This is a genomic window from Photorhabdus machadonis (assembly GCF_052657765.1).
Window position 1 is genome coordinate 1 of sequence record NZ_CP199761.1, and the last position, 57,671, is coordinate 57,671.

A 57,671-nucleotide genomic window follows, 5' to 3' on the forward strand; every position below is an offset into this window, starting at 1 on the left:
GTGTCACTTTCGCTTTGGCAGCAATGTCTTGCCCGATTGCAGGATGAATTACCTGCCACAGAATTCAGTATGTGGATACGCCCCCTTCAGGCAGAGCTAAGTGGTAACACTCTGGCACTTTATGCCCCAAATCGGTTTGTTCTGGATTGGGTAAGAGAAAAGTATATCAACAATATCAATGGGTTGTTGAATGACTTTTGTGGAGCAGAAGTACCGTTATTACGTTTCGAAGTTGGCAATAAACCTGTTTCCCAAAACGACAGCCCACCACAGAGGGTTGTTGCTCATACGCCGGTTACACCTGCACCACAGAACGCATCAGTACGCCCCAGCTGGGATAACTCCGCGGTACAACCAGAGCTGTCTTATCGCTCTAATGTTAATCCCAAACATACTTTTGATAACTTTGTTGAAGGTAAATCCAACCAGCTTGCCCGCGCTGCCGCAAGACAGGTAGCCGATAACCCCGGTGGTGCCTACAATCCACTATTTCTTTATGGCGGTACGGGTTTGGGTAAAACCCACTTATTACATGCCGTAGGTAACAGTATTATGGCACGTAAGGCAAACGCCAAGGTGGTTTATATGCATTCTGAACGTTTTGTTCAGGATATGGTCAAAGCATTACAAAACAATGCAATAGAAGAGTTCAAACGCTATTACCGCTCTGTCGATGCATTACTGATCGATGATATTCAGTTTTTTGCCAATAAAGAGCGCTCTCAGGAAGAGTTCTTTCATACGTTCAACGCATTATTGGAAGGTAATCAACAGATTATTCTGACATCAGATCGCTATCCAAAAGAGATCAATGGAGTAGAAGATCGGTTAAAATCCCGTTTTGGCTGGGGGCTAACCGTTGCTATAGAACCACCGGAACTGGAAACCCGTGTCGCTATTTTGATGAAAAAAGCGGACGAAAACGAAATCCAGTTGCCAGGAGAAGTCGCTTTCTTTATCGCCAAACGCCTGCGTTCTAATGTCCGCGAGCTTGAAGGCGCATTGAACAGGGTAATAGCGAATGCCAATTTTACTGGCCGGGCGATTACTATTGATTTTGTACGTGAAGCATTACGTGACTTGTTAGCATTGCAAGAAAAACTGGTTACCATTGATAATATTCAGAAAACAGTCGCTGAGTATTATAAAATCAAGGTGGCCGATTTACTTTCCAAACGGCGCTCCCGTTCCGTTGCCCGACCAAGGCAAATGGCAATGGCGCTGGCAAAAGAGTTAACCAATCACAGCTTGCCTGAAATCGGGGATGCCTTTGGTGGACGTGACCATACAACCGTGCTGCACGCTTGTCGTAAAATCGAGCAACTGCGCGAAGAAAGTCATGACATCAAAGAGGATTTTTCTAACTTAATCAGAACATTGTCTTCCTAGCGCTATGAAATTTATCATCGAACGTGAGCAATTGTTAAAACCACTGCAACAGGTCAGTAGCCCACTGGGTGGGCGTCCTACTCTGCCGATTCTGGGTAATTTATTACTACAGGTCACAGAAGGTTCTCTATTGCTGACCGGCACAGATTTAGAAATGGAAATGATGGCGCGTGTCACGCTTTCATTGCCACACGAAGAAGGTGCAACCACTGTACCGGCACGTAAATTCTTTGATATCTGGCGCGGTTTGCCGGATGGTGCTGAAATCAGTGTGGAACTGGATGGAGACCGCCTGCTAGTACGCTCCGGCCGCAGCCGTTTTTCGCTTTCTACATTGCCCGCTGCTGATTTTCCAAATCTTGATGATTGGCAAAGTGAAGTGGAATTTTCGCTGCCACAAGCCACACTGAAACGTCTTATTGAATCGACGCAATTCTCAATGGCTCATCAAGATGTCCGCTATTACCTCAACGGTATGTTGTTTGAAACCGAAGGCGAAGAATTACGGACAGTGGCAACGGATGGTCACCGTTTAGCAGTCTGCTCTATGGGAATTGGTCAAAATCTGCCTTCCCATTCGGTGATCGTGCCACGAAAAGGCGTTATTGAGCTGATGAGATTGCTGGATGGTGGTGATACGCCGTTACAGTTACAAATCGGCAGTAACAATATTCGTGCCCACGTTGGCGACTTTATTTTCACCTCTAAACTGGTAGATGGGCGTTTCCCTGATTATCGTCGCGTATTACCGAAAAGTCCGGATAAAACCCTGGAAGCCAGTTGCGATATGCTGAAGCAAGCTTTTTCGCGCGCTGCGATTCTCTCTAATGAAAAATTCCGCGGAGTTCGCCTCTATTTTAGTGAGAACCAGCTAAAAATCACCGCAAATAACCCTGAACAGGAAGAAGCCGAAGAGATTGTCGATGTCAGCTATCAAGGTACTGAAATGGAAATAGGCTTTAATGTCAGTTATGTTCTGGACGTACTCAACACATTAAGATGTGAAGAGGTTCGCTTACTGCTGACCGACGCTATTTCCAGTGTTCAGATAGAAGACTGTGCCAACCACAATGCGGCTTATGTCGTGATGCCAATGCGCCTGTAACAGGATTTACATTTCAGGTATATGACTCTTACGCGTTTACTCATCCGCGATTTTCGTAATATCGCCGCCGCAGATTTGCCTCTGGCTACCGGATTTAATTTTCTGGTTGGTTCTAATGGCAGCGGCAAAACCAGTGTACTGGAAGCGATTTATACTCTGGGTCACGGGCGCTCTTTTCGCAGCATTCAAGCTGGGCGAGTCATCCGCCATAATTGTGATGAATTTGTTTTGCATGGACGACTAAAACAACAGAAAAATGAGCGGGAACCGTCTATCGGTCTGAGCAAAAACCGTCATGGCGATAGCAAAGTCAGAATTGATGGCAATGATGGCGGTAAAATTTCAGAACTAGCCAAGATGCTGCCTATACAGCTTATTACCCCAGAAGGATTCACCCTGTTAAATGGCGGGCCAAAGTATCGCCGAGCCTTTATTGATTGGGGTTGTTTCCACAATGAGCCACGTTTTTTTTCTGCATGGGTAAACTTGAAACGGCTGCTTAAACAACGCAATGCAGCACTGCGACAAGTTACCCGCTACAGCCAGATACGGCCCTGGGATCAAGAACTGGCGCCCCTAGCCAATCAGATAAACCAGTGGCGAGCTGAATATGTTACAAACATCACTCAAGATATTGCTGATACCTGTAAACAGTTCTTACCCGAATTTATATTGAGCTTCTCTTTCCAACAAGGATGGGACAAAGAGAGTGATTATGCTGAATTGCTGGAGCGCCAGTTTGAGCGTGACAGAGCGTTAACCTACACGGCTTCCGGCCCGCATAAGGCAGATTTGCGCATCCGTGCAGAAGGAACGCCAGTAGAAGATATGCTATCCCGCGGTCAATTAAAATTGCTGATGTGTGCACTGCGGCTAGCACAGGGTGAATATTTCACCCGACAGAGCGGACAACAATGTCTGTATCTGCTTGATGATTTTGCCTCCGAACTGGATGCCGGCCGTCGTCAGTTATTGGCCGAACGTCTAAAATCCACGCAAGCTCAGGTCTTTGTCAGTGCGATAAGTCCTGGTCAAGTAACAGATATGCTTGATGGAAATAGCAGGATGTTTCGCGTGGAAAATGGCAAAATAGAGGTTCAACCACAGGATTAAAAATGAGCGAGAAACGTTGATGTCGAATACATATGACTCCTCAAGTATCAAGGTATTAAAAGGGCTGGATGCGGTTCGTAAACGTCCGGGCATGTATATCGGTGATACAGACGATGGTACCGGCTTACACCACATGGTCTTCGAGGTTGTCGACAACGCTATCGACGAAGCCCTCGCAGGCCACTGTAGTGAAGTTATCGTCACTATCCATACCGATAACTCTGTCTCTGTACAAGATGATGGCCGCGGTATTCCTACCGGTATACACGAAGAAGAAGGTGTTTCAGCAGCTGAAGTTATTATGACTGTGCTGCATGCGGGGGGTAAATTCGACGATAACTCTTATAAAGTTTCCGGCGGTTTGCACGGCGTAGGGGTTTCTGTTGTTAACGCCTTGTCTGAAAAGCTGGAACTGGTTATCCGCCGTGACGGCAAAGTTCATGAACAGACTTATCACCTTGGTGTGCCGCAAAGCCCACTAAAAGTTGTTGGTGAAACCGAACAGACAGGTACCCGTGTTCGCTTCTGGCCAAGCATGGATACTTTCCGTGACAACACTGAATTCCAGCACGACATTCTGGCTAAACGTCTGCGTGAATTGTCCTTTCTGAACTCAGGTGTATCTATCCGCCTGCTTGATAAACGCACCAATATTGAAGACCATTTCCATTATGAAGGTGGTATTAAGGCGTTTGTCGAATTCTTAAATAAAAACAAAACACCAATCCATCCCAATGTTTTCTATTTCTCTACAGAAAAAGATAGCATCGGTGTTGAAGTTGCATTGCAATGGAACGATGGTTTTCAGGAAAATATTTACTGCTTTACCAACAACATCCCGCAACGTGACGGTGGTACTCACTTAGTTGGTTTCCGTACCGCGATGACTCGTACCCTCAACAGCTATATGGACAAAGAAGGGTACAACAAGAAATCCAAAGTCAGCGCCACCGGTGATGATGCCCGTGAAGGCCTGGTTGCAGTTATTTCCGTTAAAGTACCTGATCCAAAATTCTCTTCTCAGACCAAAGACAAACTGGTTTCTTCCGAGGTGAAAACGGCGGTTGAAACACTGATGAACGAGAAGCTGGTGGAATACTTGCTGGAAAACCCGAATGACGCTAAAACCGTCGTCGGTAAAATTATCGACGCTGCCCGCGCCCGTGAAGCCGCCCGTAAAGCACGCGAAATGACACGCCGCAAAGGGGCTCTTGATCTGGCAGGTCTGCCCGGCAAACTGGCAGATTGCCAGGAACGTGATCCGGCACTGTCCGAACTCTACTTAGTGGAAGGGGACTCTGCGGGAGGTTCTGCAAAACAGGGGCGTAATCGTAAAAATCAGGCAATTTTGCCACTGAAAGGTAAAATCCTGAACGTTGAAAAAGCGCGTTTCGACAAAATGCTCTCTTCCCAGGAAGTGGCAACCCTGATCACTGCGTTGGGCTGCGGTATTGGCCGTGACGAATACAACCCGGATAAGCTGCGTTATCACAGTATTATTATCATGACAGATGCGGATGTTGACGGTTCTCATATCCGTACTCTGTTACTGACTTTCTTCTATCGTCAAATGCCAGAAATCATTGAACGTGGTCATGTATTTATTGCGCAACCACCACTGTATAAAGTGAAAAAAGGCAAACAAGAACAATACATTAAAGATGATGAAGCGATGGATGAGTACCAACTGTCTATTGCATTGGATGGCGCATCACTTTACACCAGCAAACACGCACCCGCCCTGAAAGGGGAACCACTGGAAAAACTGGTGACAGAATTCAATAGCGTGCAGAAAATCATCAAACGTATGGAGCGCCTGTACCCACTAAGTCTGTTGAACAATCTGATTTATCATCCAAAGTTAACTGAAGAAGAGCTGTCTAATAAAACCAAAGTTGAAGAATGGATTAAAACGCTGGTTACTCGTCTGAATGACCGTGAACAAAACAGTAGCAGCTACAGCTATCGCCTCCATGAAAATCGTGAGCGCCAAATGTATGAACCCATTCTGTGTGTTCGTACACATGGTGTTGATACTGACTATCTACTGGACTTCGATTTTGTCCACGGTGGTGAATATCACCGTATTACCCAATTGGGCGACAAACTTGCCAATTTGATCGAAGAAGACGCTTATATTGAACGTGGTGAACGCCGCCAACCTGCCTCTGATTTTGAGCAGGCTCTGAACTGGCTGACCAAAGAATCACGTCGTGGCCTGTCCATACAGCGTTACAAAGGTCTGGGAGAAATGAACCCTGAGCAGTTATGGGAAACAACCATGAACCCGGAAACCCGCCGTATGATGCGTGTGACAGTAAAAGATGCTATTGCCACCGATCAACTGTTCACAACCCTAATGGGTGATGCAGTTGAACCTCGCCGTGCATTTATTGAAGAGAACGCCCTGAAAGCAGCCAATATTGATATCTAATTAATATTATTAACAATCTCCAAAGCGCTCATATTTATTCTCTATGAGCGCTTTTTTATCTGTTATTTATAACCAATAAAGTGTAATTTATCTAATGTTTCTGTAAAACATCACTTAAATATAATCTAAGGATATAATATGGCTGACATGATTTACATGACGGTAAAGGGAAAAAAACAAGGGTTAATATCAGCTGGATGTTCTTCTGTTGATTCTATTGGTATATAAATATCAAGCAAACCACTTTAGTTTATAGCTTAAGCCATGCGATAACACGGGCTCAAAACGTCGATCACCAACCCATTGTTATCCAAAAATCCATCGACAAATCATCACCATTACTTGGTGTTGCTATTTCTGACAATGAGTCTCTTGAATACTCTATTGATTTTTACCGAACTAACTCAAATGGTGCTCAAGAACGTTATTACAATATAAAGATCACTGGTGCCAAAATCACTGAAATAAGTGTTTTGCATCCACATTCGTTGAATCATAATGAGATCCCACCACAGGAAAGTATTTCATTAAAATATACAAATATTACTTGGAATCACCTTATCGCAGGTACTGGTGGTTATAGTATTTGGGATGATAGGATTTATTAAAAGAGCAAAACAAGGCGTTTTAACCTCACACCTTGTTTCATTAACGAACTTTTCTCGGTAGGACCAAAGCATATAAAACAGAGAATATCATACTTCCTATTTTAATCTCTTCACTATTTAAATTAATGAATTTAGATATAAAATCATGGTGCTCATTAAGACCAACAACAAATAGCTGTATATAACCAAATATAATTATTAAAATAGAAACAAAACCAGACAAAATATAATTACGTTTTTTATCCACAATCTTTTTTATAAAATAAAATGAGATAAAAACAACTGAAGACATAATGTAATAAAGAGAAATATCCCGCCAAGTGGGCTTAGTGGAAATTATAACATCAATATGTTCCATATTTTTTCCTATCTTAATCAACAAATACTCAACAAGCATATTATGATTTTTTCAGTAATTAGATAGTTATTATAAGCTTATCCATTAACAAATTCATTTCATAATCATCTAATCTAAAACTAATTTCAATATTTCCTTGGTAACATGCAAGCATATAAAATAGAAAAAATCACACTACCCACTCTAATTACCTCACTATTTAAATTAATAAACATTGATATAATGTCATGATAACCACCATATTTAACAATAAACAATTGAATTGAACCAAATATTACTATAATAAAAAAACCAAGAACAGAGAGAATATAACTTCTTCTTTTCTCTATGGTAATTTTCATGAAAAAAAGAAAAAAAAGCGTTAATGATAAAAGATAGTACAGAAAAATATCCTGCCAAGTAGATTGAGTTGAAATTGTAATATCGATATAATTCATTATTTATCCTCTTGTAACTGATAAATACTCAAAATTGTAGAACTATCAACGATACCTTCTGTAGTTAAGCTCACAGTTCCCACTTATCTCCACCCTCTGATAAAATCATTATCTATATTTCTGAATAACTTCCATGACTTTTCTCTTAGCTTCAAGACTTTTCTAAAAGCGCCATAACCTGAAAGAGCCAAATCAACAGTTGCATAAGCAATATCTGCATCTTTATCACTTAAACCGATTTTATTAGCAATATATCTGTATCCTTCTCTGACACCACCATTAATATTTTCTCTGTACAATAGATAATATCCATTTTCAACAACATTATTGTACCCATGAGCCATTAATGGAGCACCGAATGAAGCACATGCTAACCCTAAAGAAGCCTTACAGACTGTGTAACCCGCAAGAATCTGAGTACCACCACCAACAAATCCGATCTGTTTTAATATAAGATTAGCATAACTTAATTTCTCTTTTTCCCTTTCAATTATTACATATTGCTTTACTCTATTCGCTGTTAAATAGAAAGCTTGCTCTTTCAGGTGATCTATTTCAAATTGGATTAATTCAATTGCACCACTTGAAGATAAACAATGAACAAGAACCCGTCCCAATATATCCTCTATAAAAAGATTTACATCTGAATTAAAATCTATTTTTATTTTACTATGACTGATATAGCGAAAAGATAACGTTCTTGCCAACTCTCTTAATTCTCTTACTTTTAAACTCAGTAAGTTATCTTGTTCCATTCCCGTCATCTCCATAAAAATGATTTACTAGGTAGATACAAAGCATAAATATAATTTATGGAATATAACAAAAATAAACCAATAAAGAAACAATCAACAGAACCATTATACCCAATAGAGAAATCCACCCGAATAACGAGTGGATTTTTACATAAATAGATTAAAACGATTAAGCTAAGATACGTAGCATACGACGCAGAGGCTCTGCTGCTCCCCACAACAATTGGTCACCTACCGTAAAAGCAGATAAATATTCTGGGCCCATATTCAGCTTACGTAAACGCCCCACAGGAGTATTCAACGTGCCTGTTACCGCTGCCGGGGTCAATTCGCGCATACTCAGCTCACGATCATTTGGGATCACTCTTACCCAGTCATTATGCTCAGCCAGTAATTGCTCAATTTCAGGAATCGGAATGTCTCTTTTCAATTTCAGAGTAAATGCCTGACTGTGGCAACGTAAAGCTCCGATACGTACACACAAGCCATCAACGGTAATAACCTTATTACCGGTATTGAGGATCTTATTGGTTTCTGCCTGCCCTTTCCACTCTTCACGGCTCTGACCGTTATCAAGCTGTTTATCAATCCATGGGATCAAACTACCTGCCAATGGTACGCCAAATTGGTCTGTTGGCAAAGAACCGCTACGGGTGAAATCTGTTACCTTCCTTTCAATATCCAGAATAGCAGATGCCGGATCTTGCAACTCTTTTGCTACCTGAGTGTGCAGAGAACCCATCTGAACCAATAATTCGCGCATATGACGGGCACCGGCACCAGAAGCTGCCTGATAAGTCGCAACAGAAGCCCATTCAACCAAATCATTAGCAAACAAACCGCCCAGAGACATCAGCATTAAACTAACAGTACAATTACCACCAACAAAAGTTTTTATACCTTTATTAAAACCTTCCTGAATATGAGCATGATTGACCGGATCAAGAATAATGATGGAATCATCATTCATACGCAGCGCTGACGACGCATCAATCCAATATCCCTGCCAACCCGTTGCTCTTAACTTCGGATAAACCTCATTGGTGTAATCTCCTCCCTGGCAACTAATAATAATGTCCAGAACACGGAGAGCCTCAATATCGAAAGCATTCTGTAAGGTACCCTGTTGACCGGTAAAATCAGGTGCAATCTGCCCATGTTGTGATGTCGTGAAGAATACAGGATGAATAATATCAAAATCCCGTTCTTCAATCATACGCTGCATTAATACTGAGCCGACCATACCGCGCCAGCCGATAAAACCCACATTTTTCATCATTATTGTCCTGCTTTGGTGAGTGTTGATCAGAGATTGTGATTACACTAAAACTGACAAAATATGACCGGAGGTGCAAGTGAATTTATTAATTATTGATAGGATATTTAGCAACGTAGTTAATACCAAGTGCCTAACAGATTAGACAAAACAGATGTAGAGGCAAGCTTAGAACTTTGTCTTCTCACACTATTTGTATCTATGAACTCTGTAAACGGCTCAAGTTGTTATACATGCCCGGTATACATAGAAAAGCCACCTTTCGGTGGCAAAGTGTTTACGAGTTAACTTCAAATCAAACTCAGCTGGCTTTTAGGTTTTTCTTTAGGATGCGGTTTAACGCTTGCCACTTCACCCGGCTTAGAAATAAAACGCACAAACGTTTCATGACTGACGAACGTTGCACCACAATTGATATTTTGGCATTGGTTGTAACGTTCTTTTGTCTGGCAGGAATGCTCAAAGCTGCTGCGAGCATGAGCTGCTTTACCACAGAGAGGACATTTAATCATATTCTTTACCCCTATTTAATACACCATCTCATAACGCGAACATTATAACATAAGGTCCCATATAGAGAACATTTATTTCATATCGAGACCATTAACTTTTACTTCTAACTCTAGCGCTGTCGTAAAACCGCCTTGATTTATCGTGTGAGTAGCTCTTGTTATAGTCCACTCTGCCTCATCTATTTCCGGTTTAAAGCCAATAACTTTCACTGGCGTTTCAGGGTAGAGATCAGCACGCCCCAGAGCGAGTTGAATAGAAAATGACGCCACTCCACGTTGCATTTTTTCCCAAGCAGCTTTGGCGGCACGTACAGCACTAGCTTTATCGGGATATATATGAGAAAGTACTAGCTCGTTATCTTTACTGCCTGTTAAATAGGTCGTTTTCTTATTCACACTCTCCGACTGGGTGAATTCCACTGAAGTTGTCTGTTCTCCCTCCCAATGGATTTTTCCTTTACTCTCACTTTTTGATTCAGTATGTTTCATAGAGGTTTCCAATTTCCCCTCCAGTCTTATATCCCTCTTTTCCTTCGAATTGACTTCTTCTTTATGCTTTTTTCCTGAGCTGACAGAAGTCGTCTGTTTTTCCTTTGGATTACGCGTATCCTGCCACTGTGCTGTTACTCCGGTATAGGCTTGGCGATCAGCTAAAGTAAATCTATGGCTATCTCCAGATTGACGATTTATCACTACGGTAGGGATATCCTTACCACCGGCTGTTTTGTTCTGCCCTTGCCGAATAAAGAGCAATTCACCATTTTTTATCGAAGCAACAATTCCTTCCCTCTTTGCTATCCGAGTAAGGAAACTGCAATCAGATTCATTTGTCTGATCGATATGAATGATGATGTTCTCAATATCTTTACCTATTGAAGCTATCAGGTTATTTTTTTCAGCAATTGTACGAACAATCTCACCAATCTTTTTATTATGGAAAGACTCTTCACATTTCGTGTTGGTAATCCCCCTGAAATCGGCACTGCGCGCACGGATAGTCAGCTTATCAGGTGCTCCACTGTGTTCAATTTCATCGACAATAAATTTACCTTTAGGAGTTAATGGATGCCCATGCCACCCCAATTCCAGCGAAAGGATATTTCCCCTGGAAGGCAGTTGTAATATATTGTCTGCATCATCCAGCTCGATATCGAGCTGGTCAGCCTCCAAACCTCGGTTATCTGTCATTGTCAGCGACATCAAGCGCGATTGAATACGCTCACTGATATCCTTTTTGTCAATTTCCAGATGAAATGCCGGAGCACTATTTTTTCCTGTCACTATATCGAGTTTAGGTATCCAATCTAGATCAGGCACCCAGTCTATTTTCTGCATTATGAAAACACTCCTGTGATTTTATCTACCAGTTTATCTTTGATACTAGGAAGTTTATCTTTAATATCAGAAAGCTGATCCCGCAAGTCACCAAACATCTCAAACAGAGATTCATCCACTCGCCGTAATGTCAGGGTAAAATCTATTTTGCGGGCAACTCCATCTGAAAAAAATTCAGTTTTTGTCTCATCGATACTTTCAATGACAAACATGCCGTAAATCGCACCATTGCCACCAATAAAAGACCAAGCTTTACCACTGTCAGCCATAAGCTTGAGAACCAGCAATGATAAAGTTCCACCTGTAAGCTCAGGATGTAATGTCCCAGAAAGCGTAATAGTGTCATTCTCTGGCCCCAAAAATTGCCAAGCAGGCCGCACTCCAACTCGGCTGTTAAAAGCATGTCGCCATGACTGCTTATGTTGAAAATTTTGATATGGTGTGGTTTTCAGCATAAAAACAAATAAACCCAATGCAGCCATCATATTAAAAATCCTCCCTGTCAGAGAATGAACTACGTAAACGAGCCTGTTGCATACGCTCCCGCTGCTCAAGCTCATATCTGACCATACGGGCAATATCCTGTGCGGATTGTCCCGGTGAACCATAGACATAAATATGATATTGCGGCGCTTCTCGGTGTTGCTGCGGCTGACTTCTTTCCACCCTTTCCTGAATTTCAGGATAGGCATGAACCGGCAAGCTCTGGAAATGCATCGGAACCGTTTGAGCAGCGGCCATAAATGGCATCATTGCACCCACAGATAGCCCTAAAGCAGCATATGCAGCTGTTTTTCTCCGACTGGTAACATTCACAGGACCCCTTATAATTTCAGGTCCATATTCGCCAACAATGCCAAACCGTCCAGCAGGAATAATGCCGCCTTTATCGTGAGCAGTAGCAGCAATTACTGTAGCAGCATCAGAATTAGTACTATTAGTGACTTCCTGTGATGCTTTTACCGTAACTTCAGCTTTGGAATCTCCTTTCCACCACGACTTAAACCAATCAGTAATAGAAGAAAATTTATTTTTTACTAATTCATATCTTTCTTTAATTCCTTTTAAAAGTCCGTCAATAATTTCAGTTCCAAACTTCTGGAGTTTCTCTGGTATACCAATACCATTCATAGTATTGATAATATCATCCCAGTTTTTGTAAATAATTCCTATTAAGGTATAATTCATGAAAACGCTTTTAATACTTTCCAAAGCATTACTGAATATATTTTTAATATTTTCCCAAAGCTGGGTGAATTTCGGCCCCAATGTCTCCCAATTCTGCCAAATATAAACTGCCGCCATTGCAATCAAACCAATAATGGCAAGGATTGGGTTCGCCATCATTAAACGGCCAACAATCATCATGGTATTACCCAATATATTGAAAGCATTACCTAAAAGACCAAGAGCTTGTACACCTATGCTCGCCAGTATCTTCCAAGCATTACCTAAAAGGCCAAAAGCTTGTACACCTATATTCGCCAGTATCCTCCAAGCATTACCTAATGACCCAACAATACTTGAGGTTATACTTCCCAGCGAACTAAAGACACTTCCTAAACCGGCTCCAGCACTTCTCAGTTTGGTTAAGCTAGGTATTACTGTTACTACCATTGACAATAATGAACCAATTCCTTGTAACAATGCGCCGAATACAACCAAAACCCCACCTACAGCCATTGTGACAGTTGCGAAAGTAGAGACCAGTTGCGGATTGGCTTCCATCCACGCCCCAATTTTGTTAACAACTACCGTTATTTTCTGTGTGACACTCCTCAAGGCGCCATCTACACCAGAAAAAATTTGAATACCCAAATCACGCCAAGCGGCATTAAGTTTTTGGATATCACCTTCGAGGTTATTTGTTATTTCAGATGCTGCTTTTTGCGCTGTCCCATTAACTTGCGGACTTCTCAGCTTACCAACCTCATCCTGTAATCCTCCCGTCCCAGCTTGGCTAGTCAACACGCCTAAAGCAGGCGCTGCATCGTCACCACCAATTGCATTAAGATAATTATCTCGTTGAACTTGGTTCAAAGAACGGGTTTTATTATCTAACTCAGCCAAAATATCAGGTAATTCTCGTAGGTTACCTTTAGCATCACGCGTTTTGATATTGAGCTGTTCCAACGCCTCAGCTGCAATTTTTGGAGGATTTGCCAATCGCTCTAAAATATTTTCCAAAGCACCGCCAGCAGCTACCCCATTGATATTGGCATATGACAGTTTCCCGGTGGCAGCAGCGACAGTTTCAAAATCAATCCCTAGTGATGTTGCTTTCGGGCCAACATATTGCATGGCATCACCCAACGCAGCCAATGTGGTTCTGGAACCAATCAGAGTGGCTGCCATCACGTCGTTGGCATGACTCATATCTTTAGACTGTAACTTAAAACTAGCCAATGCATTCACACCAATCTCAGCAGTAGCAGCCAGATCCATACCGCTAACCTGAGATATTGCGATCGTGCTAGGCATCATATTTTTTATCTGTTCTGGTGTATAACTCGCTGATGCGTATGCAAGATGCCCCTGTGCAACTTGGCTAGCTGAAAGTCCACTACTTTTACTCTCTTCACGAATTTGTTTACGTTGCATGACGTATTCAGGAGAGTTTTTTCCAACATTAGTGAGTACCTGAAGTCTGGACATTAATGGTTCTAATTCATAACCTGGCGTTACTATATTTCTGCCGGTTTCCAGCATCTTAAGCCCGGTTGATTTTGCATTTTCACCGGTGTCCGTAATACGCTCGCCAAGCGCTCTGATCCTGCCAAGACGACCATTCCGTCTACTCTCTTTATCTCTATTATTAGTAGATACGGCTCCCTGCGAATAATTAGAGACAGACAGAAGTTTATCAACGGATTTATTTAACGATTTGATATCGTCACGAATCCGCGTAGTTTCCTGTGCATATTTTACAATCGGTTTAAGGTCATTAACCGACTGATTTAACAATTTAAATTCGTTAATAATTAGCCAAATTAAACTTCGGTTGTCTTTATTACCTTTATCTCTATTATGGGAATGCACAATTCCCTGTGTATTATTCTGAATAAACTGAAACTGACTGACTGACTTATTAACTAACTTGAAATCATTTTGGATCCGTACAGTCTCCTTCGTATTGTTTTGGATAGACAGAGACTTATTAACTGACTGATTAAACAATCTGAGATAAGTACCCATTCTCGCAGTTTCCTGCGCATATTTTACAATAGGCTTGATACCATTAACAGACTGATTTAACAGTTTGAATTCACCTCGGATTTTCCAAACTGAATCCACCAGTTTTCTATTGTCTCGCTGAACAGATTTAAAAGAGTGGGTCAGCTTACCAACAGCGCTTATAACTGTTTTTAGCTGTGATTGTATATTACTCATTTTCTGCACCACTTCGTAAGATAGCCCGATATCGCCAATCCAATAACTCGGGCAGTAACATTTCGTCTGTCACAACCGGAGACCAGTGAAAAACGGTGGCAATATCTGCCACCAGTTCATCGACTGTTAGTCGTTCTGGGAACCGGACTTGACCGACTTCGGCAACAAAAAATTGACTACCTCCACACTGAGATTAATCAGATCACCAGGTGACATTGTCAGCAAATCACTTTTTGTTAGCGCTGGTGTGGTGATGCGTGGTAAAACCAGCACCATGGAATCCACATCCATCTCCAATAGAGCCTGTAACCGTGCACCACGCAGTGCGCCACTATTAGGTTTACGCACTACCACTTCCGTGATATCACTATTGCCACGTACCAATGGTTCTTCTAATACAATTGTCTTCTGATCGTCGTTTTGAGTCATAAGTGTTTCTGTCATGGTTCAACCTTGTTTATCCGATTAAGAACCTATCCCATCAGGCGTTATTGATATAGGTAAATGGCCTGATGAGATTAGGATATAAATTAAAGACCAATAGCGCGGCGATGTTGCGCCAGACGATCTACTCCACCGACTTTTTCAACCATATTGATGGTGTCGATTTCGATCAGAACTTCACCATCCCATGTCAGTTTAAAATAAGTGTTTTTAGCGGTGATCTTAGTCTGGGTGTTATCCCCTTGCTTATAAGTACCGTGGTCAAATTCTTGGAAGCGGCCACGCATCACAACCTCAACGGCAACCACATCACCGGTATCATCGCGCTGGCAAGAACCAGCGAAACGCAACATGACACCATCTGCTTGTGCTATACCCCATTGCTTATAGAGCTGGGATTCCATGCCACCCAAAGTGAATTCTGCGTCCAACGCGCCTTCATCCAGACCTAAATCTATAGTGGCGCTACCGCTCATACCGCCACCGCGATAGGCTTCTAGTTTTCGGCTTAATTTAGGCAGAGTAAGTTCTTCTACAACGCCTTGGTAGTTGTTGCCGTCATTAAACAGGTTTAGGTATTTAAGTTTGCGAGGTAATGCCATCAGTGCCCCCTTAGCTGTTGATGCTTTTCGCGAAATCCATCAGGTAACTATCTGTAATGCGCTGGCGTAACATCATATTTTCCAGTGGCGGTACAGGTGTGTAATCGTAATCAATGGTCAGTTTGCCTGCTTTCAGCGTGTCTTTATCATTGGCGTTTTCGTCATACCAGCAATGACCGTCAATGATGTAGCCGCCGGATTTCAGCTCACGGAATTTTGCGTTAATACCTTCGACAATGTCCCGAACCAGTGAAGGAGTCAGTGGCTTATCGATTGCCCACATATGTGCTTCAGCCATGGTATCGGCTAATACCTGTGCAGTACGGGTATAACTTTCGAACTGGAACAGAGGATCATCGGCGCAAGTACGGGAACCCCAAAAGCGGAAGCCGTTTTTACGGATAAGAGTAGTGATACCATTCTGGTTCAACAGATCTGCATCGGTTGCGGTGTCTTGCAAATCCCAGAATACATCTGCGGAAAGGCCGGTTACGCCATTAACGCCAACGTTGGACAGGGTTTTGTGCCAGCCGGTTTCTTCATCAATTTTAGCTCGCAATCCCAGAGCACGAGCGGTAGCGTAAGCAATAGCTTCGCTGTTAGAAACTGTGTTCCAGCTCAGGAAATCAGGCCAAATCAACATCAGTTCACGCTGACTGAAGTTTTCACGGTATTTGATAACTTCCGCGATAGTCTTACAACCATAAGCACTGACATAAGCCATTGCCTTCAGTTTCTGTGCGATACTTGCCAATTCAGAGGCAACAGCCTTTGAATCCAAGCCAGGAACACCTAAAATGCGAGGTTTTACACCTAATTGGCTTTGAGCTGCCAACAGTGCCTGCATACCGGTTTTTCTGCCTTCAGCAGTGACAGAACCAATGATGTTGGTGATAGTGTCCTCTTCCGTCTCGCCTTGTGCCACACGGACAACAACAGTAACGGGTTGGGATTGGTCAGCAATCGCTTTGAGAGCTTGGTACAATGTACCGGCTTTACCGGCCTTGCCGCTTGCGCTCAATACATCGGTAATCAAGACCGGAGTGTTTAATGGAAAAGTTTTCACGTCTGCGTCAGGAGCAGTACACACCATACCGACAATAGCAGTGCTAACTGTCGCAATAGTGCGAGTACCTTCGTTAATTTCCTGTACACGGACGCCGTGATGATATTCTTGTGCCATATTAGCGGTTCTCCTGTTAAGGTGTACCGCTATGTTGAAGTATCTGGTCTACTAAATCACTCAATGGGAAATGTGTGGAAGATGATACAAATTAGGTAGTTAATCTATTGGTTTTTCTAAGTACCTAACTGGTAAATACTTGTAGATAGTGGAGAGAGAAACACCGTAAATCAGCGACAACTTCTTTCGGCTATGACCATTGGCTAGCAGTCTTTTTGCCTGTTGCCGTTCGGATAACGTCATTGATACTGGCCTGCCTCCTACTCTTCCCTGAGCTCGAGCGGCTATCAACCCAGCATTCGTCCTTTCAACGATCAATTCACGTTCCATTTCCGCCAATGCACTCATGACATGGAAAAAAAACCGTCCCATAGCGGTACTGGTATCAATGCTGTCAGTCAAACTCTGGAAATGAATACCTCGTTCACTTAAATCAGAAATCAAAGCGACCAGATTTTTTACGCTACGTCCCAGTCGATCTAGCTTCCAAACAACTAATGTGTCGTCTTTTTTAAGTAATTTTAAAGCCCGTTTTAAACCTGGTCTGTTGGCTGTTTTACCACTAATTTTATCTTCAAAAATCTGTTCACAATTTATACTTAATAATGCATTTCGCTGTAAATCACTGTTCTGATCGTTTGTTGACACCCGGATATAGCCAATCTTCGCCATGTGCAATCCCACTTAATACCAATGAGAGACTATTTTTTTAGAAATTATCATAAGTTAACCAATTTTGAAAAACCTTGGTTTGTCGGAAACGGTGAAGTGGGCCAAGGGGGCGGTGCCGGGCAGCCGGAAGGTGAACGGTAAGCTGTTGACTGGGGATATCAATTTGAGTGCCGGGGATGTGGGGGCGTTTAAACTGGGATTAACAGGCAGTTATCCTAATGTCCAAGCTGTTCCGTGGAACGTGGATACAGGTTTATATGATCTACAGTACCCAGGATACACTGCACATGTTGCTCACTTCTATAATGGTGTTGGGAGTTGTCCAGCTTTTCAGTTAAAAGTGGGGTATAAAAACGGAGGAATAGCTTATCGCTCTGCCCGTGATGGTTATGGTTTTGAGGAAGATTGGACTGATATTTACACAACAAGAAATAAACCCACTACAGCGGATATTCAGGCTGAACCACGCTACACTACCACGATTGATCTCACCGGTTTAAGTACTGAGCGCTATTATCCGGTCTGGTGGAGCCTCCCACCTAATGTCGGAGCAAATTCTTGGTTAGCGCTTCATAGGCCCTATCCGTATGATGCAGAAAAAAAACCATTCGGTGAAGGTGTAACACATGTTGCAGGATTACTTGCACAAATAGAAGGGGGAGAGCATGCGTGGGGTGGTGATGCACAATATTTAAATATTAAACGCATAAATCAAACCTATCGTAAAACAATAAAAGCGATCCGCTACGCCATGATAAGCATTGCCAGACCCGTCGATGGTAAATATCCTCTCTATGGTGATGTTAAATCTGGTGATGTTGTAGGTTGTTATGTTCATAGTGGCTGTTATTTACGGGGTGGTTTAACCTATTTTGTGACCAGTAATTTCCAACCAATTCATTATTCACGTAAAGAAGGAGAGGTTGAAATATATCAGTGGTCAAGTGCAGACCTTAATAGAGAAATTAAGTGGATGGTGAAATCATTAGCTATCAATGATCCATTATTAGGTGAAGAATATACTGATAATACAACACCTTATTCTCTGGAATATGACTCGCGTTATCAAAAAAAACCATAATGAGGATATATGATAATATTAAATAAATTAATAGACAAAAATGGCTATGAATATGTTAATGTGCCAGCTGAACCTCATCAATTGATTTCTATGGGTTTCAGTACTAAGGAAGCCCAGGCATTATATCAGCAAGCCATTGCCGAGAAAAAAAACAAAGTGAATTATCGTCAGCGATATTATTTATTGGAGCAAGCGGCAATCAAAATAGCTCCATTACAAGATGCCATTGATTTAGGTATTGCTACCGATAACGAAGTAGCCATGCTCACAGAGTGGAAAAAATACCGCGTCACGTTAAATAGGATAGATATTACGGCACCAAATATTGAGTGGCCGGAACAACCAGAATAAAATATTAACGGCCTGTTTTTCAGGCCGTAGGTTTAAAACTTATAAACTGACTTGTAGGTATCTATCGTTTCTAAAACCATTTTTTCTACATCAAACTCATTAACAGCTTTTTCTCTGGCTTTTTTAGAAAACTCTTTTAACTCTTGAAATGACAAACTAGCAATTGATTTCAAAATATTATGTATTGATACTTCATTTCCTGCCCTTGTGATCCAACCATTAACACCATGATCAATGTTTTCTGGTAGTCCACCAAAATCACTGACGATAACAGGAAGACCACAAGCCATCATTTCTCTGCAGGAAAAACTAATAGTTTCACAATCGGTAGATAATACAAAGCCAACAGAGGCATTTTTCATATAACTAATGATTGTTTTATCGTCATTTATATAACCAGTAAATTCAACATTAACATGCGAAAAAGTAATGCCGATTAATTTTTCCATATCCTTCTTATGAGGAATACGGCCTATAATTTTTACACTGAACTTATCAGACAATTCTTTATCTTTTGCTAGACATCTTATTAAGAAATGCCAGCCTTTATGTTCTGCAGTTCCAGCAGAGGAAATAAGTATTATTTTCCCTCTCTCTGTAATTTGGTGCTCAACTCTCCATTTATCAATATTAATACCATTTTTAATAGTAACTGAGCGCTCATCAGAGATAAAATATGAGCATTGGTTACGTGTAGAGTCGCTAACAAAAATGACTTTTTCATTAAATCTTCTAAGTCTGATTCTTGACAACAAAGATACTGAATAATGATTATGCTTAGTATAAATTAATTTACTTTTCATTCCGAAAAGTAATTTTGCTATAATAGCTATTTTATTATCAGAAGTTCCATTAGTATGAATGATGTCTATTTTATGTTCTTTTGATATTCTAGATAAAGTCTTACTGGTTTTTATAATTTGTTTCAATTTTTTAATTTTAAAGAAAAAAAATAATGGAAATATGTTATCAAATCCTAAATTAGATAATTCCTTATATAGTCTACTTTCTGGCGGGCAAGCAATGAATAAATTCCCTTCGTTATAGTTAAAATATTTAACTATATTCATTATGTATGTTGTATGACCACCACCATTTCCAGTATGAAAATTTGTAATCAAAATATTCATTATGCTTACCTATCCTAATCCTAATCCTAATTTTTTATTTATTTTACCTGAAAAAACAGGGCCAATATAGGCCCTGTTTTCTATTTTTTAGGTGTTTCAGGCCACTGGATCCTATCAGGCTGAGAAGTATCTATTCTACTTAATAAAACTCTGTATTTTTTCCATGCTATCAATTGCTCAATTTCTTTATCTGTTGCTATATCTAAATCAATGGAATCCTGTAGAGGTTGGATAGTCATGTTGGTTGCAAACATTTTTTCTGTTTTTTGGTTTTCAATTTGATGTATTATCTCTTCCAATGTATATATACGCGGTATTATCTTCTTACCATCAAAAAACCACTTACCAGATATATCCAAACTTTCAGGTATATTCTTTGATTCTATTTCTGCTACAGACAAATATATAGGAAAAAGGCTGGATATGTCTTTCGATAATGAGGTAATTATTCCTGTTTTATTAAACGTGAATTTAATTGTTTCTTCTGAAAATTCTTTTTGAATTTTATACCAATCATTTCCTTTATCATCTTTTAGATATTGAACATATGGAATACAATCCTTTGGGGTGTAAGGGGTAAAAATCTCAGTTATCATAATCTTTATTTACCTAAATAGTTGATATTGTTACCCACGCATCATGAATATATGCTTGTACTGGACGATAATTCACTCCTGCAAGGTGTTGCCTTCCTGAACTCCACATTGTTGTATTCAAACCAACGAGAACATTACCAGCGGGTGCAGTCCAGTTTTTTGTTGCATCTACCCACCCACCTTCGGTAGCTACACTACCAAGACGCAGGTTTGCTACCCCTATATTAGTTTTGTCTGCATACCGACTATCAGATTCCGCTTTGGTATATACTCCCACATCAGTTGCAGAAGGTTTGTTTTTTGTACTATATTGAATAGTCCAGGATAAGTATTTTGCCGGCCCATCCCATGTCTGTCGCGTTGCAATGTCCCCGTGGTGGGAATAATATGTTTGATGAATTTGTTGATCACTATTTCTAAATACAACAAGAAATCCATACGAGTAAATTTTATAACTGTTATAAACAGGTAAATCAGTTACAGAATTAGGATCAGCTATATATACAATATAGATACCAGTTTCACGCATGTCCGAGAATTTACCATTATCGGTTACACCGTTGCGTACACTTGGAAACGCTCCCAATTCCTCCAGTGACGGCTTATTTATCGAACTATATACTCGAATACCTGGTGCTTCATACACTCCTTTGCCGGAAATATATCCTGTTGCATCCACATTCCCATTGACGAGACCACCTGATTTTGGGTAAGCCCCTTTTGCCAAATTTACGGTTTCCGCAATATCGCTCGTATAAACACACTCACCTCCCGGTTTTGCACCATTATTATTGGAAAATTGTGCAAATAACCGCCCGGATGAGTTAACCCAGATCTGACCATAGTCGCTATCACCAATGCTAACCCCCTTTGCATAATTAGTAGATTCCCCACCACGGAACGGGCCGTTATATCCCAGTGTTGGTATTTCATCAATGGATCTCAGCATGGGGTAAGCCCCCACATCTCCCGCACTCAAACTGATATCCCCGGTCAACAGCTTACCGTTCACCTTCCGGCTGCCCGGCACCGCCCCCTGGGCCCACTTCACCGTTTCCGACAAACCAAGGTTTTTTACAAATTCATTTTTATTGGGAATATCTGCGCCATTTTGATCTTTAGCTAATTTGCTGTTGGCATTGTTATTAGCATTTGTCGCATTAGTATTGGCTGCTGCTGCATTGTTATTTGCCGTAGCTGCCAGATCATAAGCGGTTTTCACGGCTTTCGGAGTAGCAGCAGTCGTTTCATCGTTACTGTCAGTGACACTGTTTAACCTAACAAAGCCTTTATCTTTCGCTGTAGCATCAGGATGATTACGGCTTTTTTCATGTTTTTTAATGGAACTATCCACATATTCACGCGTTGCCAGCACTACAGATGGATCAATCTTCAGAGTGACCGAATCAGTGCTGCTGACAATTAAAACCATCCTAACTGCCTGCGTTCTACCCGATCCTTCCTGCAATTGAGGCTTGTAAGTTTCAGGGCAGTTTGCCACAGCAATCATCACACCTTCGCTGTCAAACAGGCCAATTTCACGTATCCACCATCCCCCTTCATTTTCAGGGATAATCTGTTCAGCAATAATCTGACTGGTATTAACAGGATCAACACTTAATGTATTGATTGCAGCACGGCGCTTTTCATTAATTAGTTTTGTCTGGTTAGTATCGGGTGCTGGTAATTTACCACCACCATCACCGACCGCCATATGGGTGATATCAACCGCTGTACCAAGAGCAGTGGCATTCGCCAGTTTTGCTGCCCCCAGACTGGTTAAAATTGCAAAGTATTTCATAATGAAATCCTCATTGTATCAATGATATGAAGTGCTGCGCCTATAGGCGCATTATTACTAATAGTGATAATCTCAGGGGTATAAGCATAAACCGTGAGATCATCACCGCTATAACTTGCAGCGGAACAGTAAAATTCACCTTGCACATCCAGATTGACGGATAAACCAATTAGATGGCGACTTACAGGTTTAGCGTCAGAAATCAACCGTTCCAGCTCTAAAAAAGTTTCCTCGGTAATGCCACTATCTAGGACTCCTACATCAAGCCGAAAAGTGCCAGGGGCATCGTTAGTTTGCCACCATTCTTGAACTTTAATGAGATAACCCAAAGGCTCCACAACACGACGAATCGCGCCGATAGTGCCCTTATGCGTATGTAAAAACAGCGAACTTTTAACGACTTCGCGTTTAGTTTTCTCCGGCCAGTTTTCATCCCAGCGATCAACAGACCATGCCCATGCTAAATAAGGCAATAATGGTAGCGGGCAAGTATCAGGGTTCCATAACTCACGTAATGGCACCGAAATGTTTTGCAGTTGAGCACACGCTTTAGCTGCTGCTACCTCTAGTGTGGTTGAACCAGTCGGTAGCAGACGATCATTCATCAGAACCTCCCACCATCAGTTTCGCACTAGTGCAATAAGAAGCTTGAGTTTTATCCAGTACTACATCCTGAATCGGCGATTTCAGTTCTACCCGTTGTACACCTTCTACATGCAACGCAGCATAAATAGCAGACAACCGAATATCACGCCCCAGTCGATGCTGAGCTTCCACATAACGTTTCAGTTTTTGTTCAGCTGCAATACGAATAGGCTCGGCTTCAGGTGTAGGGTAGAGATAGAGCACTGCATCAATCTGGTATTCCACCACATTAGCAGACTGGACTTTCACCCGATCAGCCACAGGTCGAACATTTTCGTCATTCAGAACGGCGGCAACTTTGTCCAGCAATTCCTGTGAGGCCACACCATTATTTTCCCGTGACATAATGGTAACGATGACGTTGGCTGGTGATGGACTAGTAGCAGACGCATCTGCGATACGCCCATCAGCACTACGGGCATGATACTCGTAAGCACCCACCGGTCCCGCAACACTTAACCCCTCAAAAGCTTGTGGGATGCGGACACGGAAATCGTTATCGGATTCCATGACCGCAAGTGTTGGTGGAATAGTGCTGTTATCTGCTGGCTTTAACACCAGTCGGGTAATATTATTGTTTGCTCCCAGCAGGTCTAAATCGTTACCGGAAGCATAAGCTACCATTACTGCGCGGGCAGCTTCATTCATTCTCTGACGTAGTATCAATTCCCGGTAAGAATTTTCTTCAAGCAGTTTCACTAATGGTTCTGATTCTAGTTCCAGTGTACGGGCAATGGCCTCCTGTTGTTCTTCAGGATAGAGGGATATCAGCGTAGCTTTGCGTTCAGCCAGCAAACTTTCATAATCCAAAGGTTCTACCACATCCGGTGGTGGCAACTGGCTCAGGTCGATAGTCGGCATTGTTTCACCTCACAGGTATGGATAAAGAAAATACTCCGGTGGACTGTTGATAATAACCAGTGATATCCACCGTCATTTTGCCGTCTTGTTGAGTATTTATAGTGATAGCTGTTAGATTAACCCGTGGCTCCCAGCGGCTAATCGCTGTATAACTGGCTGCCATAACTTGTAAGCGCAACGCAGCATTCTGCGGCCAGTCAAGCAGTTCAGGCAGCAGGGAACCATAAGTACGGCGTGCCAAACGGCTACCTACAGGGGTAAGTAATATGTCACTGACAGATTGGCGAACATGCGCCAAATCTGTCAGGCTATGACCAGTTTGCCGATTCATACCAAGGTACATCATTATGCCGGACCTCCTGATGTGTCACCGCCTGACCTAACGCCGGTGTGTTTATGGGAATCCACGATCACACCATTAGAGCTGAATTGCCCATTGGTGTGTTCAATATTACCGGCCATTTTTCCACCTTTCTGTACCACTAGACTGGATGTTGTCAGCAAATTGGTACAAATAACTTCCGGTGTATCCAGGGTGATATTACTGCTTGCAGTGCAGGTAATTTCCGGAGCAGTGATATGAACAGAACCGGAAGCATTCACTGTGGCAGTTTTAATACCACTTACCTGTAAGGCACTGGATTTCGGCTCATATTCCATCACTGCTCCATCAGGAAAAGTAATATGGACAGCTTCAGCGGAAGCCGATGGTGCCGGAAATTCATCAGAAAAAATAGCCGGTAACACAAAGGCAGTGGTCAGTTCTCCGCCTATGGATAGTAATAAAACCTGCTCGCCAATACTGGGAGCCCACCAAGTACGGGTATTGCCCGCTCGCAGTGTCAACCAGTGCAACCAGTCGGTTTCGATGTTTCCTGTTGCGACACGACATATACCCTGAGTGGTATCCACTTGAGTAATAACGCCAGTTCGGATCAGGTTGCGCAATAAGCGCATCAGTTCAGTCAGTTGTGTGTTCATGCCGGAAAGAATGCCATTAAAGATGGAGGTCGGCATTAAGAGAGGATTGTAGGAATAACCAAACAAGTTTAGTAAGTAATGCATTGTTATATAAGATAATAATGTTGATTATAAAAAATAAAGATATTGGGTATGTTTCATGTGAACACAGTAAGTTTGAGGAGATAGAAATCTTTTAAATACGTATCACTTAAATATTTATGATAAGAACAATTTGATACGTACACATCAGGAAGTGTTTGTAATGAAAGCGCCCACGAAGTCCTCGCGGGCATGTAAGGTATTGACTACTGTTAAAATGAGGTTTCAGGTTCTGGGAGGTTTTCAACAGTGAGGTTTTCACCATCTTCACGAACAAGTACTCGTTCAGTTAATTTTAAACCAATTTTGATATTAGTAGCGTCTTGGCTGAATGAATCCACCGCAAAAGTGAAACCAGTTTTGCGCAATTCTGGATTGGTCATTAAATCTGGCTGGTTTTTCCCTATCCACTGAAGTAGCGGTACTATCAGAAAATTCAAGTCACCAGTGTAATAACTGATCGTTAAATTGAGTACGTAGTTGTATTCAAATGAGAGAGATTTAGTCGTTGTTGCTATCACCACGCCTTTCTCAGCTGACATACTTAGAGTTCCTGGGTAAGCGTGCAAATATGGTACTTTTTTAATCAGGGTTTGACGCAGGAATTCAGGTTTTTTCATCGTGTTTTCTCCTTGTAACATTTTCAATTTTGCACTGTCTAACCACATCTCTAACATAATGTTGCAAGTAATCTAATTTGGCTTGATCACTGATTATTCCTGCTCGTATGTCGTAAACAGTGCGTCCAACAATTGCAGTGAGTTCGATTTTGGCTGCATTGTCCATGCTGCTGGTTGGAGAAATTCGGCTTGCGACGAGCTGACAGGTTGCAAGGTTGGCTGATACGATCCGCATCCGACGCTTGCCAGTGGTAATATCAGTACGTAAGGCTGTATTTTCTTCTTGGGCATAAGCAAGTTCCTCTGAATAATGACGATCAAGTTCAGCAGCTGTATCCTGTGCAATTTTCATCCTTTGGATTGCTGCTGTGGTATCAGATTGAGCTTTATGACTGATGATTGAGAGCTGGTCCGTATGATGCTGTTTTAATGTGGCGAGTTCGGCGGTGAATGACAGCTTAGTTAACCACCAGCCAACGGTATAGCCAACTGCTGCTGCAGTGAGTAGTGGTAATATTTTTAGCTCCCTCCATAAAATCCTCATTTATTCAGCCCCCCAACAAACAAGCTCAGATTCCTGATCTCGACGATTAATCTGACCATAACAACCTCCGTATTTCCCATTGGTCTGACGGCAATCGCGCCCACCGTCATATATCCAGCGTTTAATTTCCGCACAAGCACCTTTTTTATCCCCGGAGCTCAGTTTTCGGTAGAAAGTAGAAGAGAAACATTTAGCTGGTCCAATATTGTATGGGCAGAAACTGGCGATGCCTGCAACTTGTGGTTCAGTCAACGGAATATGAACATTGCGTTTTACCCATGTTATGGCCTTTCTGGCCTCAATCTGGTTAAATTGTTCACACTGTGTGGCTGTCAATTTCATTCCCTTTTTAACAGATTGACCGTCAATGTGGGTTATGCCACGACAGATTGTCCATACACCACCTGCATCCTGATAGGCATTCAAACGGTTTCCTTCTTTTTCATCCAGAAACTGAGAAATAATCGCTGTTGAGCCGGCACCTCCAAGTATTAACCCAATAACAGCCCGGCTGAGTCTGGTTTTGGTATCTGGCATATCAAAGCTCTCCTGGTGCTTTCTGCACTAATTCATTGACTATCCTGGCAGATTCAGAAGCAGGCTCAGTTTTCAGACTTTCCAAAATGTCTTGCAAAATGCGTGTACGCTTCATCTGCTCCCGACGGTTTAGTAGATAAGTCATGATCCCCAGTGCAACACTGGCAAAGACGCCGATAAAAAAGCACCATTCATAAAGCGATAACCCTGCAAAAAAAGCGATCAAACCGGCGCTGCCATAAGTGGCATGGCTGTATTTATCCATTCGTCGTTTCTAATCCCAGAGTTGTAAAATAGGCTTTGTTGCGGCAGGCATAGCCTCTGGCATTTCAACCACTGTGCCATGTGGCAGGATCACTCCATACTCAACCAGACCTGGGTTAGCGATCAAGACTCGTTCTGTCACGCCCTGAGTCCGTCCATAATGACGCCAACACAAGGCATCGACAGTATCACTTTGTTGTGCAATTATTTTCATCGGATATGCTCCCCTTGTTACAGGAAATATAGATAAGTCAAAGCATTATGGTGTGCTAATGAAAGGCTAGAAACAACAGGGCCGTGTTGTTAAGGGGGTAATACAAATAGGAAGCAAAAGGTTATCTATACGATTACACCTATCTATTAAATGAAAATGCTTAGTTGAGCGATTCTATGAATATATAACAAAGATATTTATTAATTCTTGGTGAAGATTTTTTATACTTTTTAAATAGTTGGGTAAGATGAATCTGGAATGCGGAGAAATGTAAACGGTTCACTCTTTCAGAAAAGAGAAAACGGCCTAAAGAAGGAGTCAGGCCGTTCATATATCGGAATCCGATACCCCGTTTGCTCAAAACCTATGAAGTGAACAACGTTAACTTACACGATTAATAATTTAGCAATAAACTATCATTTTTCCAGACTTTCTGAGTCAATTAGTTGACTTCCCTATTTATTTTTTTGCAGCGTTTTTTGTACATGTTACTGATACAGAAGCATTGCTGCTCACCTGAAACAAATTTTTGTATGTTGAGGTAAGCCTATTCTTTCAACTTATATTCAGTACAGTCATTACTGGCTGCAAAACCTAGATTGCGTACCAAACAAAATTTCCACATGCATGTCATTAACCCATCACATTCACTCTTTTTGCCGAGCTTATTCTTCAAGCGTTTCGTGATAATTAATAAGCCGTTTTGTAAGTGGTGTCGACAACTCAGCAATCCAAGCTAAGGCTAGTTCCTTATCTTCAGAATGATTACATTCACAGCTCGTTGCCATTCTGGCAATGAAATTAATACGTTGTGCTATCACTGATTCCATAAGAAAGTCCACCGCCAAACTTGCCTCCGTATAATTTACACTGTATGTGCATACAGTATACTCTAATTAGGAAAACTTAAAGTAGTTTTTACTTTTTCTGGTAATTAAATTTGATAGAAGTGAGTCATTACTTGTTGTTTTAGATTAAAAAATTAACAATAATAACTACTACCTCCTCATTGCAATTAGCCATAATGTATAAATTTTATCTTATACTTAAGCTTAGAAAACTCTTTAGACGATACGACTTAGTAGGGATATAGATTGAAATCTGAATGTTCATGATGCAATATCTCTAATTGAATTTCTAACAAGTCCATTTTGGGATACTTTAGATCTTAATTAGAGATCATTTTGAATGCAACCAACTCGCTAAACTGTACTTTCAATGAAAAAAAACATAACTGAGATAAAAATGGGTGCAGATAGTGGAGGAAAACAAGCTATCGAGCGCCTTGTCCGAGCATATGGTTTCAAATCACGCCAGGCACTTAGTGACCATTTAGGCGTCTCTAAAAGTACAATGGCTAACCGCTACTTAAGGGACAGTTTTCCAGCTGACTGGGTTATTCAGTGCAATCTTGAGACTAATGCTTCATTACTATGGTTAAGCACAGGACAGGGAGAAATGTTCCCTGATGGGAGAAGGAAAAAAGAATCTTTAGAAAATATTATTGCTCCGACGATACGACGCGTTAAGTTAGTAGGTGGAAAACTGAACACTGATAGCTCTGTAGTTTTAGATAGTGAACTTATTGCCAAAGAAATAAAAAAACCTCTTATTGTGGATGATGGCAACTCTTGGTATTTGTTGGATACAGAAGAGTCTGGTGTTCAGGATGGTTTATGGTTGGTTGATATAGAAGGGATGCATAGCATTAAAAAGATCACAAAGATTCCTGTCAGTAAAATTCGAGTTTTTGATAATGATGTTACTTTTGACTGTGCAATTGATGAAATTAACTTCATTGGTCGAGTTTACCTAATGATTTCACGAAACTGACGACCTCTTAATTAGCTTTCAGGTGTGTAGTTCTGTACTTTATCAGGAATACCCAGAATACATGGTTTCACACTCAGTTGGTTTTGAGCACAGAGTTTTTTTAGCCTTCACCAGTGACAAATATGCTGGTGATAGCTCTCTTTTCTATTTCACCTTCTGGCTTACAGGCAATAGGACAGGTTGAAACTGACCAACAACATTTCCATTCTCAATTTAATTTATTGATTTTAATAATATTTAATCAATTTTCTTAGAACATTTTGCTAGGATCGAAACATTCTGTCTGTTAAATCTACGTGGTAAGGAATAACCCAAATTGGCGGATAATTATTATTTTTTATGGTAGTTCTAAATCTTGTCTATCGATTGTTTTACCACTCATTTTACCCTCCAAAATCTGTGCAAAATTCATACATCCAAGATGTATTTCACTGTAAATCACCAATCTGGTCATTTATTGACACCCGGATATAGCCAATCTTCGCCATGTTCAATCCCACTTAATACCAATGAGAGACTATTTTTTTAGAAATTATCATAAGTTAACTAATTTTGAAAAACCTTGGTTTAGCGGAAACGGTGGAGAGGGCGAATAATGCGGTGCCGAGTAGCCGAAAAGTGAATGGTAAGGCGTTGACCGGGGATGTCAGTTTGAGTGCGGGGGATGTGGGGGCGTTTAATGGAGTACTCTTTGGTGTAACCGATAATGGCCGATTTTCTGACGCGTCCGAAAATGGTATCTATATTGTATATATCGCTAATCCTAATTCTGTAGCTGATTTACCCGCTTATAACAACGTAAAAATTTACTCGTATGGATTTCTTGTTGTATTTAGAAATAGTGATCAACAAATTCATCAAACATATTATTCCCACCAAGGCGATATTGCGACGCGACAAACATGGGGTGGGCCGGAACAATACAAGCCTTGGACAACTCAATATAGCACGGCAAATAAGCCTTCTGTGAGTGAACTTGGTTTGTCGGAAACTGTTGATAAAGCTGCTAATGCCCTGCCAGGTAAGCAGTATATTGGTAGTCTGACGGTACAGACATCAGCTTGGGTGAAAATCGCTGAAGTCACAATGAAAGTGATGAGTACTATCAATATTAATATTGTTGGCGGTTCCGGGTACAACGTTGGGGAGTTTGAGCAGTGCGCTATCACTAATATAGTTTTAAGGACAGGGAATGGAGCGCCAGCCGGAATCAATGCAGTGATGTACACAGTGAATACTCAAGCACCTACTGACTTGGCAACTGTTAATACATCTGGTGATAACTATGATATTTACATATTCATTGGTCCTTTTGCTCAAAACATAATTTTAAATGCTTTTGCGTCAGATAACGCAACTATTAATCAATTATCGAAGGTAGCAGAGTTATCAGAAATCCCCACAGGGGCGGTTAAGGGGAAAGCTTACTCTTATTTATTATCTGGAAAAGAAAATGACATCCATCCAGTTGGCTCACCCATCCCATGGCCGCAACCGAATCCCCCATCAGGTTACCTTGCGTGCAACGGCCAGGCATTTAATAAATCCCTATATCCGCAATTAGCAGCAGCATACCCATCCGGAACACTGCCTGATTTGCGCGGTGAGTTTATTCGGGGGTGGGATGATGGGCGTGGTACTGCTGATAAGGGGCGAGGGATTTTGTCGTGGCAGGCGGATGCACTCGTAACGCATAAGCATAACTATCGCGACAGATATTATATCGAAAATATGAACAGTCTCTACGATGCTAGTAATAAAGAAACAGCGCCAGCAGGGTATAATGGTAATGTTGGTTCCGGTAGTTCTGACGAAGATAATAATGGTTTTTTATATATAGACAGCACAACAGCAGAAGCGGGTAATAACGAAACCCGTCCCCGCAATATCGCATTTAACTACATAGTGAGAGCAGCATAATGACAGAACAAAAATACTCTTTAGAACATGAAACAGCCGTATTGGGTAAAGATGGTTTGGCAATTCAGGCAGGGTGGATAAAGGTTTATCACTCGAATCAAATCACACGAGAATTCACGAGCTCTAATATTGAATATGTGATGCTCGGTGTCAGCTTATCAGCCGGTGCTTATCCCGATGCCCCGGAACTCCCTTCATCTCATGATTTTGCTGTCTGTCGTAGTATAGACTGCAAGTGTTGGGAAATCTTATCTGACTATCGCGGAAAGACCGCTTACGATACGAAAACTCGCGCTCCGACTGAGATAACGGAAATGGGGGAGCTATCCGATACGCTCACATTCAAGAAACCGCCCACAGATTTTGACACGTGGAACGGCAAAGAGTGGGTAGTTGATAAAGACTTACTCAAGTCTCATCAAATCAATGAAGCAAAACAACAGCAAGCAGCGCTGTTACAACAAGCAAATGAAACACTCTCATTGCTACAAGACTCTGTTGACTTAGAAGTCGCGACAGATTCAGAGAAAGCCGCATTGCTGGAGTGGAAAAAGTATCGTGTGTTACTCACTCGTGTAGATGTGAATCAAGCGCCTAACGTTGAGTGGCCGGAAGTGCCGAAGTAAAATATTCAGAGGGCCAGCAATGGCCCTGCTCTCACTTCGGCACATCCGGCCATTGGATATCGGGTGCGGTAGTACAATCCACCCGATTGAGCAGCACCCGGTATTTACGCCATTCGGTTAATTCGAATTTTTCCGAGTCGGTGGCGATACTCAAATCGACTGCATCCTGGTAGATATCGATTTTTTCTGTGGCAGTCCTGAGTAGGTATTGTTTTTCATATTCCACGTGTTGTTGTAACTGCTCCGGTGTGGGTGGTGGATTTGCAATCGCCATAGCCTCAGCTTCTGTGACAAGGATTAAATCCGGTTTAATCCAATCGTTCTGAGAACCGTCTGACTCGTATGCATAAACCTGATTGTCTTTAGATTTGTAATATTTCATCATTACCTCAGCTCAATCCAATTATTAATCACTACCCACTCAGACGGTTGTCCCCAGCCACCATTAACACGATATGTTGCACCAGGAGGGACGATCGCACATAGAGACACAACTTCATCAACGCTTGTCCAACGGTAAGCAACACGCAACCCGCTGACTGTAATATCGATACTGAACGGGCTTGATGCTCCTGTTCTGTTTGATTCAATGTAAACAATGATGGGTTTATCGCTGGAATTTGTGTACGTTGTTTTATTTCGGCGATTGGATATAACGTCAGTCCATTTCTGACCGACACCGAGCAGCTGTTCAACCAACGCCATCGTGCCGGATTTTTTCCGTATATCCACATAGTGCATTGTGTCATCTTTCTTATCCCTATACCGGATAGTCAGCATATTTTCGCTGTTATCAGGATTGGAGTTTAACGTGGTGTTGTAACCACTCGGCTTTTTGAATTCAATACCAGCCCAGTCATGCGTTGCATCAACATGCAGGTTGCCACAGGTGAAAGTTTCCTGTGAGGTTTTGTACGCGAATTTGGTATTGGACTCATCACGGGAATAGGCACCAACAACTGCCGCTGAGGGGGGAAACGCCTCGCTGTACGCACGCGACCAGCCACTATGGTCAAAATGATCATATAGTTTGGTAGCTCCAATCCACCCTTTGGCTTCAATATCGTCGTCAGCATAAACTTTCCCTGTAATTTGTCCGCCTGTTTTCGGATAGGCATTTTTTGCCTGCTCTACCGTTTCCGCTAAACCGAGTATTTCGGGGGGAGTTGTTAATACATATCCGGTGGGCGCTCCTATACCGTGGCCGTTACCAAGTGCTCCAGACGGTTACATCATATGTAGCGGGCAAACATTTGATAAATCTAAATATCCACAGCTGGCAATAGCTTATCCATCTGGGGTGTTGCCGGATTTAAGAGGGGAATTTATTCGAGGGTGGGCTGGTGCGCGTGATGTTGATAGTGGACGTGGAATTTTGTCTTGGCAGGCAGATGAGTTAAAAGCACACTCACACAGTTATCGGACGATTGACGAACCTGGTGAAGGGAGAGCAGGAGGAACTGGCGGGAAGATGTATCAAAAAAATACAGCAGAAACAGGCGGCAATGAAACAAGACCACGAAACATAGCATTCAACTATATCGTAAGGGCGGTGTGATAAAAAGGGCCATTGCTGGCCCCTATAATTACTTCGGCACTTCAGGCCACTCAACATCAGGCGCTTGGTTCACATCTACACGAGTGAGTAACACACGATACTTTTTCCACCCCAGCAATGCGGCTTTCTCTGAATCTGTCGCGACTTCTAAGTCAACAGAGTCTTGTAGCAATGAGAGTGTTTCATTTGCTTGTTGTAACAGTGCTGCCTGCTGTTGTTTTGCTTCGTTGATTTGATGAGACTTGAGTAAGTCTTTATCAACTACCCACTCTTTACCATTCCACTTATCAAAGTCGGTGGGCGGCTTCTTAAACGTGAGCGTGTCGGGTAACTCACCAATTTCCGTTATCTCACGTTTTTGACGAGTTTGTGTATCGTAAGCTATCTTTCCCCGGTAGTCGGGTAAGATTTCCCAATACTTGCTGTCTATGCTTCGGCAAACAGCCTCGTCATGGGATTTCGGCAGCTCTGGAGCATCGGAATAAGCACCGGCTGATAAGCTGACACCGAGCATCACATATTCAATATTAGAGCTCGTGAATTCTCGTGTGATTTGATTTGAGTGATAAACCTTTATCCAGCCTGCTTGGGTCGCTAAACCATCTTTACCCAATACGGCTGTTTCATGTTCTAAAGAGTATTTTTGTTCTGTCATTATGCTGCTCTCACTATGTAGTTAAATGCGATGTTACGGGGACGGGTTTCGTTACCGCCTGTGGCTCCGGTTTCAACGCTGCCATTGGGTTTCCAGTTGCTACGGCCAAAATATTCTGCTGCTGAACCAGCGTCATATAAAGAACTTGTATGAGTGTGCGATTTAAATTCGTCCGCCTGCCACGACAAAATCCCACGACCTCTATCCACACCCCGGCCATCATCCCAACCACGAATAAACTCACCACGTAAATCAGGCAGTGTTCCGGATGGGTATGCTGCTGCTAATTGCGGATATAGAGATTTATTAAACGCCTGGCCGTTGCACGTCAGGTAACCTGATGGAGGATTAGGTTGCGGCCACGGGATGGGTGAACCAACTGGCGTATTAACATCATCTTCCGTCAAAATTCTCTTTTTACCTTTAAATTTTCCATCTTCATCGAAAGCGTAAGTAGAAACGCTGAATGCTTCTGAATAACCCCCATACCCAAAAGAAAGCCCGCGAGCGTGCTGAGAGCTATCAGCGCCAGGATGAGCGATATGAATTGCAAGCGCGCCAAGATTATCTAATCCATTCGGTCTAAGAAAACCTGAACGGCCAAGATTGCGGGAATTAGGATCATTATAATAGTCTGCGGCTCTAGATAAGATATAGCCCGCCGGTAACACGTCTCCGGCGGGCGAAACTGTTAACACTCGCTTCGCATTAATATCTACTGCGTATCCCAGCATATCAGTACTGCCGCCGCGGACAATACCTGTCTTAACTTCATCGTTATACCAATTGTATTGTGAATACGAAATTTGTGTGCCAGAGTCAGTCGGACCGGGTCGAGAAACAAGCATTACAGCATTATGCTCACTTGGTATTGTACCGACTTGTTTAAATCTAAATTGTGAGTTGTAATCTCCCCCTGTCGCTGATACTGCCCCTACATCCCCCGCATTCAAACTGATATCCCCGGTCAACGCCTTGCCGTTAATTCTCCTGCTACTCGGCACTGCATTCTTGGCCTTTTGCACTGTTTCCGACAAACCAAGGTTTTTAGAAACATTCCCATTTACACACAAGAAGCATGAATGGATGATAAGTTTTATTTAATGGGTCTGTCATTTGGGTCAAGCACATTATCGGATATTCACCGATGATCATGTGAGTCGGTGCTTTTATCCAGCAGCGTTAATTTGAAAAATAAACTTACCGGCATTGTTTTATGCGATGTATCACATTTTTTACACTGAACGAATATTAATGACAAAAATCAACAGAACACATTAACCTCCCTATCATAGCTTCTCCGTCATTCCTACATCGTTTATAACATCACCAAGGTAAAAGTATGAATATCTTTCCGCGTTGTGAATATCAGTCCTCCCCCCAAGACAACCCCCACAGTTTCGCATCTTACCGCTATCTGGCAGGTGGATTGAATCTGTTGCACTAATGACATAAAGCGAAGCGGGTAATCCCGCCACCACCGGTAAACCCTATGTGGGGTATGCCAGTATGCAGGGACAACAAACGGGTACAGATATTGTCAGGTATCGGTATAACGGCAACTTTAAGCGTTTTGGCGGAAAACCGCCTGAAGTTTTCTATGAAGACTACGGTCAGGCTGGTAAATACCCGGCCAGAGGATTAGTACTACAGCCGTACTTACTTTTTTCAACAGAAAAGACACTCATAGAAAAGCTTAATTCATGCGGTTTCTCAGAGTTGTGAGCATCAAGGAAAATGCAACTTTCTGGTATCTACGGCTGTAGTACTAGAGTATTTAAACGAGGTTATACGTGACAAAGATTATCTATATCTAGCAGGGCGAGAGCGTGAACTTTTTGTTAAAAAATTTCAGGTTTGACGAATAAGAAAAAATATAATTTCATACTTCTTTTTTCGGGAAGTATTCTTATGAGTATCGATGCTTTTTCTCAGTATTTCAGTACATTAACAGATCCCCGCCAGTCGTCTAAGCTCAGTTATCCTTTGTTTGATGTCCTTTTTCTGTCGATTACAGCCATCATCGCCGGTGCAGAAGGATGGGAAGATATTGAAGATTTCGGCGAAACGTACCTGGACTGGTATCAAGAAAAAACCCTTTTTCCGAATGGAATACCGGGACATGATGCTATCGCTCGCCTGATTTCTCGGCTCAATCCCGTTGAGTTTCAGCCCTGTTTTATTCATTGGGTTCAATGGGTTAACGAACGCTCAGAAGGGGAAATTATCGCCATTGACGGAAAAACGTTGCGGGGAACTTATGATGGCAAGAATCGGCAGTCGATGCTCCACATGGTGAGTGCGTTTGCCACCCAGAACGGCGTAGTGATGGGACAACGGAAGACAGACAAAAAGTCCAATGAAATCACTGCGATCCCAAAATTACTCCGCTTGCTGGATATCACAGGTTGCCTGATAACAATTGATGCGATGGGATGCCAAACGAAGATTGCGGAACAAATTGTGCAGCAGGAAGGTGACTATCTTCTGACGGTGAAAGGGGATCAGGAGACGTTGTATCGCGCGGTTAAGAAGGCGTTGTTAGCCCAAGTTTCTGCCGTGAGTCATGCCGAAAATATCACGATAGAACAAGGGCATGGTCGTATAGAAGCCCGTGAATATCATGTGTTACCCGCACAAGCGCTGTCTCAACAATTTCCAGAATGGAAAAACTTAAAAACTGTGGGAGTGGTAATTGGATATCGAATTGATAATAAAGGAAAAGAATCACTTGATTATCGTTATTACATCAGTTCAGCGGAACAGAGCACCGACAAATTTGCCGCCGCTGTCAGGGGACACTGGGGGATCGAAACCTGATTACATTGGATTCTTGATGTCACGATGGGAGAAGATGCTTGCCTTATCCACCGGGGAGAATCGGCTGAAATATTGGGATGTATGCGTTACATCAGTGTCAATATGTTGCGGGCAGAGACAACCAAAAAAGCCAGTATTCGCCGAAAACAACGGTTTGCGAGCATGAATATTAACTATTTGGATAAGGTATTAGTTGCAGGGTTTAAGGCGTTGGGCAAGAAGTGAACATTCACGCTCTTGCCCTGCTATATCTAGGTGTCAACAAATGATCGGAATAGTGATTTTCACTAGATATGTTTATACTTGCAAATTATGCGTAAAAAACCCGCAGAAATAACAGCCAATTAAGAGTTTAATTTTGTATTGTGCAGTATCAGTATCTAATGAGATTACAAACACAAAACTCTCAGTTAAAACTACGAGTTCTACTACTATTATTAATGTTTCTTTTTCTTCCCTTGAACTGCCTTAAAACGTGGATTGGATTTACAGATAACATAAAACCGGCCACGACGGTGTACAATTTTGCAATCTGGGTGACGGGTTTTCGCCGTTTTAAGTGAACTTAACACCTGCATTTTTACGATCCCTCAATTTATTTATTGCCAATAAAACGCCCAAATTTTTTCTGGAATCGCGCCGTGCTGCCTTCCTGAGATAAGGTTTTCTGCTTACCTGTATAGAAAGGATGTGATTCCGATGATACATCAACAGTCACATACGGATACTCTTCTCCATTCAAGGTAATTGTCCGCTCAGTACGAATAGTGGAGCCAACTGTAAAGTAGGCATTAGCACTGGTATCGTGAAATAAGACTATCCGGTAGTTTGGATGGATATTTGGTTTCATAACCTCACCATAAATGTAATGATATAACATTACAATAGCGTGATTTGTTTTTATCATCAAGAAAATAATAAGAAACTTTCTCTATTAGATACAAAAAACCCCTGTACTTTTAATGTACAAGGGCTCTTTTCAACGTCTTAGTTATAAAGCGATTATTCTACAGTCACTGACTTAGCCAGGTTACGAGGCTGATCAACATCAGTTCCTTTAATCAACGCAACATGATAAGAAAGCAGTTGCAACGGCACGGTGTAAAATATTGGAGCAATCAGTTCTTCAACATGCGGTAATGGGATAATCTTCATTCCTTCGCTGTCTGTAAAACCAGCATCCTGATCAGCAAATACATATAGCAATCCACCACGAGCACGTACTTCCTCGATATTGGATTTCAATTTCTCCAACAGTTCATTGTTTGGAGCTACAATAATGACGGGCATATCTGCATCAATCAGTGCCAATGGGCCATGTTTTAATTCGCCGGCAGCATAAGCCTCTGCATGAATGTAAGAAATTTCTTTTAATTTCAGCGCACCTTCAACCGCAATCGGATACTGATCACCCCGGCCAAGGAATAGAGCGTGGTGCTTATCAGAAAAGTCTTCTGCCAGCGCCTCGATAATTTTATCTTTCGACAACATGCTCTCAATGCGATTTGGCAGTGCATGTAATGCATGAACAATTTCTTGCTCCTGTTCAGCATTAACATCTTTCAAACGCCCAAGATAAGCCACCAGCATTAGTAATACTGTCAGCTGAGTTGTGAACGCTTTAGTTGAAGCAACGCCAATTTCTGCACCAGCCCTAGTCATCAAAGCAAAATCAGATTCACGCACCAGAGAAGAGCCAGCCACGTTACAAACCGTCAACGATGTGAGGTATCCAAGCTCTTTGGATAAACGCAGTGCTGCCAGTGTATCTGCGGTTTCACCTGATTGAGACAATGTAATTAATAAGCTTCCCGGACGACGTGCCGATTTGCGGTAACGGAATTCAGAAGCAATCTCTACATCACAAGGAATACCCGCCAATGCTTCAAACCAGTAGCGGGAAACCATACCAGCGTTATAAGATGTACCACAGGCAACAACCTGAATATGTTCAACTTGAGATAACAATTCAACTGCATTAGGACCAAGTTCAGACAAATCTACCTGCCCATGACTTAAGCGCCCTTCCAAGGTGCTTTTGATTGCCATTGGCTGTTCATAGATCTCTTTTTGCATATAGTGACGGTAAACACCTTTGTCACCAGCATCATATTGAATATTGGATTCGATCTGCTCCCGCTCAACCGGTTCGCCCTGAGTATTAAAAATATGCACAGTACGGCGGGTTACTTCCGCAATATCACCTTCTTCAAGGAAGATAAAACGACGGGTAACAGGCAACAGAGCCAATTGATCAGACGCAAGAAAGTTTTCCCCAACGCCTAAACCAATAACCAGAGGGCTACCCGATCTTGCAGCGATTATTGTTCCATGATCACGGCTGTCCATGATAACTGCACCATACGCACCACGAAGCTGGGGAATAACACACTGGACAGCCTCCAGCAAGGTACCACTCTGTTTTTGCTCCCAATGAACAAGGTGGGCAATAACTTCTGTATCAGTATCTGATGTAAACTGATAACCGCGCTTAATTAACTGAGTCCGCAATTCTTCGTAATTCTCAATAATGCCGTTGTGAACAACAGCAATATAATCAGATATATGCGGGTGAGCATTTTTCTCGTTTGGTTCACCGTGTGTAGCCCAACGGGTGTGCGCAATACCTGTCCCACCAAGGACGGGTTGTTTGTCAACCTCATCAGCAAGTATTTGCACCTTACCGACTTCACGCAAGCGAAGCATATTATTTTTGTTATCAACAACCGCTAACCCAGCGGAGTCGTAACCACGGTATTCCAAACGACGAAGCCCTTCAATCAGGATTTCAGCAATATCTCGTTGTGCTACTGCACCAACAATTCCACACATCAGTTTTATTCCTAAAAACAGGGCTGATGAAAGCCCTTTATATGTCACGAACCTGATTGTTTTCCGGCTTTGCCGGTCCCCGAGCCTGTAGAATGGGGATGATTATTTTATTTTTTCTTTACTGGGCGTTTCCAATCCTGAATATGGGTTTGCTTAATTCTACTAACTACCAATTCATTTTCAGCGATATTTTTTGTCACTGTTGTCCCCGCACCAATTGTAGCGCCTTTAGCAATAGTTACTGGAGCAACAAGCTGAGTATCAGAACCAACAAAAACATCGTCGCCAATAATGGTTTTGAATTTATTAGCGCCATCGTAGTTACAGGTAATAGTACCTGCACCAATATTCACATTACGTCCAATCTCAGCATCGCCAAGATAAGCCAGATGCCCCGCTTTAGAACCTTTACCCAGATAAGATTTCTTCATCTCAACGAAATTTCCTACATGGGCTTTTTCAGCGAGTTTAGAACCAGGACGCAAACGGGCAAAAGGTCCGACAGTACAGCCGACATCCATTGCAGAATCTTCAACAACGGTATATGGACTAAGAACAGAATCATCGCCGATAATACAATTCTTTAATATGCAACCTGTGCCAATTTGCACGTTATTACCAAGGGTTACATTACCCTCAATAATGACATTGGTATCAATAACCACATCACGGCCATGAGTCAGCGTACCACGTAAATCAAAACGAGCGGGATCCAACAGCATAACGCCTGCCAGTAATAATTTTGCTGCTTGTTCAGATTGATAAATACGCTCAAGAGCGGAAAGCTGGAGGCGATTATTCACACCTTCCATTTCACTCAAGCGGCTTGGATGTACTGCTTCAATTTTCCGGCCTTCTTTATAAGCCAGAGCAATCACATCCGTAAGGTAATATTCACCTTGAGCATTGTTGTTATTTAATTGGGATAACCAACGTTTTAAATCACCACCATTAGCGACCAGAATACCTGTGTTGATTTCATTGATTTTTCGTTGATCTTCAGTCGCGTCTTTTTGCTCAATGATTCCGGTTACTTCTCCGTTCTCACGAACAATGCGACCATAACCCGTTGGATTATCCAGAATTGCTGTCAGTAAACCAATACCACCTTCAGGTTTAACCACCAGCAGACGTTCAAGGGTATCTGCTCCAATCAGAGGCACATCGCCATACAGTATCAGAATATTTTCATCATCAGTAAAATAGGGTGCTACCTGTTGCATTGCATGTCCAGTCCCTAACTGCTCTGACTGCAATACCCAATTCAACTTTTGATCAGATAAGGCATACTTCATCAGATCACCACCATGTCCATAAACCAGATGAACATTTTTAGCATCCAACACCATTGCAGTATCAATCACATGCTGAACCATAGGTTTACCGGCCAGCAAGTGCAGTACTTTAGGGAGATCAGAATACATGCGGGTTCCTTTACCTGCGGCAAGGATCACAACACTTTTTGCACTGTTAGACATAAGAAACCTGATAACTCCAATTTAAGAGAAAAAAGTAAACCTGTTTGCGAGATAAATTACTACATATTTCGCAATACAAAAAAGCCAGTTAGCTTTCACCAACTGGCTTTTTCCTTTAACCGCCTGTATTACATCGCCTTTTTTGTCAACTCGATTACACGAAGTTTTGCAATCGCTTTAGACAATTCAGCTGATGCCTGAGCATAGTCAACATCACCGTGAGAATTACGGATGTGTTCTTCAGCTTTACGCTTAGATTCCAGCGCCTTAGCTTCATCCAAATCTTTACCACGGATCGCAGTGTCAGCCAGTACGATAACGCCGCTCGGTTGTACCTCAAGGATGCCACCAGAAAGGTAAATCACCTCTTCTTCACCGAACTGCTTAATAATACGTACCATGCCAGGTTTTATGGCAGTAAGTAGTGGAGCATGTCCCGGGTAAATACCCAACTCACCTTCACTACCTGTCACCTGAATTTTCTGTACCAAGCCTTCAAACATCCGGTTCTCAGCACTGACAACATTCAGATGGTAAGTCATCGCAGCCATGTCAACCTCCGGTCAGCCGTTTTAAAGTTTCTTCGCTTTTTCCACAGCTTCTTCGATGGCACCAACCATGTAGAACGCTTGTTCTGGCAGGTGGTCATAGTCGCCGTTCAGGATACCTTTAAAGCCACGGATAGTGTCTTTCAGGGAAACGAACTTACCTGGTGAACCCGTAAACACTTCTGCAACGAAGAATGGCTGAGACAAGAAACGCTGGATCTTACGAGCACGCGCAACCACCAGCTTATCGTCTTCCGACAGTTCATCCATACCCAAGATAGCGATGATGTCTTTCAGTTCCTGATAACGTTGCAGGATAGATTGAACGCCACGGGCAACATTATAGTGCTCCTGACCAACAACCAATGGATCGAGCTGACGGCTGGTGGAATCCAGCGGATCCACCGCAGGGTAAATACCCAGAGAGGCAATCTGACGACTCAGTACTACGGTTGCGTCCAAGTGGGCGAAAGTTGTAGCTGGAGATGGGTCAGTCAAGTCATCCGCAGGTACGTAAACAGCCTGTACAGAAGTGATAGAACCCGTTTTAGTGGAAGTAATACGTTCTTGCAGAACACCCATTTCTTCCGCCAAAGTTGGCTGATAACCTACCGCTGATGGCATACGACCCAGCAATGCAGACACTTCGGTACCTGCCAGGGTATAACGATAAATGTTATCAACGAACAACAGAACGTCACGGCCTTCATCACGGAACTTCTCAGCCATTGTCAAACCAGTCAGCGCAACACGCAGACGGTTTCCTGGTGGCTCATTCATCTGACCATATACCAGAGATACTTTATCCAGTACATTAGAGTCGGTCATTTCATGGTAGAAGTCGTTACCTTCACGGGTACGTTCACCTACACCGGCAAATACGGAGTAACCTGAGTGCTCAATCGCGATGTTACGGATCAGCTCCATCATGTTTACGGTTTTACCTACACCCGCACCACCGAACAGACCCACTTTACCACCCTTGGCGAATGGGCAAATCAGGTCCATAACTTTGATACCGGTTTCCAGCAGCTCTTGAGAGTTAGATAACTCTTCATAGCTTGGAGCCGAGCGGTGAATAGCCCAACGCTCTTCTTCGCCAATATCACCTTTCATGTCGATTGGTTCACCCAATACGTTCATGATACGGCCAAGTGTCGCTTTACCAACGGGAACTTCGATTGGGTGACCTAAATCAGTAACACTTAAACCACGGCTTAAGCCATCAGAAGTACCCATTGCAATACAACGAACAACGCCGCCGCCCAACTGCTGCTGTACTTCCAGCACCAATTTAGCTTCGCCGTTTTGAACCTCAAGTGCATCGTATACTTTTGGTACGGTATCTTGAGGGAATTCGACGTCCACCACGGCGCCGATTACCTGGATAATCTTTCCAGTAGCCATCTTGAATCCTCTACGTAATTCGTAAACCTAGCTGTTAAACCGCGGAAGCACCCGAGACAATCTCGGTCAGCTCCTGAGTTATGCTGGCCTGACGAGCTTTGTTATAAATCAACTGCAGCTCTTTGATCAGGCTGCCACCATTATCAGTCGCGGCTTTCATCGCCACCATTCGTGCGGCCTGCTCACTAGCCAGGTTTTCAACGACGCCCTGATAAACCTGCGATTCTACATAACGACGCAGCAGTATATCCAGCAACGTCTTAGGATCAGGTTCGTATAAATAGTCCCAGGATTTCTTCTTCAGTGTCTCATCATCTCCGGCAGGCAGAGGCAACAACTGAGTAATAGTAGGTTCCTGAGACATTGTATTGATGAACTTATTTGTCACCACATACAATTTATCCAGACGTCCTTCATCGTATGCCCGCAACATGATATTAACCGGCCCGATTAATTCGGACAGTGAAGGGTTATCTCCCATGCCTGTTACTTGAGCAACAACGTTGCCCCCAACAGAAGCAAAGAAAGAGGTCGCCTTAGAACCGATAAGTGCCAGATCACACTGGACACCTTTATCAGACCAGTCTTTCATGTCTAACAACAGTTTTTTGAACAGATTAGTGTTCAAACCACCGCACAAGCCACGATCGGTAGAAACAACCAGATACCCGACACGTTTAGTTTCACGTTCTTCAAGGTATGGGTGTTTATATTCCAGATTACCTAACGCAAGGTGACCAATCACGCTGCGTATGGTTTCTGCATAAGGACGGCTGGCCGCCATGCGATCCTGCGTTTTACGCATTTTGGACGCAGCAACCATCTCCATCGCTTTAGTGATTTTTTGCGTGTTTTGCACGCTGGCGATCTTGGTACGTATCTCTTTTGCGCCGGCCATTCCTGATTCTCCTCATTAACCAGACGGCCCATGTTTAATTAAACCGGGCCGAATAGTGTTACCAGGACTGAGTTGCTTTGAAGGAATTAAGCAGAGCGTTCAGCTTTGCTTCTATCTCATCATTGTAACCACCAGACTGGTCAATCTCTTTCAGAAGATCAGCATGTTCACGGCTGGCATATGCAAGCAGCGCAGACTCGAAATCAATAACTTTAGCAATTTCGATATCTTCCAGATAACCACGCTCCGCAGAAAACAGAGACAGTGACTGCTGTGCAACAGACATTGGCGCATACTGTTTCTGTTTCAGCAACTCAGTTACTTTTTGACCATGATCCAACTGCTTACGAGTTGCATCATCAAGATCAGAAGCAAACTGAGAAAACGCAGCCAGTTCGCGGTACTGAGCCAAAGCAGTACGGATACCACCAGACAACTTCTTCACGATCTTAGTCTGAGCAGCACCACCGACACGGGATACAGAGATCCCAGGGTTAACTGCCGGACGAATACCCGCGTTGAACAGACTGGATTCCAAGAAGATCTGACCATCAGTAATTGAAATAACGTTTGTTGGTACGAATGCTGATACGTCACCTGCCTGAGTTTCAATGATAGGCAGAGCGGTCAGAGAACCCGTTTTACCTTTCACTTCACCATGAGTGAATTTTTCTACATATTCAGCGTTAACACGCGCAGCACGCTCCAGCAAACGGGAATGCAGATAGAAAACGTCACCTGGGAATGCTTCACGCCCTGGCGGACGACGTAGCAACAGGGAGATTTGACGATAAGCAACAGCCTGCTTAGACAAATCATCGTAAACAATCAGCGCGTCTTCACCGCGATCGCGGAAATATTCGCCCATTGCACAACCAGAATATGGCGCCAGGTATTGTAATGCAGCAGATTCTGAAGCTGTCGCAACAACTACGATAGTATTGGCAAGAGCACCATGTTCTTCTAATTTACGAACAACGTTCGCAATAGTAGAAGCTTTCTGACCAACTGCGACATAAACACATTTAATGCCTGAGTCACGCTGGTTAATGATTGCGTCAATAGCTAGTGCTGTTTTACCCGTCTGACGGTCACCGATAATCAGTTCACGTTGACCACGACCGATAGGGATCATGGCGTCAACAGATTTATAACCAGTCTGTACCGGCTGATCAACGGATTGACGGTCAATAACGCCCGGAGCAATCATTTCAACAGCAGAGAAACCATCATGCTCAACAGGACCTTTGCCATCAATTGGCTCACCCAGCGTGTTTACCACACGACCAAGCAGGCCACGACCAACAGGAACTTCAAGAATACGGCCAGTACATTTGACCTTCATGCCTTCTGCTAAGTCAGCATACGGGCCCATCACAACCGCACCTACGGAGTCGCGCTCCAGGTTCAATGCGATTGCATAACGATGGCCAGGCAGTGCGATCATCTCACCCTGCATAACTTCGGCTAAACCATGAATACGAATGATACCGTCGTTAACGGATACAATCGTACCTTCATTGTGAGCTTCACTCACTACATTGAACTGAGCAATGCGCTGCTTGATCAGTTCGCTGATTTCGGTGGAATTCAGTTGCATATGCTCCAGTCCCCTTAAGACTGCAAGACGTCTGTTAAGCGATCTAAACGGCCACGAATACTGCCATCGATCACCAAATCACCTGCGCGAACGACCACACCGGCAATAACAGACTTATCAATTTTGCAATTCAGCTTAACTTTGCGCGACAGACGTTTTTCCATCGCCGCAGAAATTTTAGCCAGCTGTTGTTCACTCAGTTCGGCTGCAGAAATCACTTCAACATCAACGGTTGATTCAAGTGACGCACGCAATTGAATAAATTGCTGCAAAACTTCAGGTAACGCCAATAAGCGACCGTTTTCTGCCATAACACGAATAAAGTTCTGAGCATGTTCATCAACCTGTTCACCGCAAATTGCGATAAAGGCATTGGCTAATGTTTCCGATGCCAATGAACCGGAAAGCAGCTCACCAACTTGCTCATTACGAGTCACTTCAGCTGTGAACACCAGCATATTCTGCCATTGTTCTAGCGATTGTTTTTCCACAGCAAAGTCAAAAGCTGCTTTGGCGTAGGGGCGAGCTACAGTAGCGAATTCAGACATGCCCCTCCCTCCTTACAGTTCAGCGACCAGTTTATCAACGATGTCGCTGTTAGCAGCTTCATCCACGGAACGTTCGATGATTTTCTCGGCACCTATGATAGCCAACATAGCGACCTGCTTACGCAACTCTTCCCGAGCACGCTTACGTTCGGCATCAATTTCTGCCTGAGCTTGCGCTACGATTCTGTTACGTTCCTGCTCAGCTTCAGCTTTTACATCATCAAGGATCTGGGCTTTTTGTTTATTAGCCTGTTCGATGATGACCTGAGCTTCCGCTTTCGCTTTCTTCATTTGGTCGGTCGCATTGGCTTGCGCTAAGTCCAGGTCCTTTTTGGCACGTTCCGCAGAAGATAAACCGTCAGCAATTTCTTTTTGACGCTTTTCAATGGCCGCCATGATTGGTGGCCATACAAACTTCATACAGAACATAACAAACAGGACAAACGCAATGGCCTGGCCGAGGATTGTTGCATTAAGATTCACAGCACAATACCTCTTTTTAAATTAATGAGTTGACGTAGTTTCGGATTTTTTCTGCAAACTACGCGACAGCAAACATTACGTACAAGCCAAGGCCCACAGCAATCATCGGGATAGCATCAACCAGACCCATAACGATAAAGAACTGTGTACGCAGCAGAGGGATTAAATCCGGCTGACGAGCAGCGCCTTCCAAAAATTTACCTCCGAGGATGCCGATACCGATCGCAGCACCGATTGCCGCCAGACCCATCATTACAGCGGCAGCCATGTACAGCAGATCCATATTCAGGTTTTCCATGACAATCTCCAGTTTGTTTCAGTTAAAACACAGTTATTGTGGTAAAAATTAATGTTCTTCAGATGCCATCGACAGATAAACAATCGTCAGAACCATGAAAATAAAGGCTTGTAACGTAATAATCAGTATGTGGAAGATAGCCCAAGGCAGGCTGAGCATCCACTGCGACCACCACGGTAACAGACCAGCTATAAGAATAAAGATCAATTCACCTGCATACATGTTACCAAACAGTCGCAGACCGAGTGATACCGGTTTAGAAAGCAGGCTAACCCCTTCCAGAATTAAGTTAACTGGAATAAACAATGGATGATTAAAAGGCTGTAAAGTCAGCTCTTTTGTAAAACCACTAACTCCTTTCATCTTAATGCTGTAGTAGAGGATGAGGACAAAGACGCCAATAGCCATCGACAAGGTAATACTGACATCTGCTGTTGGTACAACACGCAGAGCAGGTAAGCCGAAGACATGTTCACCGATATAAGGGAGAAAATCGATTGGCAGTAAGTCCATCACGTTCATTAATAACACCCAGACGAACACGGTCAGTGCCAAAGGGGCAATAACTTTGCTCTTGCCGTGATACATATCACGGACACTGTTATCAACAAAACCCATGATTAATTCTATAGCAGTCTGAAGTTTGCCCGGTACGCCACTGGTGGCATTAACCGCAACCTTTCTGAATACATACAGAAATAAAATCCCTAATACGACTGAGAAAAAAAGCGAGTCAATGTTCAACGTCCAGAACGTTGCAGAACCACCAGAGTTGGGATCGACCAACTCAAAGGTACGTAGGTCCAACTGAAGGTTATTCAGGTGGTGGCCTATGTAGTCCCTTGCAGTTGAAACTTCTCCTGATGCAGACATGATGCCTCTTACCCTTTTGTTGTTGAAAACCTAACCGTTTATCACAGCTGGTGCGATAATCTGCACAACCAGCACCGCTAAATAAGTCAAACCCAGTGGTGCAAACGCCGCTTTAAACACGCCTAAAGCAACAACCAGCACAGCTATTGCAATAATAACCTTCAACCCTTCGCCAACAGCGAAAGACCACGCAACACGTACAGGAACCCCCTCTTCTTTTACTTTCTGAAAACTGGCAAACAGCATAAAAATGGCATTAGGTAACCAACATGCTAATCCACCAGCAAAAGCAGAAGCGCCCCATTCTATACTTTTGGTACAAAAAGCCACACTGAGAACAACAAAAGTCATTAACTGCAAAAAAAGCAGTTTCAGTGCAATTCTACCGCTGTAAAGGGATACAGACATGACTTTTGTTTTCTCCCCTTGCACGCCTTGCATATCAGGTTTTGCTAAATGTTGTATAAAACTGCCTTTGCTTAAGTGTGTCAAGTGACAAAAACGTGCAAATTATACGGGCAGCCAAAATGAATTCAATCCATAAGTAGCGAAAAGGTGAACAATTATTTAAATTTTTTACTCTGACACCAGATTGTAAGCTAATTATTGTGCTGATTTACTCTCTCTAATAATTTTATGCTCTCAAACTTAAATGTGATTTGAATCACATAAAATGTTCATTTGTTAGTTATATTTAACATTCACAGGGAATAAAAATAAAAAATATTAACATTTAAATCAATAAGTTAATTTAAGCTTATAGGAGAAGGTTATTATATTATTGACTTAAATTACCAAGCTAACTTTTAGCTGCTTTAAAAAAGCGAATCTGATGAAAAAACGCTTTATCTGATTTTTAAAGTCCCAACTATCTTAATATCAAGATAACGTTATTTTTATGTAATAACGCGGTAAATTAAAGCTGAAACGAGACAAATCATAATTGACGATGTTAACCACAGTATAATTGTGCTCAACATCACTAATTATTTATAACTTTATTGACAAATAACAAACTTAGTTTGATTTAAGGATAACCAGATGGCGTTGCCCTTCCAGTTCAGGAACATCTAACTGAATAACTGAATCAACAACAATTCCGGAAGATAACATAGTAAATTCTTCCTCAGGAAGCACGCCTTTAAGCGCATAGAATCGTCCATGAATAGACTCAGGCAAATGGCAACACCAAGAGACCATATCCTGTAATGAGGCAAAAGCACGGCTTATAACGCCATCAAAAAGCGGCTCAGGAGAGTACGTTTCAACCCGGCTTTGCACTGGTTCTATATTCTCCAAACCAAGTTCATGCTGAACCTGGCGCAAGAACCTGACTCTTTTACCTAAACTATCCAACAATGTGAAATGAGAATTTGGACGAACAATAGCTAATGGGATCCCTGGCAACCCCGGACCTGTGCCTACGTCTATAAAACGATGACCTTGTAGATAAGGGCTGACAACAATGCTATCCATAATATGACGTACCAACATTTGCTCTGGCTCACGGACAGACGTGAGATTATAGGCTTTATTCCACTTGTTGAGCATATCAACATAGGCCATGAGCTGCTGTTTTTGCTGTTGTGAAAGCGCTATTCCTGCTTTAGTCAGCAAAAATTCCAGTTTATTAAGCACAATAAAAATCCTCTCAGGCACTACGACGCAGTAAGCCCTGTTTTTTCAGCCATACAAGTAAAATTGAAATTGCAGCAGGTGTTACCCCTGAAATGCGTGAAGCCTGACCAATTGAGTTTGGCTTGTGATCATTGAGTTTAGCGACAACTTCATTGGAAAGACCATTAACTTGACGGTAATCAAGATCAATCGGTAATAACGTGTTTTCATTACGCAATTGTTTTTCAATTTCCTCCTGTTGACGGGCAATATACCCTTCATATTTGACCTGAATTTCAACCTGATCAGCTGATTGTGGTTCTTTAAGACCAGGTGAAAACAGTGGTAATGAAGTCAGGATTTCATAATTCATTTCAGGGCGACGCAATAGATCTTCGCCATTAGCTTCTTTCGATAATGGCATTTTTAATATGTTGTTGATGTCATCAATATTATTTGAATGAGGATGAATCCAAATATTACGCAAACGCTGACGTTCCTGTTCGATCATCTCCACCTTACGGCAGTAATGTTCCCAGCGGTAATCATCTACCAATCCTAATTCATGGCCTTTTTCTGTTAGACGAAGATCAGCATTATCTTCACGTAACATCAGGCGATATTCAGCCCGGGAGGTAAACATACGGTATGGTTCTTTAGTGCCCAAAGTACATAAATCATCAACCAGAACACCAATATAAGCTTGATCACGACGAGGGAACCACCCCTCTTCTTCTGAAGCGTAACGGGCTGCGTTAAGCCCAGCTAAAAGTCCTTGAGCGGCAGCTTCTTCATAGCCAGTCGTACCATTAATTTGCCCGGCAAAGAATAAGCCATGGATAAATTTACTTTCCAGTGTCTGTTTCAGATCTCTTGGATCAAAGAAGTCATATTCTATTGCATAACCTGGACGAACAATGCAGGCATTTTCCATCCCCTTCATGGAATGAACAATTTGCATCTGTACATCAAATGGCAAGCTGGTAGAAATACCATTTGGATAGATTTCATTACTCGTCAGTCCTTCTGGTTCAAGAAAGATCTGATGAGCATTGCGATCCGCAAAACGCATAACTTTATCTTCGATCGAAGGGCAGTAACGTGGGCCGATCCCTTCAATGATCCCTGCATACATTGGGCTGCGATCCAAATTATTTCGGATCACATCGTGCGTTTTTTCATTGGTATGAGTGATATAGCATGGCATCTGTTGCGGATGCTGTCCCACATCTCCAAGAAAAGAGAATACAGGTGTTGGATTATCACCTAGTTGCTGTGTTAGCTGACTAAAATCAATAGTTCTGGCATCAATACGTGGCGGCGTGCCCGTTTTTAATCTATTTACACGTAAAGGCAAATCACGTAAACGCTGTGCTAATGAGATTGCAGGAGGATCACCAGCCCTTCCTCCGCTGTAATTTTCCAGACCGATATGAATTTTACCGTCAAGGAATGTACCTACTGTCAGAACAACTGCTTTGGCCCTGAATTTAAGTCCCATACGAGTTATTGCACCAGTGACAGTATCATTTTCAACAATGAGATCTTCTACGGGTTGTTGGAAAATCATTAAGTTAGGTTGATTTTCTAATGCTGTTCGTATGGCTTGACGGTAAAGGACCCTGTCAGCTTGAGCACGTGTTGCGCGTACAGCGGGTCCTTTACTGGCATTTAAGGTCCTAAACTGAATACCAGCCTGATCAGTGGCTTTAGCCATTAAGCCACCCAGAGCGTCAATTTCTTTAACCAGATGTCCTTTACCGATCCCACCAATGGCTGGGTTACATGACATTTGACCCAAAGTATCAATATTGTGAGTCAGTAATAAGGTTTGACGGCCCATACGAGCAGCTGCCATAGCAGCTTCAGTGCCGGCATGACCACCACCGATAATGATGACGTCAAATTGCTCTGGATAAAACATGGTGATGAACCTTCAGTTATAAGAATGCTTAGTGTTGCATTAAGGGAAGAGAATTCTACTCAAGTTTAGGCGATATACCAAGTAGGCAAGATCGCCGGTAATTAAAAGAAGATCTTTTTTATTTAAAGATCTCTTTATTAGATCTTTTATTAGGATCATGATCTTTTGTGGATAAGTTGTTTTTACTTAGAAAGATCATAACATTGTAAAGGATCATTTACTGTGAATGATCCGTGATCCTAGCCGGTATAAACTGGGATCTAAATAGCAAGTTATCCACAATGCGATCATGGGCTAATAGTTATACTATGGATAACTACGGGTTAACCCCGGCTTTTTATATGAGTTATCCACAATCGTTCGCTGTTTTTTTGTTCAAATCAGAGTGCGTTTGCCCAAATTTTAACCCATTCTTCTGCGGGATCTTCGGGGATCTCATGTTGTTGGATATCAATTTCCAGACGATCGCCGAGACGTTTGGCCCCATTTTCTACCAATAGTTGATCAAGCGATCTTATTGCTTCACAGAAAGTATCGTATTCAGAACTGCCAATACCAACAGCACCAAATGTTACTTTGCTGAGATCAGGTTTTTGTTCAGAAATTTCTTCTGCTAGAGGCTGTATATTTTCTGGTAACTCCCCTGCCCCATGTGTGGATGTGACTACCAACCAGAGCCCTTCCTGAGGAAGTTCATCAAGAGAGGGGCCATGCAGCATTTCGGTGGAAAAACCAGCATCTTCCAGAATTTCAGCCATATGTTCAGCTACGTATTCAGCACTGCCCATAGTGCTGCCGCTGATTAAGGTAATAGTGACCATAGTGATCCCAACCGATTTCAAGAGCGGCTATTGTACGCTGTGAATCTGTTGGGATCTACCTGTGGATAATATGGTTATAACAAATTTTATCTTATGGCTTGATTGTTCGCATGATCGGGTTTTGCAAGGAGATCAGGGTTTCTGTTGATTGGATCTCATCGATAGTCTGTATTTTGTTGATAAGTACATCTTGAAGAGACTCAATTGAGCGGCACATAACTTTAGTAAAGATGCTGTAGTGACCTGTTGTGTAGTAGACCTCAACGACCTCATTCAGGTTACTTAATTTTTTTAGGGCTGATGGGTAATCTTTAGCGCTTTTAAGAATAATGCCAATAAAGCAACAAACATCATAACCCAGTTGTTTAGTACTGATATCTACTCTGGTACCGGTGATTATCCCTGCTTGCTTCATTTTTTCTACACGAACATGAATGGTTCCTGGACTGACAGCAAATTTCTTTGCCAGTTCGGCATAAGGTATACGTGCGTTGTCCATTAAAGCGTGAAGTATGTCACGGTCCAGATTATCGATCTGATAAATTTCTGCCATTTTCAGTTCCATTTTTTATCGAATTTTCATTTTTTCTATATTAAAAATGAATTTTATAAAGCATAAAGACTATTTTTATTAAAGTATATTGAATTTATATCTCATTCTATTGCTTAATGTTTGCAACAGGACATCAGGGCTACCTAAAAATTTGAGAATAATATTATGAAAAAGTCATTTATTGAGAAGCAGCAACAAATTAGTTTCGTGAAATCCTTCTTTTCTAGCTTGCTGGAAAGCAAGCTAGGTCTGATTGAAGTACAAGGGCCAATCCTAAGTTGTTTGGGGGATGGTATTCAGGATAACTTGTCCGGCCATGAAAAGGCTGTCCAGGTAAAAGTGAAAACGTTACCGGATTCAACTTTCGAAGTAGTGCATTCACTGGCTAAATGGAAACGTAAGACACTGGGCCGTTTTGATTTTCAGCCGGAGCAAGGGCTTTACACTCACATGAAAGCATTGCGTCCGGACGAGGATCGCTTAACACCAATCCACTCTGTTTATGTTGATCAATGGGATTGGGAAAAAGTAATGGGAGATGGGCAACGTTCATTGGCTTATCTAAAACAGACAGTAGGCAAAATTTACGAAGCAATAAAAGAAACAGAAAAAGCGGTCAGCAAGGAGTTTGGTCTGGCACCATTCCTACCAGATCAAATTCATTTTGTTCACAGTGAAACGCTTCTGAGCCGTTATCCGGATCTGGATGCAAAAGGTCGCGAACGCGCTATTGCTAAAGAATTGGGTGCTGTTTTCCTCATTGGTATTGGTGCGAAATTATCTGATGGTCAAGCACATGATGTTCGTGCACCGGATTATGACGACTGGACGACGCCAAACAGTGATGGTTTTGCTGGTCTAAACGGCGACATTATTGTCTGGAACCCTGTATTGGAGGATGCTTTTGAGATCTCTTCTATGGGTATCCGTGTTGATGCAGAAGCACTGGAGCGCCAATTGACGCTGACTGGTGATGAAGAGCGCTTGCAATATGATTGGCATCAAGCGTTACTCAAAGGCGATATGCCACAGTCGATTGGCGGAGGTATTGGTCAATCCCGTTTGGTGATGTTGCTGTTGCAAATGAAACATATCGGTCAGGTTCAATGCAGCATATGGTCACCGGAAGTACGCGAAACGGTAGAAGGTATGCTCTGATTCAATTCAGTGACGCCATTTTCGCAGTAAACGGCTTTTAAGTCCGGTATCAAAACGCCAGATATGATCGAATATCCGCATAATACCGGGCTTGCCATATTGGGACATGGAGACCGCATGGAAGCGGTGTTGCTGATGCTGTTGCAGATTTTTTATCTGATGGATTAGTGCGTCCGGTAAACGCTGGGCAATGAAATCTGAAATAACAACAGCATCAGCATCTTTCCAACGTTGCTCTTTCAGTTTTTCTATTGTGCTTGCCAGACAAAAAGCTAAATTTGTTCCTCCTCTAAAAGTCTGGCCGAGAAAACGAATAGCTTGTTCTAGGCCATCTGGTGAAGAGAGTTCATAGTGCACAATTTCTGTAGCAAATAACATGATGTGACAGTTACGATCATCTGCTAATGCAATGCGTAACAGTGCCAGACAAAAAGCTTTGGCGCATTTTTCATTGAATCCTCCCATAGAGCCGGAAGTATCCACACAGACAATAAATGGCCCTCTTGGCTTTTCCTGTTGATTATAATGAGTGACTGGTCGTAATGTTGTTTTCTGTTGCCAGCTATCGCCTTGTAAGCGATAGGTCAATAAGCGCTTTTCCACCAATCTGCGATAAAATTCATATTCCAGATCTTCAATCCCCAATATTGCCAGTTCTGTTGGTAACAGGCGTAAGATATCATCACTTTGCCCTATGCCATTTACCTGTTCAGGAACGGTATCAGGTGTTCGTTCAATAGTAGTAAATGGTTCGAGCAGATGGCTTTCCTGTGGTTTTGATTTTGCAGATTGACTACGACCAAGTAATTGAGCCAGTTTTTCCAGTTCTGGTTGTTGGTGAAGAAATTCACTGTAGCGAATCAATAACTGGTCATCATTTCGGGAATGGTTTAACTGACCTTTACTCATATCCCATAACCGTCCCGCCGCTCTGTCATTTTCACTGAAAACAGGATCAAGATTACCGCTTAGTGTTAGCCGTTGTTGCAATTCTGCCAGTAATTGCTCTTTTTCTTGTTCCAGTAATTTCTTGTGGAAAGTTGTGGTTTGCAGAATCAAGCTGAGTCGCCATCGTTGGATAAACAGGATTTGTAATGCATTTGAATGATCGGTGGTGTTGGTTACCAATTTCTGTGCTTCTTCAATAAAAGGGGATTTAATTTGGTTCAGTATTTCCAGAATATCGGGAAGTTTAAGATAAAAATTATCGGTGTTGGCAGACAGTAATTGTTGGTATAACTGAAATTCTTCTGCTAGGGAGGAAGGAATCAGCGCTTCTTTAATTCTTTGTTGTAAATCTTGTTTCCAACCGGGAATGTCCTTCAGTAGTGCACGTTTTAAACGAGGATATTTTTCAAAAAAGATAGCTAACTGAGGTGAAGCCAGAAGAGTTAATATGACCTCTTCTATCAGTTCTCCTTCGTTTACTGACAATAAAAGATCAAGGGTTGTTAGGCTAATCATTTAGTTAGTCGCCCATTTTTATTTTCAGTTGGTTGATTCTGTCTGTCAGTTGGATAAAACTTTGTTCTATTGCAGCAAGCCAATGGTTTTCAATGAATAGACATGGTTGATGCTGACTGAATAATTGGTGTTGATGGTGAATATCTTGATTAATTTTTTCCAGTTTTTCCAACCACTCGCTATTTTTTTCGTTTTGTTGATGTTGACTATCCGGTAAATATAAAGTAGAGGAACGACGGCTAATATCAAAAATCTCTGGTTGGTGTACTGAATTAATTTCGGCTGTTATATCTTGTGGAAAACCAATACCATTTAGACGAGCTGGTAAACTTCCACCTTTATTTATCCAGGTATTTAGCGTCTTTTTTTCTGTTTCAATAAAATTGACTTTAATATCATGGATATGAAGAGGTGTATGCAGGAACAAAGTCAATTTTTCTTCATTGATGTGATCGGGTAGTGAATATTGTATTTTGCGTCCAAACAAACCTGTTTGTTTTTCCAGGTACAATGCCTGCTCACTATTTTTATCCTGACGGACTTGAATCCATTGGTGATAAAGTGAATCAATTTGCTGAGATGATACTCTTTGCTGATATGCTTGTTCGATCATGAGAGTATTCAGATATTGAGGTAATAATTTGAAAGAGTGAAGATCATACCACAGACAATCTTTCAACAATATTAAATCAAGTGGTGATATTTCTCTTCTGCCATTGAAGAAAGCGCTAGCTTGTAATAAATGAATTGCTTTCTTCCAGCGTCGGTCTGAAACATAAGGTGAGTTTTCTGTCGAATCAAGTTGCTGACGTAGATGATAGATAATATCAAAACAATTCTCTGGTAGGACTATTTTATCAATCTCTTTTTGCCAGTGATGGAACTCTTCACTTGTTATCTGAATATTTGCCGGGACAGGGTTATCATTTTCATTTTTTTGGTTAGTAAGTAATGCTTGGAAGTTCTGTTTTCCTTGAATTTTATCCAACCAAATACGGATTAGCATTCGGTCATAAAGAGCCTCAAGGCTGCTATCTGCTTCAGGTAATTCATTAGATGCTGTTATCAGTAATCGCATCGGAATTTTCTCTTCTGTATTCCCATTCCTGAATTTTCTTTCGTTAATTGCAGTCAGCAAGGTATTGAGAATTGCTGGGCCGGCTTTCCATATTTCATCAAGAAAGACAATTTCAGTTTCAGGTAAATAGCCGGTGGTCAACCGCTGATAACGTCCTTCTTCTTTCAATGCCTGAATAGAAAGAGGACCGAAAATTTCTTCGGGAGTGGAGAAACGGGTCATCAGATACTCAAATGCTCTGGCATCACGAAACGCAAATTTTAATCGGCGGGCTATCAGACTTTTTGCGATCCCTGGGGGGCCAAGCAGGAAAACACTTTCCCCGCACAGTGCAGCTAGCAGGCATAAACGAATTGTCTGTTGTCTTTCATACAGACCACTCTCCAGATAGTTACTTAAACAAGCTATTTTTTCCACTATTCGCATAATTCATACCAATATTATCTGTTGGGGTAAATAAAATCTAATCACTCTTCTTCATAGATTTTAATCATCATTTATTGATGAAGACTATATTTACCTTAAAAAGCGATTCAGCGTCAAATATTCAATAAGTTAACGTTTATTTTTGGTTTTTTTATTGTCGAAACGTTATCGATAACGATCACACTTTTGTATTATTAATGTTGCATTTTAAATATTACTTTCTATATTGCTTCAATAGCGAAACGTTTCGCAAATGGAATAAAAAAACGAAAAAAGGTGTATTACTTTATTCTGAAATTTCAGCCGTAATTTCTCGGCTGGGGCAATCTGACCAGATTACAATTGGTGACATTGGGTTACCAATTCCTTCTTCAGCCCAGCAGATTGATTTAGCGCTAACCCAGGGGATTCCTAGTTTTATATCCGTTCTTAATGTCGTGACTCAGGAAATGCAGGTTGAAGCTACATTTTTAGCAGAGGGTATCATTATCTATAATCCTTTGATACATCAATTAATACTAGCTCAGATTAAGGAACTAGAGAAACAACAAGGGAATTCAATTATTGTGGAATATATCAGTCATAATATGTTGAAAGAGAAGACGAAACATAGCTGAGAGATGATTCGCACAGGAGAGAACTCTCCTTATGCCAATATTATCCTTTGTTCTGGTGTGACTTTCTGAGGTAGTTATGCGACCTGCACTGGAACTAAAAGGAATTAATAAATTTTTTCTTGGTGTTAAAGCATTATCCGGTGCGGCACTGTGTACTTATCTGGGGAAAGTTATGGCATTGGTGGGGGAGAATGGTGCAGGTAAATCCACGATGATGAAAGTGTTGACTGGAATATATACCAAAGATACAGGGACAATTCATTATCTGGGAAAAGAAGTGGTTTTTTCTGGCCCTAAATCCTCTCAGGACGCAGGTA

Annotated in this window: 61 protein-coding genes and 5 pseudogenes (1 of these 66 running past the window's edge); 16 read left to right on the top strand and 50 right to left on the bottom strand. The window is 42.2% G+C overall.

Annotated elements, in window-relative coordinates:
- The 5 genes and pseudogenes from dnaA (at position 1) to ACUN2T_RS00025 (ending at position 6,649) form a co-directional block, all read left to right on the top strand.
- A complete protein-coding gene (dnaA, locus tag ACUN2T_RS00005; RefSeq protein WP_445495667.1) occupies positions 1–1,389 on the top strand; it encodes a chromosomal replication initiator protein DnaA in 1,389 nt (462 codons plus the stop codon).
- 4 nt (positions 1,390–1,393) lie between these two features.
- The gene (dnaN, locus tag ACUN2T_RS00010; RefSeq protein WP_445495668.1) at positions 1,394–2,494 is read left to right on the top strand and encodes a DNA polymerase III subunit beta; all 1,101 of its coding nucleotides are present in this window, start codon (positions 1,394–1,396) and stop codon (positions 2,492–2,494) included.
- A gap of 21 nt (positions 2,495–2,515) precedes the next feature.
- Positions 2,516–3,607 carry a DNA replication/repair protein RecF gene (gene recF / locus ACUN2T_RS00015; RefSeq protein ID WP_445495669.1) on the top strand — a complete coding sequence of 364 codons (1,092 nt, stop codon included), beginning with the start codon at positions 2,516–2,518 and terminating at the stop codon, positions 3,605–3,607.
- 19 nt (positions 3,608–3,626) lie between these two features.
- Complete coding sequence (gene gyrB / locus ACUN2T_RS00020) at positions 3,627–6,041, top strand: DNA topoisomerase (ATP-hydrolyzing) subunit B (RefSeq protein WP_445495670.1); 2,415 nt, start codon at positions 3,627–3,629, stop codon at positions 6,039–6,041.
- A gap of 138 nt (positions 6,042–6,179) precedes the next feature.
- Positions 6,180–6,649 (top strand): annotated as a pseudogene (locus ACUN2T_RS00025) (Hcp family type VI secretion system effector).
- Positions 6,650–6,689: 40 nt separating this feature from the next.
- Here the strand turns inward: ACUN2T_RS00025 and ACUN2T_RS00030 are convergent.
- The 13 genes from ACUN2T_RS00030 to ACUN2T_RS00090 form a co-directional block, all read right to left on the bottom strand.
- Positions 6,690–7,007 (bottom strand): hypothetical protein, encoded by a 318-nt coding sequence (locus tag ACUN2T_RS00030; RefSeq protein WP_445495671.1) that lies wholly within the window; start codon positions 7,005–7,007, stop codon positions 6,690–6,692.
- A 125-nt stretch (positions 7,008–7,132) separates the two neighbouring features.
- The gene (locus ACUN2T_RS00035; protein WP_445495672.1) at positions 7,133–7,444 is read right to left on the bottom strand and encodes a hypothetical protein; all 312 of its coding nucleotides are present in this window, start codon (positions 7,442–7,444) and stop codon (positions 7,133–7,135) included.
- An 83-nt stretch (positions 7,445–7,527) separates the two neighbouring features.
- Positions 7,528–8,199: a DUF4225 domain-containing protein gene (locus tag ACUN2T_RS00040; RefSeq protein ID WP_445495673.1), complete on the bottom strand. Its 672-nt coding sequence runs from the start codon at positions 8,197–8,199 to the stop codon at positions 7,528–7,530.
- Between the two features lie 169 nt (positions 8,200–8,368).
- Positions 8,369–9,475, bottom strand: coding sequence for an aspartate-semialdehyde dehydrogenase (gene asd, locus ACUN2T_RS00045; protein ID WP_445497986.1), 1,107 nt, complete (start codon positions 9,473–9,475; stop codon positions 8,369–8,371).
- A gap of 290 nt (positions 9,476–9,765) precedes the next feature.
- Complete coding sequence (locus ACUN2T_RS00050; RefSeq protein WP_036841214.1) at positions 9,766–9,987, bottom strand: ogr/Delta-like zinc finger family protein; 222 nt, start codon at positions 9,985–9,987, stop codon at positions 9,766–9,768.
- A 72-nt stretch (positions 9,988–10,059) separates the two neighbouring features.
- Entirely contained in the window at positions 10,060–11,322 is a 1,263-nt protein-coding gene (locus ACUN2T_RS00055; RefSeq protein ID WP_445495674.1) for a phage late control D family protein, read from the bottom strand.
- Positions 11,322–11,807, bottom strand: coding sequence for a phage tail protein (locus ACUN2T_RS00060; protein WP_445495675.1), 486 nt, complete (start codon positions 11,805–11,807; stop codon positions 11,322–11,324). Before ACUN2T_RS00060 ends, ACUN2T_RS00055 begins: the two co-directional genes overlap by 1 nt.
- Before the next feature lies 1 nt (position 11,808).
- Positions 11,809–14,712: a phage tail tape measure protein gene (locus ACUN2T_RS00065; RefSeq protein WP_445495676.1), complete on the bottom strand. Its 2,904-nt coding sequence runs from the start codon at positions 14,710–14,712 to the stop codon at positions 11,809–11,811.
- Positions 14,705–14,824, bottom strand: coding sequence for a GpE family phage tail protein (locus ACUN2T_RS00070; protein WP_445495677.1), 120 nt, complete (start codon positions 14,822–14,824; stop codon positions 14,705–14,707). The genes ACUN2T_RS00065 and ACUN2T_RS00070 overlap by 8 nt, the downstream gene beginning before the upstream one ends.
- Positions 14,825–14,838: 14 nt before the next feature.
- Positions 14,839–15,156: a phage tail assembly protein gene (locus ACUN2T_RS00075; protein WP_350307375.1), complete on the bottom strand. Its 318-nt coding sequence runs from the start codon at positions 15,154–15,156 to the stop codon at positions 14,839–14,841.
- An 86-nt stretch (positions 15,157–15,242) separates the two neighbouring features.
- Positions 15,243–15,758: a phage major tail tube protein gene (locus ACUN2T_RS00080; RefSeq protein ID WP_445495678.1), complete on the bottom strand. Its 516-nt coding sequence runs from the start codon at positions 15,756–15,758 to the stop codon at positions 15,243–15,245.
- A 10-nt stretch (positions 15,759–15,768) separates the two neighbouring features.
- Complete coding sequence (locus ACUN2T_RS00085; RefSeq protein ID WP_445495679.1) at positions 15,769–16,941, bottom strand: phage tail sheath protein; 1,173 nt, start codon at positions 16,939–16,941, stop codon at positions 15,769–15,771.
- Positions 16,942–17,040: 99 nt separating this feature from the next.
- A complete protein-coding gene (locus tag ACUN2T_RS00090; protein ID WP_036841199.1) occupies positions 17,041–17,613 on the bottom strand; it encodes a recombinase family protein in 573 nt (190 codons plus the stop codon).
- 64 nt (positions 17,614–17,677) lie between these two features.
- Here ACUN2T_RS00090 and ACUN2T_RS00095 point away from each other — a divergent pair, with 64 nt between their 5' ends.
- Complete coding sequence (locus ACUN2T_RS00095; RefSeq protein ID WP_445495680.1) at positions 17,678–18,694, top strand: hypothetical protein; 1,017 nt, start codon at positions 17,678–17,680, stop codon at positions 18,692–18,694.
- A gap of 180 nt (positions 18,695–18,874) precedes the next feature.
- A pseudogene (locus ACUN2T_RS00100) lies at positions 18,875–19,045 on the top strand (tail fiber assembly protein); the annotation flags it as partial.
- Between the two features lie 32 nt (positions 19,046–19,077).
- On the opposite strand, the gene ACUN2T_RS00105 reads toward ACUN2T_RS00100, so the two are convergent.
- The 13 genes from ACUN2T_RS00105 to ACUN2T_RS00165 form a co-directional block, all read right to left on the bottom strand.
- Positions 19,078–20,175, bottom strand: coding sequence for a glycosyltransferase family 4 protein (locus ACUN2T_RS00105; protein WP_445495681.1), 1,098 nt, complete (start codon positions 20,173–20,175; stop codon positions 19,078–19,080).
- Positions 20,176–20,255: 80 nt separating this feature from the next.
- Complete coding sequence (locus ACUN2T_RS00110; RefSeq protein ID WP_445495682.1) at positions 20,256–20,771, bottom strand: tail fiber assembly protein; 516 nt, start codon at positions 20,769–20,771, stop codon at positions 20,256–20,258.
- A 13-nt stretch (positions 20,772–20,784) separates the two neighbouring features.
- Positions 20,785–22,572 carry a phage tail protein gene (locus tag ACUN2T_RS00115; RefSeq protein WP_445495683.1) on the bottom strand — a complete coding sequence of 596 codons (1,788 nt, stop codon included), beginning with the start codon at positions 22,570–22,572 and terminating at the stop codon, positions 20,785–20,787.
- Complete coding sequence (locus ACUN2T_RS00120; protein ID WP_350307491.1) at positions 22,569–23,177, bottom strand: phage tail protein I; 609 nt, start codon at positions 23,175–23,177, stop codon at positions 22,569–22,571. The genes ACUN2T_RS00115 and ACUN2T_RS00120 overlap by 4 nt, the downstream gene beginning before the upstream one ends.
- Positions 23,170–24,078: a baseplate assembly protein gene (locus tag ACUN2T_RS00125; protein WP_445495684.1), complete on the bottom strand. Its 909-nt coding sequence runs from the start codon at positions 24,076–24,078 to the stop codon at positions 23,170–23,172. Before ACUN2T_RS00125 ends, ACUN2T_RS00120 begins: the two co-directional genes overlap by 8 nt.
- Before the next feature lie 4 nt (positions 24,079–24,082).
- Positions 24,083–24,424 carry a GPW/gp25 family protein gene (locus ACUN2T_RS00130; protein ID WP_036841226.1) on the bottom strand — a complete coding sequence of 114 codons (342 nt, stop codon included), beginning with the start codon at positions 24,422–24,424 and terminating at the stop codon, positions 24,083–24,085.
- A complete protein-coding gene (locus ACUN2T_RS00135; protein WP_350307489.1) occupies positions 24,424–25,059 on the bottom strand; it encodes a phage baseplate assembly protein V in 636 nt (211 codons plus the stop codon). The genes ACUN2T_RS00130 and ACUN2T_RS00135 overlap by 1 nt, the downstream gene beginning before the upstream one ends.
- Positions 25,060–25,352: 293 nt before the next feature.
- Positions 25,353–25,760, bottom strand: a complete 408-nt coding sequence (locus ACUN2T_RS00140; protein WP_445495685.1) for a phage tail protein — start codon at positions 25,758–25,760, stop codon at positions 25,353–25,355.
- A complete protein-coding gene (locus tag ACUN2T_RS00145) occupies positions 25,747–26,304 on the bottom strand; it encodes a lysis system i-spanin subunit Rz (protein WP_445495686.1) in 558 nt (185 codons plus the stop codon). The genes ACUN2T_RS00140 and ACUN2T_RS00145 overlap by 14 nt, the downstream gene beginning before the upstream one ends.
- A complete protein-coding gene (locus ACUN2T_RS00150; RefSeq protein ID WP_445495687.1) occupies positions 26,305–26,841 on the bottom strand; it encodes a lysozyme in 537 nt (178 codons plus the stop codon).
- Between the two features lies 1 nt (position 26,842).
- Positions 26,843–27,106: a hypothetical protein gene (locus tag ACUN2T_RS00155; RefSeq protein WP_036841231.1), complete on the bottom strand. Its 264-nt coding sequence runs from the start codon at positions 27,104–27,106 to the stop codon at positions 26,843–26,845.
- 9 nt (positions 27,107–27,115) lie between these two features.
- Positions 27,116–27,319 (bottom strand): tail protein X, encoded by a 204-nt coding sequence (locus ACUN2T_RS00160; protein WP_445495688.1) that lies wholly within the window; start codon positions 27,317–27,319, stop codon positions 27,116–27,118.
- A 665-nt stretch (positions 27,320–27,984) separates the two neighbouring features.
- Positions 27,985–28,149 (bottom strand): hypothetical protein, encoded by a 165-nt coding sequence (locus tag ACUN2T_RS00165; protein WP_445495689.1) that lies wholly within the window; start codon positions 28,147–28,149, stop codon positions 27,985–27,987.
- Positions 28,150–28,537: 388 nt separating this feature from the next.
- Between ACUN2T_RS00165 and ACUN2T_RS00170 the strand changes: the two genes are divergently transcribed.
- The 3 genes from ACUN2T_RS00170 (at position 28,538) to ACUN2T_RS00180 (ending at position 31,698) form a co-directional block, all read left to right on the top strand.
- On the top strand, positions 28,538–29,152 hold the full coding sequence (locus ACUN2T_RS00170; RefSeq protein WP_445495690.1) for a phage repressor protein CI: 615 nt from the start codon (positions 28,538–28,540) through the stop codon (positions 29,150–29,152).
- Between the two features lie 552 nt (positions 29,153–29,704).
- The gene (locus ACUN2T_RS00175) at positions 29,705–31,072 is read left to right on the top strand and encodes a phage tail protein (RefSeq protein ID WP_445495691.1); all 1,368 of its coding nucleotides are present in this window, start codon (positions 29,705–29,707) and stop codon (positions 31,070–31,072) included.
- Positions 31,072–31,698, top strand: coding sequence for a tail fiber assembly protein (locus tag ACUN2T_RS00180; protein ID WP_445495692.1), 627 nt, complete (start codon positions 31,072–31,074; stop codon positions 31,696–31,698). The genes ACUN2T_RS00175 and ACUN2T_RS00180 overlap by 1 nt, the downstream gene beginning before the upstream one ends.
- Positions 31,699–31,729: 31 nt before the next feature.
- On the opposite strand, the gene ACUN2T_RS00185 is transcribed toward ACUN2T_RS00180, so the two are convergent.
- The 3 genes from ACUN2T_RS00185 to ACUN2T_RS00195 form a co-directional block, all read right to left on the bottom strand.
- Entirely contained in the window at positions 31,730–32,083 is a 354-nt protein-coding gene (locus ACUN2T_RS00185; protein WP_445495693.1) for a tail fiber assembly protein, read from the bottom strand.
- Positions 32,083–32,439 carry a hypothetical protein gene (locus ACUN2T_RS00190; protein WP_445495694.1) on the bottom strand — a complete coding sequence of 119 codons (357 nt, stop codon included), beginning with the start codon at positions 32,437–32,439 and terminating at the stop codon, positions 32,083–32,085. Before ACUN2T_RS00190 ends, ACUN2T_RS00185 begins: the two co-directional genes overlap by 1 nt.
- Before the next feature lie 65 nt (positions 32,440–32,504).
- Positions 32,505–32,816: a hypothetical protein gene (locus tag ACUN2T_RS00195; RefSeq protein ID WP_445495695.1), complete on the bottom strand. Its 312-nt coding sequence runs from the start codon at positions 32,814–32,816 to the stop codon at positions 32,505–32,507.
- A 65-nt stretch (positions 32,817–32,881) separates the two neighbouring features.
- On the opposite strand from ACUN2T_RS00195, the gene ACUN2T_RS00200 reads away from it, so the two are divergent.
- Entirely contained in the window at positions 32,882–33,256 is a 375-nt protein-coding gene (locus ACUN2T_RS00200; RefSeq protein WP_445495696.1) for a tail fiber protein, read from the top strand.
- A 28-nt stretch (positions 33,257–33,284) separates the two neighbouring features.
- On the opposite strand, the gene ACUN2T_RS00205 is transcribed toward ACUN2T_RS00200, so the two are convergent.
- Together ACUN2T_RS00205 and ACUN2T_RS00210 are read right to left on the bottom strand one after the other, a co-directional pair.
- Entirely contained in the window at positions 33,285–33,911 is a 627-nt protein-coding gene (locus ACUN2T_RS00205) for a tail fiber assembly protein (protein ID WP_445495697.1), read from the bottom strand.
- Positions 33,911–34,936, bottom strand: coding sequence for a phage tail protein (locus ACUN2T_RS00210; RefSeq protein ID WP_445495698.1), 1,026 nt, complete (start codon positions 34,934–34,936; stop codon positions 33,911–33,913). The genes ACUN2T_RS00205 and ACUN2T_RS00210 overlap by 1 nt, the downstream gene beginning before the upstream one ends.
- 484 nt (positions 34,937–35,420) lie before the next feature.
- Between ACUN2T_RS00210 and ACUN2T_RS00215 the strand changes: the two genes are divergently transcribed.
- Both ACUN2T_RS00215 and ACUN2T_RS00220 read left to right on the top strand, forming a co-directional pair.
- Positions 35,421–35,636: a hypothetical protein gene (locus ACUN2T_RS00215; RefSeq protein WP_445495699.1), complete on the top strand. Its 216-nt coding sequence runs from the start codon at positions 35,421–35,423 to the stop codon at positions 35,634–35,636.
- A gap of 186 nt (positions 35,637–35,822) precedes the next feature.
- Positions 35,823–36,956, top strand: a pseudogene (locus ACUN2T_RS00220) (ISAs1 family transposase).
- A gap of 212 nt (positions 36,957–37,168) precedes the next feature.
- Here the strand turns inward: ACUN2T_RS00220 and ykgO are convergent.
- The 17 genes from ykgO to asnC form a co-directional block, all read right to left on the bottom strand.
- A complete protein-coding gene (gene ykgO, locus ACUN2T_RS00225; protein ID WP_445495700.1) occupies positions 37,169–37,309 on the bottom strand; it encodes a type B 50S ribosomal protein L36 in 141 nt (46 codons plus the stop codon).
- Between the two features lie 17 nt (positions 37,310–37,326).
- A complete protein-coding gene (locus ACUN2T_RS00230; RefSeq protein WP_445495701.1) occupies positions 37,327–37,581 on the bottom strand; it encodes a type B 50S ribosomal protein L31 in 255 nt (84 codons plus the stop codon).
- 152 nt (positions 37,582–37,733) lie between these two features.
- Positions 37,734–39,563, bottom strand: a complete 1,830-nt coding sequence (glmS, locus tag ACUN2T_RS00235; protein ID WP_445495702.1) for a glutamine--fructose-6-phosphate transaminase (isomerizing) — start codon at positions 39,561–39,563, stop codon at positions 37,734–37,736.
- A 107-nt stretch (positions 39,564–39,670) separates the two neighbouring features.
- On the bottom strand, positions 39,671–41,041 hold the full coding sequence (gene glmU, locus ACUN2T_RS00240) for a bifunctional UDP-N-acetylglucosamine diphosphorylase/glucosamine-1-phosphate N-acetyltransferase GlmU (protein ID WP_445495703.1): 1,371 nt from the start codon (positions 41,039–41,041) through the stop codon (positions 39,671–39,673).
- A 128-nt stretch (positions 41,042–41,169) separates the two neighbouring features.
- The gene (locus ACUN2T_RS00245; protein ID WP_445495704.1) at positions 41,170–41,592 is read right to left on the bottom strand and encodes a F0F1 ATP synthase subunit epsilon; all 423 of its coding nucleotides are present in this window, start codon (positions 41,590–41,592) and stop codon (positions 41,170–41,172) included.
- A 21-nt stretch (positions 41,593–41,613) separates the two neighbouring features.
- Positions 41,614–42,996: a F0F1 ATP synthase subunit beta gene (gene atpD, locus ACUN2T_RS00250; RefSeq protein ID WP_445495705.1), complete on the bottom strand. Its 1,383-nt coding sequence runs from the start codon at positions 42,994–42,996 to the stop codon at positions 41,614–41,616.
- 34 nt (positions 42,997–43,030) lie between these two features.
- A complete protein-coding gene (gene atpG, locus ACUN2T_RS00255; protein WP_445495706.1) occupies positions 43,031–43,894 on the bottom strand; it encodes a F0F1 ATP synthase subunit gamma in 864 nt (287 codons plus the stop codon).
- Positions 43,895–43,952: 58 nt separating this feature from the next.
- The gene (gene atpA, locus ACUN2T_RS00260) at positions 43,953–45,494 is read right to left on the bottom strand and encodes a F0F1 ATP synthase subunit alpha (protein WP_445495707.1); all 1,542 of its coding nucleotides are present in this window, start codon (positions 45,492–45,494) and stop codon (positions 43,953–43,955) included.
- Positions 45,495–45,508: 14 nt separating this feature from the next.
- Complete coding sequence (gene atpH / locus ACUN2T_RS00265) at positions 45,509–46,042, bottom strand: F0F1 ATP synthase subunit delta (protein WP_021325027.1); 534 nt, start codon at positions 46,040–46,042, stop codon at positions 45,509–45,511.
- Between the two features lie 12 nt (positions 46,043–46,054).
- Positions 46,055–46,525: a F0F1 ATP synthase subunit B gene (gene atpF / locus ACUN2T_RS00270; protein WP_445495708.1), complete on the bottom strand. Its 471-nt coding sequence runs from the start codon at positions 46,523–46,525 to the stop codon at positions 46,055–46,057.
- A 58-nt stretch (positions 46,526–46,583) separates the two neighbouring features.
- A complete protein-coding gene (gene atpE / locus ACUN2T_RS00275; protein WP_000429386.1) occupies positions 46,584–46,823 on the bottom strand; it encodes a F0F1 ATP synthase subunit C in 240 nt (79 codons plus the stop codon).
- 48 nt (positions 46,824–46,871) lie between these two features.
- Positions 46,872–47,696, bottom strand: a complete 825-nt coding sequence (gene atpB, locus ACUN2T_RS00280; RefSeq protein ID WP_445495711.1) for a F0F1 ATP synthase subunit A — start codon at positions 47,694–47,696, stop codon at positions 46,872–46,874.
- 30 nt (positions 47,697–47,726) lie between these two features.
- Positions 47,727–48,104, bottom strand: coding sequence for a F0F1 ATP synthase subunit I (atpI, locus tag ACUN2T_RS00285; RefSeq protein WP_445497987.1), 378 nt, complete (start codon positions 48,102–48,104; stop codon positions 47,727–47,729).
- A 609-nt stretch (positions 48,105–48,713) separates the two neighbouring features.
- Entirely contained in the window at positions 48,714–49,334 is a 621-nt protein-coding gene (gene rsmG / locus ACUN2T_RS00290) for a 16S rRNA (guanine(527)-N(7))-methyltransferase RsmG (RefSeq protein ID WP_445495712.1), read from the bottom strand.
- A gap of 13 nt (positions 49,335–49,347) precedes the next feature.
- The gene (gene mnmG / locus ACUN2T_RS00295; RefSeq protein ID WP_445495713.1) at positions 49,348–51,237 is read right to left on the bottom strand and encodes a tRNA uridine-5-carboxymethylaminomethyl(34) synthesis enzyme MnmG; all 1,890 of its coding nucleotides are present in this window, start codon (positions 51,235–51,237) and stop codon (positions 49,348–49,350) included.
- A gap of 380 nt (positions 51,238–51,617) precedes the next feature.
- Positions 51,618–52,058: an FMN-binding protein MioC gene (gene mioC / locus ACUN2T_RS00300; protein WP_445495714.1), complete on the bottom strand. Its 441-nt coding sequence runs from the start codon at positions 52,056–52,058 to the stop codon at positions 51,618–51,620.
- Positions 52,059–52,149: 91 nt separating this feature from the next.
- Positions 52,150–52,611: a transcriptional regulator AsnC gene (gene asnC / locus ACUN2T_RS00305; RefSeq protein ID WP_445495715.1), complete on the bottom strand. Its 462-nt coding sequence runs from the start codon at positions 52,609–52,611 to the stop codon at positions 52,150–52,152.
- A 165-nt stretch (positions 52,612–52,776) separates the two neighbouring features.
- On the opposite strand from asnC, the gene asnA reads away from it, so the two are divergent.
- Positions 52,777–53,769, top strand: a complete 993-nt coding sequence (gene asnA, locus ACUN2T_RS00310; protein ID WP_445495716.1) for an aspartate--ammonia ligase — start codon at positions 52,777–52,779, stop codon at positions 53,767–53,769.
- A 6-nt stretch (positions 53,770–53,775) separates the two neighbouring features.
- On the opposite strand, the gene viaA is transcribed toward asnA, so the two are convergent.
- Both viaA and ravA read right to left on the bottom strand, forming a co-directional pair.
- Positions 53,776–55,233, bottom strand: coding sequence for an ATPase RavA stimulator ViaA (gene viaA, locus ACUN2T_RS00315; protein ID WP_445495717.1), 1,458 nt, complete (start codon positions 55,231–55,233; stop codon positions 53,776–53,778).
- Positions 55,234–55,237: 4 nt separating this feature from the next.
- On the bottom strand, positions 55,238–56,737 hold the full coding sequence (gene ravA, locus ACUN2T_RS00320; RefSeq protein ID WP_445495718.1) for an ATPase RavA: 1,500 nt from the start codon (positions 56,735–56,737) through the stop codon (positions 55,238–55,240).
- Between the two features lie 296 nt (positions 56,738–57,033).
- On the opposite strand from ravA, the pseudogene rbsD reads away from it, so the two are divergent.
- Positions 57,034–57,423, top strand: a pseudogene (rbsD, locus tag ACUN2T_RS00325) (D-ribose pyranase).
- 103 nt (positions 57,424–57,526) lie between these two features.
- Positions 57,527–57,671, top strand: a pseudogene (locus tag ACUN2T_RS00330) (ATP-binding cassette domain-containing protein); it runs 377 nt beyond the window's last position.

Coding starts and splice junctions, on each gene's coding strand:
- dnaN (WP_445495668.1), top strand. CDS start 1,394: ATGAAATTTATCATCGAACGTGAGCAATTGTTAAAACCACTGCAACAG.
- recF (WP_445495669.1), top strand. CDS start 2,516: ATGACTCTTACGCGTTTACTCATCCGCGATTTTCGTAATATCGCCGCC.
- gyrB (WP_445495670.1), top strand. CDS start 3,627: ATGTCGAATACATATGACTCCTCAAGTATCAAGGTATTAAAAGGGCTG.
- ACUN2T_RS00030 (WP_445495671.1), bottom strand. CDS start 7,007: ATGGAACATATTGATGTTATAATTTCCACTAAGCCCACTTGGCGGGAT.
- ACUN2T_RS00035 (WP_445495672.1), bottom strand. CDS start 7,444: ATGAATTATATCGATATTACAATTTCAACTCAATCTACTTGGCAGGAT.
- ACUN2T_RS00040 (WP_445495673.1), bottom strand. CDS start 8,199: ATGGAACAAGATAACTTACTGAGTTTAAAAGTAAGAGAATTAAGAGAG.
- asd (WP_445497986.1), bottom strand. CDS start 9,475: ATGAAAAATGTGGGTTTTATCGGCTGGCGCGGTATGGTCGGCTCAGTA.
- ACUN2T_RS00050 (WP_036841214.1), bottom strand. CDS start 9,987: ATGATTAAATGTCCTCTCTGTGGTAAAGCAGCTCATGCTCGCAGCAGC.
- ACUN2T_RS00055 (WP_445495674.1), bottom strand. CDS start 11,322: ATGCAGAAAATAGACTGGGTGCCTGATCTAGATTGGATACCTAAACTC.
- ACUN2T_RS00060 (WP_445495675.1), bottom strand. CDS start 11,807: ATGATGGCTGCATTGGGTTTATTTGTTTTTATGCTGAAAACCACACCA.
- ACUN2T_RS00065 (WP_445495676.1), bottom strand. CDS start 14,712: ATGAGTAATATACAATCACAGCTAAAAACAGTTATAAGCGCTGTTGGT.
- ACUN2T_RS00075 (WP_350307375.1), bottom strand. CDS start 15,156: ATGACAGAAACACTTATGACTCAAAACGACGATCAGAAGACAATTGTA.
- ACUN2T_RS00080 (WP_445495678.1), bottom strand. CDS start 15,758: ATGGCATTACCTCGCAAACTTAAATACCTAAACCTGTTTAATGACGGC.
- ACUN2T_RS00085 (WP_445495679.1), bottom strand. CDS start 16,941: ATGGCACAAGAATATCATCACGGCGTCCGTGTACAGGAAATTAACGAA.
- ACUN2T_RS00090 (WP_036841199.1), bottom strand. CDS start 17,613: ATGGCGAAGATTGGCTATATCCGGGTGTCAACAAACGATCAGAACAGT.
- ACUN2T_RS00105 (WP_445495681.1), bottom strand. CDS start 20,175: ATGAATATTTTGATTACAAATTTTCATACTGGAAATGGTGGTGGTCAT.
- ACUN2T_RS00110 (WP_445495682.1), bottom strand. CDS start 20,771: ATGATAACTGAGATTTTTACCCCTTACACCCCAAAGGATTGTATTCCA.
- ACUN2T_RS00115 (WP_445495683.1), bottom strand. CDS start 22,572: ATGAAATACTTTGCAATTTTAACCAGTCTGGGGGCAGCAAAACTGGCG.
- ACUN2T_RS00120 (WP_350307491.1), bottom strand. CDS start 23,177: ATGAATGATCGTCTGCTACCGACTGGTTCAACCACACTAGAGGTAGCA.
- ACUN2T_RS00125 (WP_445495684.1), bottom strand. CDS start 24,078: ATGCCGACTATCGACCTGAGCCAGTTGCCACCACCGGATGTGGTAGAA.
- ACUN2T_RS00130 (WP_036841226.1), bottom strand. CDS start 24,424: ATGATGTACCTTGGTATGAATCGGCAAACTGGTCATAGCCTGACAGAT.
- ACUN2T_RS00135 (WP_350307489.1), bottom strand. CDS start 25,059: ATGAACACACAACTGACTGAACTGATGCGCTTATTGCGCAACCTGATC.
- ACUN2T_RS00140 (WP_445495685.1), bottom strand. CDS start 25,760: ATGAAAAAACCTGAATTCCTGCGTCAAACCCTGATTAAAAAAGTACCA.
- ACUN2T_RS00145 (WP_445495686.1), bottom strand. CDS start 26,304: ATGAGGATTTTATGGAGGGAGCTAAAAATATTACCACTACTCACTGCA.
- ACUN2T_RS00150 (WP_445495687.1), bottom strand. CDS start 26,841: ATGCCAGATACCAAAACCAGACTCAGCCGGGCTGTTATTGGGTTAATA.
- ACUN2T_RS00155 (WP_036841231.1), bottom strand. CDS start 27,106: ATGGATAAATACAGCCATGCCACTTATGGCAGCGCCGGTTTGATCGCT.
- ACUN2T_RS00160 (WP_445495688.1), bottom strand. CDS start 27,319: ATGAAAATAATTGCACAACAAAGTGATACTGTCGATGCCTTGTGTTGG.
- ACUN2T_RS00165 (WP_445495689.1), bottom strand. CDS start 28,149: ATGGAATCAGTGATAGCACAACGTATTAATTTCATTGCCAGAATGGCA.
- ACUN2T_RS00170 (WP_445495690.1), top strand. CDS start 28,538: ATGAAAAAAAACATAACTGAGATAAAAATGGGTGCAGATAGTGGAGGA.
- ACUN2T_RS00180 (WP_445495692.1), top strand. CDS start 31,072: ATGACAGAACAAAAATACTCTTTAGAACATGAAACAGCCGTATTGGGT.
- ACUN2T_RS00185 (WP_445495693.1), bottom strand. CDS start 32,083: ATGATGAAATATTACAAATCTAAAGACAATCAGGTTTATGCATACGAG.
- ACUN2T_RS00190 (WP_445495694.1), bottom strand. CDS start 32,439: ATGCACTATGTGGATATACGGAAAAAATCCGGCACGATGGCGTTGGTT.
- ACUN2T_RS00195 (WP_445495695.1), bottom strand. CDS start 32,816: ATGCCTATCCGAAAACAGGCGGACAAATTACAGGGAAAGTTTATGCTG.
- ACUN2T_RS00205 (WP_445495697.1), bottom strand. CDS start 33,911: ATGACAGAACAAAAATACTCTTTAGAACATGAAACAGCCGTATTGGGT.
- ACUN2T_RS00215 (WP_445495699.1), top strand. CDS start 35,421: ATGCAGGGACAACAAACGGGTACAGATATTGTCAGGTATCGGTATAAC.
- ykgO (WP_445495700.1), bottom strand. CDS start 37,309: ATGCAGGTGTTAAGTTCACTTAAAACGGCGAAAACCCGTCACCCAGAT.
- ACUN2T_RS00230 (WP_445495701.1), bottom strand. CDS start 37,581: ATGAAACCAAATATCCATCCAAACTACCGGATAGTCTTATTTCACGAT.
- glmS (WP_445495702.1), bottom strand. CDS start 39,563: ATGTGTGGAATTGTTGGTGCAGTAGCACAACGAGATATTGCTGAAATC.
- glmU (WP_445495703.1), bottom strand. CDS start 41,041: ATGTCTAACAGTGCAAAAAGTGTTGTGATCCTTGCCGCAGGTAAAGGA.
- ACUN2T_RS00245 (WP_445495704.1), bottom strand. CDS start 41,592: ATGGCTGCGATGACTTACCATCTGAATGTTGTCAGTGCTGAGAACCGG.
- atpD (WP_445495705.1), bottom strand. CDS start 42,996: ATGGCTACTGGAAAGATTATCCAGGTAATCGGCGCCGTGGTGGACGTC.
- atpG (WP_445495706.1), bottom strand. CDS start 43,894: ATGGCCGGCGCAAAAGAGATACGTACCAAGATCGCCAGCGTGCAAAAC.
- atpA (WP_445495707.1), bottom strand. CDS start 45,494: ATGCAACTGAATTCCACCGAAATCAGCGAACTGATCAAGCAGCGCATT.
- atpH (WP_021325027.1), bottom strand. CDS start 46,042: ATGTCTGAATTCGCTACTGTAGCTCGCCCCTACGCCAAAGCAGCTTTT.
- atpE (WP_000429386.1), bottom strand. CDS start 46,823: ATGGAAAACCTGAATATGGATCTGCTGTACATGGCTGCCGCTGTAATG.
- atpB (WP_445495711.1), bottom strand. CDS start 47,696: ATGTCTGCATCAGGAGAAGTTTCAACTGCAAGGGACTACATAGGCCAC.
- atpI (WP_445497987.1), bottom strand. CDS start 48,104: ATGTCTGTATCCCTTTACAGCGGTAGAATTGCACTGAAACTGCTTTTT.
- mnmG (WP_445495713.1), bottom strand. CDS start 51,237: ATGTTTTATCCAGAGCAATTTGACGTCATCATTATCGGTGGTGGTCAT.
- mioC (WP_445495714.1), bottom strand. CDS start 52,058: ATGGTCACTATTACCTTAATCAGCGGCAGCACTATGGGCAGTGCTGAA.
- asnC (WP_445495715.1), bottom strand. CDS start 52,611: ATGGCAGAAATTTATCAGATCGATAATCTGGACCGTGACATACTTCAC.
- asnA (WP_445495716.1), top strand. CDS start 52,777: ATGAAAAAGTCATTTATTGAGAAGCAGCAACAAATTAGTTTCGTGAAA.
- viaA (WP_445495717.1), bottom strand. CDS start 55,233: ATGATTAGCCTAACAACCCTTGATCTTTTATTGTCAGTAAACGAAGGA.
- ravA (WP_445495718.1), bottom strand. CDS start 56,737: ATGCGAATAGTGGAAAAAATAGCTTGTTTAAGTAACTATCTGGAGAGT.